Consider the following 52,020-nt stretch of genomic DNA (forward strand, 5'->3'; position numbering starts at 1 on the left):
CCCCAGCCCCGCCGGGGTTTGGCCTTTCCAGCCCCTCCGGCGTTTGAGGAGCGGGGTCTGGGGCGGAGCCCCAGTTCGGGAAGGGGCGGGGTGGGGAAAGGCTCCGCGCAGCGGCTGCCCTGCCCTGGTGCGGCGCCGTTGCCGGGGGCCGGCCCCCGGGCCCCCGCGCCTCAATCGCCGGCGGGGCTGGATGGGGCCCGGCGGGGCCGGATGGCTGAGCACACGGGGCTGGGGTGCTTGTCGGGTGCGGCGCCGTTGCCTGGGGCCTGCCCCGGACCCCCGCGCCTCAATCGCCGGCGGGGCTGGATGTGCCCTCCGGGCACCCAGGCGGAAGGGCCCGGCGGGGCTGGAGGGGGCCCGGCGGGGCTGGAGCGCCCGGATGGGCTGCAGTGCGTAGCGGGCAGGCGCACCCAGCCGCGGTCCGAGGGCTGGAAGGGTCGGCGCGTGGGGCGTTAGGCCACTCGGGGGCGGGGGGAGCCCGGGGAGGGGTGGCGGGGGGAGGTGAGGAGGCCGCGGAGGGCCATGGTGGTGCCTGCCGCGACCAGCGTCGCCGCAACCGCCATCCCCAGCACCCCGTTCAGCGGCAGCGCAATCCCGATCGCCCCCCCGAGCACCCACGCCACCTGCAAAACCGTCTCCGACCGGGCGAACGCCGAGGTCCGCACCACCTCCGGCACATCCCGCTGGATCATCGCGTCCAGCGACAGCTTCGCCAGCGCCTGGCAGAACCCCGCCGTGGCCCCCAGCACCGCCATCATCAGCCCGCTGAAGAACACCGCCGCCACGATCGCCACCCCGAGGGTGAGCGACAGCACCGCCGCCACGATCGTCTCCGGTGCCCGCGCCTTCAGCCACGCCCCCACCGCCGTCCCGCACGCGTTCCCGACCCCCGCCGAGACGCCCACGATGCCCAGCGAGACCGCCGCGCTCTGCCCGGCCAGCGGATGCTCGCGCAGCAGGAACGCCAGGAAGAAGATCAGGAACCCGGACAGGCTGCGCATCGACGCGTTCGCGGCCAGCCCGCACAGCACCGACGGCCCCACCGTCCGCAGCCCCGGCCGCCGCGTGCGGCGCTCGTGGGTGGACAGCCGGGCCCGGGTCTCGCCCTTCGCCTCGTCCACCTTGTGCGGCAGGGTGAACGCCGCCAACGTCCCCGCCAGGAAGACCGCGCAGGCCCCGTACAGCGGCCACTGCGGCCCGATCTGATGCAATCCGGCCCCCACCGGCGCGGCCGCCCCGGTGGCCAGCAGACCGGCCAGCGTCACCCGCGAGTTCGCTTTGACCAGGGAGAACTTGGGCGGCAGCAGCCTCGGCACCACCGCACTGCGCACCACCCCGTACGCCTTGGACGCGACCAGCACGCCCAGCGCGGCCGGGTACAGCTCCAGCCCTCCCGTGGCCACCGCGCCCGACATCATCAGCGCCAGCAGCGCACGCGCCAGCATCGCCGCCGCCATCGCGGCGCGGCGGCCGTGCGGCAGCCGGTCCAGCAGCGGGCCGATCACCGGGGCGAGCAGGGTGAAAGGGGCCATGGTGATGGCCAGGTACAGGGCCACCCGGCCGCGTGCCTCGTCCGTGGGGACCGAAAAGAACACCGTCGACGCCAGCGCCACGGTGATCATCACATCGCCGGCCCCGTTGATGGCGTGCAGCTCGATGAGTTTGCCGAGACCGGATTCCCCGGCGCCGTGCGCGTGGGTGGCCCGGCGGATCCCCCGTGCGGTCCCGGTGATCGGCTGGTGCAGGGCATGCCCGACAGCCCGGCCCGCCCTCCGGGCGCGGCCCGAGCCGCCGTCGGACGACCTTGCGGGTGCCACCTGGCCATAGTGCCCCAGCCCGGCTCCGCGGACCCCTTCCGGGACGCGCGGCGGCCCCGCGGATGTCCGCGAATCGGACTTGCATGTGGGCCCAGGGCGTCGGAGGAGGTAGCGTGCGTAGCGCGCCACCGGCGGTTGCTCCTGGCCGCGCGCCTCTTCGCGATCCCGCAGAATGGATAGCAGTAGGTGCGCCCGGGACCCATCGGGCGCGGACGTCGACGCGGCCCTCTGGTCCGCTCCGCCCGTGCCACGCAGGGGACTGACCGACGGGTCGTTGTGGACGACAAGTACGGACGGCGCACTCGTGAGACGGCGTAGGAGAGAACGAGACCAGTGAGTGCTGCGACCACGCGAAGCCGTACCCCCCGTACCCCCGACCGCCTGTGCGCCGAGGCGGTGGAACTCGCCCGTGCGGCGGCCGAGGAGGCCGCGGCCCCCGGGGTCGTCGGAGAGCACGTCTCCGTCGTAGCGGAGGGCGACCGGGTCGTCACCCACTTCTTCGAGTGCAAGGAACCCGGCTACCGGGGCTGGCGCTGGGCCGTCACCGTGACCCGCGCCTCCCGCGCGAAGCTGGTCACCCTCGACGAAACGGTGCTGCTGCCCGGGCCGGACGCGCTCCTCGCCCCGGAGTGGGTGCCGTGGAGCGAGCGGCTGCGGCCGGGCGACATGGGGCCGGGGGACCTGCTGCCCACCGACGCCGAGGATCTGCGGCTGGAGCCCGGCTACACGGGTGAGGACGCGCCGCCGCCGAACTCGGTGGTTTCGGACGAGCTCGCGGACCTGGCCGATGCGGAGGATGCGGCGCTGACGGACCGCGTGGTCGCGCCGGTGCGCGGCTCCATCGCCGCCGTCGCCGAGGAACTCGGCATGCGCCGGGCGCGGGTGCTGTCCCGGTACGGGCTGCACACCGCGGCCGACCGCTGGGACGAGGCCTACGGTGCGAAGACCCCGATGGCCCAGGCGGCGCCGGCGTCCTGCGTGTCCTGTGGCTTCCTGATGAAGATCGGTGGGTCGCTGGGGCAGGCGTTCGGTGTCTGCGCGAACGAGTTCAGCCCGGCGGACGGGCGGCTGGTGTCGCTGTCGTACGGCTGTGGCGGGCACTCGGAGGCCGCGGTCATGCCGAAGCCGCCGCGGCCGGCGCCGCCGGTGCTCGACTCGATGCGCGCGGACGAGTTCACGCTCCACCCGGCCCCGGACGAGGGCCAGGTCCCCCCGCCGGACACCGAAGCCGCCGACCTGGGCCACAGCTAGCCCACCAGACCCGCCCCGCCCCACGACGCCCCACCCCCGCGGTGCGGCACCGCCCCCGCCGCGGGGCACCTGCCCGGCCCCGCCTGACGGCACCTGCTCGGCTTCGCGGGCGGCGTCTTCAGCTTCGCGGGCGTTCGAGGCGTGGGGTCCAGGCTCCGCCGCGCCGCGCCCTTAGCCCCGCCGGGCAGTACCCACCCTGCCCGGCTGGTGGCACCCACCACCCTCGCGGGCGGTACCCCCAGCCCCACCGGGTCGGACCCCTACCCAGCCTCGCTGGGGCCTGGCATCTCCAGCCTCGACGGGGCTTGGCATCTCCAGCCTCGCCAGCGTTTGAGGCGCGGGGTCTGGGGTGGAGCCCCAGTTCGGGAAGGGGCGGGTAGGGGAACAGCTCCGCGCAGCGGCCGCCTGCCCGAGTGCGGCGCCGTTGCCGGGGGCCGGCCCCCGGACTCCGCGCCTCAATCGCCGGCGGGGCTGGAAGTGCCGCTGCGCGGCAACCCGGCCGCGCGGGCTCAGCGGAGTGGAGGGCTTGGCGGGGGCTGGAAGTGCGGGGCGGGTGCGCGGCCGCCTGCCCGGGTGCGGCGCCGTTGCCTGGGCCAGCCCCCGGACTCCGCGCCTCACTCGCCGGCGGGGCTGGAAGTGCCGCTGCGCGGCAACCCGGCCGCGAGCGCTCAGCGGAGTGGAGGGCTCGGCGGGGCTGCAAGTCCGGGGCGGGTACCGCGGCCCCTGCCGGGTGCGGCGCCGTTGCCGGGGCCAGCCCCGGACCCCGCGCCTCAATCGCCGGCGAGGCTGGAACGGTCCCGGCGGGGCTGGAGCGGCCGGGGGCTGAGCGGTCCCGGCGGGGCTGGACGGGTCCTCCGGGCACCCAGCCGGAAGGGTGAGCGGGCTCGGATGCGCTGGTGGAGCCGGAGCGGTTGGCGGAGCCGCCGCGGTTGGCCGGCCGGAGGGAAGCCAGCGGGCTTGGAGTGGGCTGGGTTTGGCGTACCCCGGACGGGTGAGCGGGGGCGCGACAGAGCGCGCTACGCCGAACCGTTCCCGTACAGCGTCGACTCCGACGAGGCCCGACCACCCCCACCCCCGCGCCGCCCCCGAACCACCGCATCCACCGACAGCACCGGCGCCCCCGCCAGCACCAACGGCACCCATCCCACCAGGTAGACCAGGTCGTTGCCGTAGTAGTACGGCGTGGTGGACCAGCTGATGGTCAGCCAGAGGCTGAGCGAGATCAGCGCGCCGCCCGCCGCCGCGAGGCGGCTCAGCAGGCCGAACAGGGTGCCCAGGCCAACGGCCAGCTCCCCGAGGGCTATCGCAATCCCGAAGGCGACCGGGTTGTTCAGCGACAGATCGACCAGACCGGGCAGAGCGGCGGCGTCCCGGACGGCCTCCATCTGCTGCCCGACCGAGCCGTCGCCCGTGGCGGAGAGGAAGGCGGAGTCGGTCAGCTTGTCCAGGCCCGCGTAGACGAAGGTGACACCGAGGAAGAGGCGCAGCGGCAGCAAGGCGTACTGGCCGGCGGCCCGTTCACGGAGTCCCGGCGCGGCCGGCGCGGCGGGGGCAGCCGGGGCGGTCGGCATGGCCGGGGCGGCTGGCGTGGCCAGCGTGGTCGGCGAGGCCGGGGTGGTCGAGGCGGCGGGGGCAGCCCCGGCGGCCGGCGTGGCGGTGGTGGCCGGGGTAGTCGCGGTTGCCGGCATGGCAGGGGGAGTCGTGGTCATGCCCGGGACACGAGCGACGCGCGCGGGCGGTTCGAATTCCGACGGGGCGTGAACCCGTGGTCCGAGTGGTACGTGTTGGCTGCGGAGTCCACTTCTGGGACGACGGACAACGAAGGAGACACGGGTATGGGTGACACCACGCGTCGGCGTACGGTTCTCGCGGCCGGTGCCGCGGCCCTGGCCGGCACCGCGCTGGCCGGCTGTGGCGACGGCGACAAGGACACCGCGGGCGCCGGCAGCGGTGCCGGGGAGGCGCAGGCAGCCGCCCCCGCCCGCGAGCTCGCCGCGGTCGCGGAGATCCCGGTCGGCGGCGGCAAGGTCTTCAAGGACCAGAAGGTGGTGGTCACCCAGCCCACGGCCGGGGAGTTCAAGGCCTTCTCGGCGGTCTGCACCCACCAGGGCTGCGCGGTCACCTCGGTGACGGACGGAAAGATCGTCTGCCCCTGCCACCAGAGCCTGTTCAAGGTCGAGGACGGCTCGGTCGCGAGCGGCCCCGCCACCCGCCCCCTCCCCGCAGCCAAGATCACCGTCACCGGCGACAAGATCACCCTGGCCTGACCCCCGACCGTCGCACCCGTCCGCGGCGTTCACGCAGCAGCACGGCAGCACGGCAGCACGGCAGCACGGCAGCACGGCAGCCCGGCAGGACGGCGGCCCGGTAGCGCGGCAGCGCGGCAGCCGGGCAGCCCGGCAGTCCGGCGCCACGGCATTGCGGCGCTGCAAAGCCGCAGCGCCGCAATGCTGCAACACCCCCTATGCCGCGGGCGACTCGGCGCGTTCCGCGATCAAGGCGCCCAGGCCGTCCAGGATGCGAGCCAGGCCGAAGGCCAGGGCCTGGTCCTGGGCGCCCGGCTCCGCCGCCGAGGTCGTCGCGGCGAGCAGGGCGGGGTAGTGCTCGCCGTGCTCGCGCAGGACCTCGCCCAGGGCCGCCAGGAGCCGGCCCTCCGGGCCCGATGACGGGGTCGCGGCCCGGGCCTGCAGGGCGATGCCGCGGACGTGGCTGGTCAGCAGCACCACCGCGTCCATCCGCTCGGCGCCCGTCAGGCCGGTTCCGTCCAGCGCGGCCAGGGCCTGCTCCATCCATGCCAGCTCCTTCGGGCCCATCAGGCGCGGGCCGACCGTCGCGTCCAGCAGCCACGGGTGGCCTACGAAGACCTCCACCAGGCTGTGCGACCAGGTCGTCAGCCGGGCTCGCCAGTCGCCCTCCGCGGCAGCGACCACGCCGGTGGCCTCCGGAGGGGCGGTGATCGCCGCCTCCACCATCAGGGCGACCAGTTCCGCCCTCCCCGGCACGTACCGGTAGAGCGACATCTTCGTCTTGCCGAGCAGTTCGGCCACCCGCTGCATCGACAGGGCCGCCAGCCCCTCCGCGTCCGCGATCTCGATGCCCGCCCGGGCGATGCCCGCCAGGGTCAGCGCCGGCTTGGGGCCGCGTTTGGGCTGCGGATGCGGGCCCCAGAGCAGCCGCATCAGCTCGCTCGCTTCGTCCGCCATGCCGCGCCCACTCCCTGTTGCCTTGCCCCGCTCGGAAATTGTGTCTACCGTACACAGCCAGAAATAGCTTCCATTGGACACAGTTAAGAGGAATGGTGGGGATCATGGGCAACAAGGTGCTGATCTCGGGTGCGAGCATCGCCGGCCCCGCGCTGGCCCACTGGCTGGGCCGTCACGGATTCGAGGTGACCGTCGTGGAGATCGCCCCCGGGCTGCGCGAGGGCGGCCAGGCCGTCGACTTCCGAGGGGACACGCACCTGACCGTGCTGGAACGCATGGGCGTGCTCGACGACCTCCGCCGGCTGCAGACCGGCGGCAGCCCCATGCACTTCGTGGACGAGGACGGCCGCACGCAGCTGCAGCTCCCCGCCGACTTCGCCGGAGGGGACATCGAGGTGCTGCGCGGCGACCTCGCCCGGGTGCTGTACGAGCACAGCCTGCCGTACGCCGACTACCTCTTCGGCGAGTCCATCGCCGCACTGCGGCAGCGTGAGGACGGCGTGGACGTCACCTTCCGCAGCGGCGCGACCCGCACCTTCGACCTCGTCGTCGGCGCCGACGGCCTCCACTCGAACGTCCGGCGGCTCGCCTTCGGCCCCGAGGAGCGGTACGTCAGCCACCTCGGCTATTACGCGGCCACCTGGAGCCTGCCCAATCACCTCGGAGTCGGCTTCGGTGAAGGATCCGTCGGGTACAACGCGCCGGGCCGACTCGCTGCAGTCGGCACCGACAACCGCGATCCCGACACCGCCCGCGCCTTCTTCGTCTTCGCCGCAGACCCGCTGGTGTACGACCGGCACGACCAGGAGCAGCAGAAGGCCATCGTCACCGAGGCCTTCGCCGGGCTCGGGTGGGAGGTGCCCCGGCTCCTGGAGGGGCTGCGGGACGCGGACGAGCTGTACTTCGACTCCATCAGCCGGGCCGACGTGCCGGCCTGGCACCACGGGCGCATCGCCCTCGTCGGGGACGCCGCCTGCGGCGCCACCATCGGCGGGATGGGCACCGGGACCGGCGTGGTGGCGGCGTACGTACTCGCCGGAGAGCTGGCGCGGGCGGGCGACGACCACGAGGGAGCCTTCGCGCGCTACGAGAACCTGCTGCGCGCGTACGCCGAGGGCTGCCAGAAGGGCGGCGACCGTACGGGCAGGTTCCTCGCCCCCGGCAGCCGCTTCGGCATCCGGATGCGCAACCGGATGCTGAGCCGCCGACGCATCCTCGACTGGATGCTGAAGGAGGGGAAGAAAGCCACCACCCTCGAACTGCCGGACTACCGCCTCCCGACAGCCACCCGACCCTGAGAGCCCCACCCAGCCCGCCCGGCCAGCCGGCCCGGCGCCCCCGCTACCCGCGCCGGAACAATCGTTTGCCGCCCAGGACCAGGGCCGTGGCGCCGGCCAGGACCAGGGCGCCGAGCAGGAAGTCGCCGTCCTCGGCGGCCGGTTCGGCGGAGGTGCCGGGTGGGGAGCCCGGTTTGGCCGCCGGGCCGGACGAGGGGGCGCCCGTCCCGCCGGGCCCGGCCGCCACCGGGATCGCGACCACCTGGCTCTTCGCGCCCTCCGCGCCGAACATCAGGGCCGAGCCGTCCGCCGTGTACGTCACCGACTCCGCCTGCCCCTGCCAGGGCGCGTCGACCCGCTCGCCCTCGCCCCCCGGCCGGCCCGCCTGCCACGGGTAGGTGCGGGCGACGAGATAGCCGCGCAGCGCCAGCCGGGTGCCGTCCGGGGAGAACGCGCCGTCCGTCACCCACGGCACGTCCGCGACCCGCCGGAACACGTTCGCCCCGCCGGTCGCCAGCTTCTGCGGGCCCTCGTACAGCCCGCCCTTCTCCCGGTCCTTGCTGGCGATGTAGACCCGGCCGGTCTTCGGATGCACCATCAGCGCCTCGGCGTCCCGCGGCCCGTCCGCGTACCGCACGGTGAACTGGGTGGCCTTCACCTTCACATCGCCCAGCTGCTTCGGCTCCGGGAAGCGGTAGATCCAGACGTTTGCCCAGCTGCCGTTCCGGTTGTCCCCGATGTCACCGACGTACAGCTGCCCGTCCGGCCCCAGCGAGATCGCCTCGACGTCACGCGGCCGGCCGATCCCGGTCATCGTCACCCGGGCGACCGTACGGCCGGTGGCCGAGTCCACTCCGTAGATGTACGGGCCGTCCTCGCTGTCGTTGTGCGTCCAGTACACGCCCGGATGCGTCCGGCTGGCCGTCAGGCCGCTCGACTCGGTGATCCGCGGGTCCTCGATGACGAAGGAAGCGGCGGCGGGAGGCTCGGCGGCGCCGGCGGCGGGGCCCGCCGCGACGGTGAGGGCCGCGGCGGCCAGGCTGGCGAGAACGGTCGGAAGACGGCGCATACCCCCCAGCCTGCCAGGGTGTCCGGCATCACAGCGGCAGGCCCCGCCCCATCCACGATGATGACGGGATGCGTTTCATGTTCGTCGGCGACTCCATGACCATCGGACGCGCGGGCGACTACACCTGGCGCTACCGCATGTGGCAGCACCTCAATGCCACCTTCGGCGGCCCGTACAAGATCGTGGGCCCGCGCACCGAGCTCTACGACACCTTCGCGGACGCGCCCGTCTCCCACGACTACGCCGACCCGGACTTCCCGGCACACGCCCGCCGCCACCTGGCCGGCTGGGGCGAGGGCTGGCAGCACATGGCCCCGCTGGTGGGCGATGCCGTCGCCGCGCACAAGGCGGACGTCCTGCTGGTCTCCCTGGGACTGATCGACCTCGGCTTCTACACCGACGCCGGCCAGACCGCCGCCAACGCCCGCCGCTTCATCGAGGCCGCCCGCCTGGCCCGCCCGTCCGTCCGGATGGTGCTGCTGCCGGTCATCCCCAACAGCCGCGCCGAGACCGACGAGCCGTTCGCGGCCGAGGTGGCCCTCTTCAACGAGCTGCTGGCCAAGACGGCGGCCGACCTGTCCACGGACGCCTCGCCGCTGCTGCTGGCTGCCCGCCCGGAGGCGTACGACATCCACTACGACACCTACGACGGCACCCACCCGAACGCGTCGGGGGAGCACCGGCTGGCGGGGGAGTTCGCGGCGGTGATGCACCAGGCATGGGGGATCGGGCGCCCGTACGAAGCCCGCCTGCCCTGACGGCCGGTCGTACCGTTGTACGTTCCGTGTCCGCGTGTCGTCCACCGCCCTCGCTGCTCTGATGGGCGAGCGGGACCGGTGCCGCTGGGTGTGGAACGAGTGCTGCGCGAAGTCGAAACAGACCCGTGTCTGGAACAAGAGCCGCCTCGAAGGCGAGGACAAGCGCACGTGTGGTCCGGCTCAGCTCGACAAGATGCTGACCGAGGCCCGCAAGGGCAACACGTGGCTGCGTGAGGGCAGCAGCGTTCCGCAGCAGCAGCTGATCCGCGACTTCGCCAAGTCCCGTGCCAAGGCGCAGAAAGACGTCAAGGACTGCTTGCCGGTGCGGCAGCGGGCCGGGATGCCGAAGTGGAAGAAGAAGCGCGAAGCCCTGCCGAGCCTCAACTACACATCGTGGCTTCCGCTTGAAGGACGGGCGCCTGTACCGGGCGGCCGGCATCGTGCTGACGGTGGTGTGGTCTCGCGACCTTCCCCCGACGCGTCCAGCGTGCGCGTCCATCAGGACTCCATCGGCCATTGGTATGCGTCGTTCGTCGTTCCCGCCGTGGTCGAGCCGCTGCGTGAGACCGGTCGTGTGATCGGTATCGACTGGGGCGTGAAGGAGACCGCGACCACCACGTCCGACGATCACGACCTTCCTCACGCTGAGCATGGAAAGAGCGCGGCGCAGAAGCCGGCCCGCTACCAGCGGATGATGGCCCGGCGACGGCCGCCGAAGGGCAAGCCCGGCTCGAAGGGCTACCGGCGGGCGAAGAAGCGAGTCGCGAAGCTGCACAAGAAGGTCGCACGCCGGCGGCAGGACACCACCCGCAATGGAACTCGGGCTCACCCTGGCGACCGCGGACTTCCCCCGCGACTGATCGCGGGTCTCTTGCCTGGAGTGGACTCGAAGCAGTTGGCTTGTGCCCCATGAAGTACACGCAGCTCGGACGCACCGGACTCAAGGTCAGCCGACTCGTCCTCGGCACGATGAACTTCGGTCCGCAGACAGACGAACCGACCAGCCACGGCATCATGGACGCCGCCCTCGACGCAGGTCTGAATTTCGTGGACACGGCCAACGTGTACGGGTGGGGTGAGAACAAGGGCCGGACCGAGGAGATCATCGGGACCTGGTTCGCCCAGGGAGGCGACCGACGCGAGAAGACGGTCCTCGCCACCAAGGTCTACGGCTCCATGTTCCGCGCGAGCGAGACCTGGCCCAACTACGACCGGCTCTCGGCGCTCAACATCCGGCGGGCCGTCGAGGCCAGCCTCAAGCGGCTCCAGACCGACTACATCGACGTCTACCAGTTCCACCACATCGACCGCCGGACCCCCTTCGAGGAGATCTGGCAGGCCGTCGACGTGCTGATCCAGCAGGGGAAGATCCTGTACGCCGGATCCTCCAACTTCCCCGGGTACAAGATCGCCCAGGCGAACGAGACCGCCGCGCGGCGCGGCAGCTTCGGGCTGGTCAGCGAGCAGTGCCTGTACAACCTGGCCGAGCGGCGCGCCGAGATGGAGGTCATCCCGGCCGCCCAGGAGTACGGCCTCGGGGTCATCCCCTGGTCCCCGCTGCACGGCGGGCTGCTCGGCGGGGTCATCAAGAAGGAGGTCGAGGGCGGGCGCCGGGCCGAGGGACGGTCCGCGGACGCCCTGGCCAACAGTGCGGTGCGGGCCCAGGTCCAGGCGTACGAGGACCTGCTCGACAAGCACGGCCTGGAACCCGGCGAAACCGCGCTGGCCTGGCTGCTGACCCGGCCCGGTGTCACCGGGCCGATCGTCGGCCCGCGCACGGCGGAGCAGCTGCAGAGCGCGCTGCGCGCCCTGGAGCTGGAGCTGGGGGAGGAGCTGCTGACGGCCCTGGACGAGATCTTCCCCGGTCCCGGACCGTCCCCGGAGGCCTTCGCCTGGTGACGGGGCGGCCAGGCCGGCCGGGCCGAGTAGGCCGGGTAGGCCGGGTAGGGCGGGCGGACCGGGCAGGCCGCCCGGCTCGCTACTTCAGGGCGGTCGTGACCGCCAGTACGGCGAACATCAGCACGAGTACACCGGCCATCACGCGGTTTCTGGTCTTCGGATCCACGCATCGAGCGTAACGAATGGCGTGGGTCACCCGGCATCCGGTCACCCCGCGCACCGGGTCACCCGGTCAGCGGCCAGGACCGGACCACCTCGTAGCGGGGCTGCTCGCCGGGGATCCCGCTGGTCGGAAGGTTGCTGCGGACCAGATGCAGCTCGGTGACCTCCCACGGAGTGCCCTCGAAGGCGGCGAGGGCACTCAGGTGGGGGTGCAGGTCGACATGGGCGTGGGTGCCGCGGGCCAGCGTGAGGTGGGGCGTGTACCGGCGGTGCTGGTCCATCGGTACGCCGGCCCGCCGGGCGGCGGCGTCGGCCCGCTCGGCGAGCATCCGCATCCCGTCCAGCGAGCCGGCGGCTCCGGTCCACAGGGCGCGGTTGCCGAAGTGGCCGGAGCCGTGCAGGCGCAGCGGGAAGGGCGCGGTGTGCGCGGCGGCCCGGCCGAGCCGCTCGTACAGCTCGGGCAGCAGCCGGTCCTCGACCTCCCCCATGAAGGCGAGCGTGAAGTGCCAGCCCGCCTCACCGGTCCAGCGGAGCCCCTTGTCGCGCGGCAACGCGGCGACGGCCTCCCGCAGTTCGGCGATGGCGCTCTCCGGGGGCAGGACGGCGGCGAAGAGTCTCATGTCCCCGAGCCTAGGCCCTGCCGCCCCGTCTCCGGGGCTGGCTGCGCCTGCCGCAGGCACCTCCAGCCCCCGGGCTCGGAGCCCTACCCAGCCCCGCCGGCGTTTGAGGCGCGGGGGTCCGGGGGCTGGCCCCGCGCAACGGCGCCGCACCCGACAGGCGGCCGCTGCGCGGGGCCTTTCCCCGCCCCGCCCCTTCCCCCAGTACCGATATGCGGCTCCGCGGCGTGGCGGGCTCTGCCCGGACCCGCGCCTCAATCGCCGGCGGGGCTGGAAAGACCTGGGGCTCCGCCCCAGACCCCGCGCCTCAAACGCCGGCGAGGCTGGATGTGCCGGGGCTCGGTCAGGCCGCGGGGATCAGGCTGCGGGTGGGGCGGTTGGACGGGACGAAGGTGAGGCCGTGGCGGTCGACCCGGAGGCGGAGGTTGCCCACCCGGGACAGCACCAGGCCGATCGCGACCGCAGCGGCCAGGGCGATCAGGCCGCCGGCGGCCATCCCGACGCGCGCGCCGAAGTGGTCGGTGACCCAGCCGGTCAGCGGCGCGCCCACCGGGGTGCCGCCGGTGAAGACCATCATGAAGAGGGCCATCACCCGGCCCCGCATCGCGGGGTCCGTCGCCATCTGGACGCTGGAGTTCGCGACCACGTTCACCGTCAGGCCGAACATGCCGATCGGCACCAGCAGCGCCGCGAACAGCCAGAAGCCGGGGGCGAAGGCGGTCACGGTCAGCAGGATCCCGAAGAGGACCGCCGCCGTGACCAGCAGCCGCAGCCGCGCGTGGCCGCGCCGGGCCGCCAGCAGGGCGCCGGCCAGTGAGCCGACCGCGATCAGCGTGTTGAACAGGCCGTAGGTGCCGGCGTCACCGTGGAAGACGTCGTCGGTGAAGGCGGTCAGCCAGATCGGGAAGTTGAACCCGAAGGTCCCGATGAAGCCGACCAGTACGATCGGCCAGATCAGCTCGGGCCGGCCGGCGACGTACCGCAGGCCCTCCCGCAGCTGCCCCTTGGCCCGGGGCCGGGGTTCCGTCGCGTGCAGCTCGTGCGGGCGCATCAGCAGCAGGCCGATGACCGGGGCGGCGAAGGACAGGCCGTTCAGCAGGAAGGCCCAGCCGGAACCGACGGCCGTGATCAGTACGCCCGCCACCGCCGGGCCGATCAGTCGCGCGGACTGGAAGTTGGCCGAGTTCAGGCTGACCGCGTTGGCCAGCTGGTCCGGTCCGACCATCTCGGACACGAAGGACTGGCGGGCCGGGTTGTCGACGACCGTGACCAGGCCGAGCAGGAAGGCGGTCAGGTAGACGTGCCAGACCTGGACGTGCCCGGTGATCGTGAGGACACCGAGCGCGGCGCCGGTGAGGCCCATCGCGCCCTGGGTGGCCAGCAGCAGCGGCCGCTTGGGCAGCCGGTCGGTGAGGACGCCTCCGTAGAGGCCGAACATCAGCATCGGCAGGAACTGCAGCGCGATGGTGATGCCTACGGCGGAGGCGGACCCGGTCAGGGAGAGGACCAGCCAGTCCTGGGCGATGCGCTGCATCCAGGTGCCGGTGTTCGAGACGACCTGACCGGTCGCGAAGAGCCGGTAGTTCCGGATCTTCAGCGAGCTGAACATGGTGTTCTTCGCGGTGTTGCGCGGGGCAGGCTTCGTAGGGGTGGATATCGGTCCGGGGGCGGAGTCTGCTCCGTTTCCCGTACTCAAGGGCGTTCGCCTCCTTGGTCGCTCCTACAGGTGGGCGAGCTTTTCGAGGACGGGCGCCGCTTCCCGCAGCTTGGCCCATTCGTCCTCGTCGAGCTCGGCCGCGAGCCCGGCCAGGAAGGCGTTCCGCTTGCGACGGCTCTCCTCGAGCATCGCTTCGGCCTCCTCCGTCTGGCTGACCACCTTCTGGCGGCGGTCGTCCGGGTGCGGCTCCAGCCTGACCAGTCCCTTGGCCTCCAGCAGCGCCACGATGCGGGTCATCGACGGCGGCTGTACGTGCTCGCGCCGGGCCAGTTCACCGGGGGTGGCCTGGCCGCAGCGGGCGAGGGTGCCGAGGACCGACATCTCGGTCGGGCTCAGCGATTCGTCGACGCGCTGGTGCTTCAGGCGCCGGCCCAGCCGCATGACGGCCGAGCGGAGATCGTTCACGGCGGCAGCATCGTCGCCATGGGTCAGGTCAGGCATGTTCCTTAGCATAACTCATTACTCTCTCTAAAGAACACCGGATTGTTCGAGGGTGCCCTGGCGAGGTTTCGTCACTCGTACGGGTGAGACGGTTCCGGAAAGTGACACGCGTGTGCACCCCGACCCCGACTCTTTCGGCATGGGGACACATGTGCTGAGCATGCGCATAGACGGGGAGCTCCTCGACCGCCTCCGGACACATGCCGCCAAACGCGGAATGAGCGTCCAGGACTATGTGGTCCGGACGCTCATTCGCGACGACTTCGACGAGCGCTTCAAGGCTGCCGTCGACGAGACGGAGAAGTTCTACGGGCTGACCTGAGCGGTCGGGTCGGGCCCTTACGTGAGGCCGAGGGCCGGCATCGCGTAGTAGAAGACGAACACCGCCGACACGATGTACATGGCCACCGGGACCTCGCGGCCCCGGCCGGTCGCCAGCCGCAGCGCGCAGAAGCTGATGAAGCCGATGCCGATGCCGTTGGTGATCGAGTACGTGAACGGCATCATCAGCATCGCCAGGAAGGCCGGGACGGCGATGGTGAAGTCGCTCCAGTCGATGTCCTTCACCGAGCCCGCCAGGATCAGGAAGCCGACCGCGACCAGCGCCGGGGTGGCGGCCTGCGAGGGGACCATGGTGGCCAGCGGCGTCAGGAACAGCGCCACCGTGAACAGGCCGCCGGTGACCACGTTCGCCAGGCCCGTCCGGGCGCCCTCGCCGACACCCGCCGTGGACTCCACGAAGCAGGTGGTGGCCGAGGAGGAGGTGGCGCCGCCGGAGGCGACGGCAAGGCCGTCCACCAGCAGCACCTTGTTGATGCCCGGGAAGGTGCCGTCCTTGTCCGTCAGCTTGGCCTCGTCGCCGACGCCGAGGATGGTGCCCATCGCGTCGAAGAAGCAGGACAGCAGCACGGTGAAGACGAACAGGGTGCCGGTCAGCAGGCCCACCTTGTCGAAGCCGCCGAGCAGGCTGACCTGGCCGACCAGCCCGAAGTCGGGTGCGGCAAGCGGGTTGCCCGGCCACTCGGGAACCGTCAGCCCCCAGGCCCGGCCCGGCAGGTCCGCCAGCAGCTGGACGGCGACCGCGACCACCGTCATCGCGACGATCGAGATCAGGATGGCGCCCGGGGTCTTGCGGATGAGCAGCGCCAGGGTGAGCAGCACGCCGAGGACGAAGACCAGGACCGGCCAGCCGTGCAGGTGGCCGTTGGCGCCGAGCTGAAGCGGCACCGTGGTGTGGGCGGCGTCCGGGATGCGGGAGACGAAGCCCGAGTCCACCAGGCCGATCAGCATGATGAAGAGGCCGATGCCGATCGCGATGCCCTTGCGCAGGCCCAGCGGGACGGCGTTCATCACCCGCTCGCGCAGGCCGGTGGCGACCAGCAGCATCACCACGAAGCCGGCCAGCACCACCATGCCCATCGCGTCCGGCCAGCTCATCCGGGGGGCGAGCTGCAGGGCCACGACGGTGTTCACGCCGAGGCCGGCCGCGAGGGCGATCGGGACATTGCCGATGACGCCCATGAGAAGGGTGGAGAAGGCCGCGGTCAGCACGGTGGCGGTGACCAGCTGGCCGCCGTCGAGCTGGTGGCCGTACATGTCCTTCGCGCTGCCGAGGATGATCGGGTTCAGCACGATGATGTAGGCCATCGCGAAGAAGGTGGCGAACCCGCCGCGGATCTCGCGGGCGAAGGTCGAGCCGCGCTCGGAGACCTTGAAGTAGCGGTCCAGCCCGTTCGCGGGAGGCGCGGGGGGCGTGGAGGTGGGGGCCGCGGCGGGGGCCGAGGTGCTCATGCGGTCCTCAAAGTGGTTCGTTTTGGTGGATTCGTACGAAGCAATCCGGTCATAAGCAAACCGTTTCAGTATGAACACATGAACGAAGGGGCGTCCATCTCCGCGCGTAGATGAGAAGCGCGGCCACCTAGACTGAGGGTCATGGCGAAGTGGACCCCCAAGCACGAAGCGCCCGAGCCCCTGGAGGGCCCGGTGGTCGCCACCATCACCGGCGGCACGATCCTCTGGTTCGCCATGTTCCTGATCCAGCTGCCGTTCTACGGCTGGTTCGCCGACCGCGACCTGCTGTGGTGGCTGTGGACCTGCGCGGCCGGCGGTGGGCTCGGCCTCATCGGCATCTGGTACGTCCGCAAGCGCGACGCCGCACTCAAGCGGCACGCGGCGGCCCAGACCCAGGAACGATTCGGCTCATCCTGAAGTCGGATCTTCCGACCGCTCGGCGGGTGAAGCGCTGTCACCCCCCTTACCGTCGAAAGCATGACGCAGCGGGCGAAGATCGATCATGACGGGCCGGAGCGGGCCGGCGCCGCCATCGACGCAGGGGCGGAACTCGACCCGGTGCATCCGGTCGCACTGCCCGCCCCCGTGTTCAAGCCCGGCGGCCTGAGCACCGCCGAGGTCGCCGAACGGGTCGCCCGCGGAGACGTCAACGACGTCCCCGTACGCTCCTCCCGCTCCACCGCCGACATCGTCCGGGGCAACGTCTTCACCCGGTTCAACGCCATCATCGGCGTGCTCTGGGTGGTCATGCTGTTCGTCGCGCCGATCCAGGACAGCCTCTTCGGCTTCGTGATCATCGCGAACACCGGCATCGGCATCATCCAGGAACTGCGCGCCAAGAAGACCCTCGACGGCCTCGCCGTCATCGGCGAGGCCAAACCCAGCGTCCGCCGCGACGGCAGGACCGCCGGGATCTCCACCTCCGAGATCGTCCTCGACGACGTCATCGAACTCGGCCCCGGGGACAAGGTCGTCGTCGACGGCGTCGTCGGCGAGGCCGACGGCCTGGAGATCGACGAGTCGCTGCTCACCGGCGAGGCCGACCCCGTCCTGAAGAAGCCCGGCGACCAGGTGATGTCCGGCTCCTTCGTGGTCGCCGGCGGCGGCGCCTTCACCGCCACCAAGGTCGGCCGCGAGGCCTACGCCGCCCAGCTCGCCGAAGAGGCCTCCCGCTTCACCCTGGTCCACTCCGAACTGCGCTCCGGCATCTCCACCATCCTCAAGTACGTCACCTGGATGATGATCCCGACCTCGATCGGCCTGATCATCAGCCAGCTGATCGTCAAGGACAACAACCTCAAGGAGTCCATCGCCCGGACCGTCGGCGGCATCGTCCCGATGATCCCCGAGGGCCTGGTCCTCCTCACCTCCGTCGCCTTCGCCATCGGCGTCATCCGGCTCGGCCGCAAACAGTGCCTGGTCCAGGAACTCCCCGCCATCGAGGGCCTCGCCCGGGTCGACGTGGTCTGCCTCGACAAGACCGGCACCCTCACCGAGGGCGGCATGGACGTCACCGAGCTCCGCCCGCTCGGCGGCACCGACCCGGTCTACGTGAAGAAGGTCCTCGGCGCCCTCGGCGAATCCGACCCGCGCCCCAACGCCAGCCTCCAGGCCATCATCGACGCCTACCCCGACAGCGAGGAGTGGCGCTGCACCGAATCGCTGCCGTTCTCCTCCGCCCGCAAGTACAGCGGCGCCAGCTTCAGCGAGGGCAACGGCGAGAACAACACCTGGCTGCTCGGCGCCCCCGACGTGCTGCTGCCCTCCGGCGACCCCGCCCTGGAGGAGATCAACCACCTCAACGAGCAGGGCCTGCGCGTCCTCCTCCTCGCCCGGTCGGCCCTCGAACTCGACGACCCCCACGTCGCCACCGGCGTCAGGCCCACCGCCCTGGTCGTCCTGGAACAGCGGCTGCGCCCCGACGCCGCCGACACCCTGCGGTACTTCGACGACCAGAACGTCCACGCCAAGGTCATCTCCGGCGACAACGCGGTGTCCGTCTCCGCGGTGGCCGGCAAGCTCGGCCTGCCGGGCGCGGAGAACACCGTCGACGCCCGTGGCCTGCCCACCGAGCAGGCCGCGATGGCCGAGGAGCTCGACCGGAACGCCGTCTTCGGCCGGGTCACCCCGCAGCAGAAGCGGGACATGGTCGGCGCGCTCCAGTCCCGCGGCCACACCGTCGCCATGACCGGAGACGGCGTCAACGACGTCCTCGCGCTCAAGGACGCCGACATCGGCGTCTCCATGGGCTCCGGCTCGGAGGCCACCCGGGCGGTCGCCCAGATCGTCCTCCTCAATAACTCCTTCGCCACCCTGCCGTCCGTGGTCGCCGAGGGCCGCCGCGTCATCGGCAACATCACCCGGGTCGCCACCCTCTTCCTCACCAAGACCGTCTACTCCGTCCTGCTGGCCATCCTGGTGGTCTGCAGCCAGGTCGAGTACCCGTTCCTGCCGCGCCACCTCACGCTGCTGTCCACCCTCACCATCGGCGTCCCGGCCTTCTTCCTGGCGCTGGCCCCGAACAAGGAGCGCGCCAAGCCGCACTTCGTGAAACGCGTGATGCGGTACGCGATCCCCGGCGGCACGGTCGCGGCCGTCGCCACCTTCGCCACCTACCTGGTGGCCCGCTCGCACTACACCGGCGAGGGCGCGCTCGAGGCCGAGACCAGCGCGGCCACCCTGACCCTGTTCCTCACCTCGATGTGGGTCCTGGCGATCATCGCCCGCCCCTACACCTGGTGGCGGGTGGGCCTGGTCGGTGCGATGGGCCTGGGCTTCCTGGTCGTCCTCGTCGTGCCGTGGCTGCAGACCTTCTTCCAGCTCAAGCTGGTCGGCACCACCATGCCGTGGGCGGCCGTGGGCATCGCGGCAGCGGCCGCGGCGCTGATCGAGTTCGGCTTCCGCTGGGTCGACCGGAAGTTCCCGGCATAGCCCGCCGCCGGAACGTGACCCACATCACATGCGAAGGTCGCGCGGACGGCGATGATTTCCGGGCGGCACGGCGGTCTCCATTGCCGTAACCACCGAAGCAAGGAAGAGGAGCGGTCCCATGCGCATCGTCATCAGTGAGTTCATCAGCCTCGACGGCATCGTGCAGGCGCCCGGCGGCGCCGAGGAGGACACCACCGGCGGATTCACGCACGGCGGCTGGTCGCACCCCTTCTTCGACCCGGAGGTCGTCGGAGGCGCCTTCGACAAGGCCCTGGGCGATGCCGAGGCGCTGCTCTTCGGCCGCCGCACCTGGCAGACGATGGCCGGGGCGTGGCCGGAGCGGGCCGGCGACCCGTTCGCCGACCGGATGAACTCCATCCGGAAGTACGTGGTGTCCTCGACCCTCGGCGAGTCCGACCTGACCTGGGACAACACCACCCTGATCGCCGGCGACAAGGCCGTCGTCGCCATCCGCGAGCTCCGCGAGGCCGACGGCGGCGACCTGCTGGTCATGGGCAGCCCCACCCTCGCGAGCACCCTGCTGAGCGAGGACCTCGTCGACGAACTCCGCCTCATGGTCATGCCGGTGGTGCTCGGCGGCGGCAAGACGATCTTCCCGGCCGGCGGCGGGCTGCGCACGTTCGAGCTGACCTCCACGGCGATCAGCGAGGCGGGCGTGCACGTGTGCACCTACCGGCGGGCCGTCGACGCCTGAGGGATGCCCTCGGGCCGCCGACGCCTGAGGGGTGCCCTCGGGCGGCCCGCCGGCGGGGCCGGGCCGGTCGAACCCGGCCCGCCGGCGGGGCAGCGTCAGTCGAACCAGCGGTCCCGGGCCAGTTCCGCCGTCCGCGACGGGTCCTCCAGCAGGGCCGCGACCTCGAAGCGGCGCGGCCACTGCCCCGCCGACCAGGCAAGACCCGCCGCCACCCCCTCCAGGGTGGCCGCGTGCAGCGTCCCGTCGGGGGTGCGGCGCCAGTCCAGTTCGGTGCCGCCCGCGATCAGCTCCTCGTGCTCCACATAGGTCGCCGGAGTCGCCGGACCCAGCAGCACCCGCACCGACTCCGGTACCTCGTGCAGCTCGCCGGGCGTGGTGACCTCCGCCGCGACGGTCTCGGACAGCCGGCGGACCTGGAGCAGGTCCGCGAGGTCCGCCGCCCGGGAGGGCGCCACCGGGAGCAACGGCAGCCCGGCCGTCAGCGGCAGCAGGTCCGGTGCGTCGGCGACCACCGCGTCGGTCGCGTCGACCACCACCACCTCGCCGTCCACCACCGCGCGCAGCTCGTCGGGCAGGGTGACCTGCTCCGGCTCCAGATCGGCCAGCGCCCCGTACAGGGCGTGCAGCTGGCGGCCCGTCACCTCCCGGTCCGGGTCGGCGAGCCGGCCCAGCAGCTCGGCAGCACCTCCGGGCTCGTCGAGCAGTGCGGCCACCGAGGTCCGTACCCCCAGCGCCCGCAGCACCTGCTCGTCTTCGAACCCGGTGGCGTCCGCCGAGGTGTAGAGGCCCTCCAGCAGCGGGTCCCCGCCGGCCGCCCGGAGTCCGGCCGGGCGGCGGCCGTCGAGCACCGGGTGGTCGCGCAGCCACCAGGCGGTGTACGGGCGGACGGTCTGCGTGGTGCCGTCCGGCAGCAGGATCCGGACCGGCTGGGTCAGGGCGTCCCGCAGCGGCGGCTGGGCGAGCAGCGCCAGCGCCTGCGGCCAGCGGTCGTCGTCCACCAGGTCCAGGTCCCGTACGGCGACCAGCTCGGTGGCCACCGGCGGCACCGGGGTGTCGGGCAGCTGGTCGAGCACGTCCTCGCACCACACGTCGACCGCGTCCAGCAGGCCCGCGTCGTCGGGCTCGGCGAAGTCCCCTTCGCGCGGCTCCAGTTCGTCCGGGTCGAGGACCACGTCGGTGGCGCGGACCAGCTGGAAACCGGCCAGCACGCCCACCGCGGTCAGCGGCTGCTCGCCCCAGCGGTCCGCCAGCTCCTGGTCGACGTACGGGAGTTCACCCTCGCGGATGACGGACGCGAAGGGTGAACCGGGCAGTACCAGCTCACCGGCCGGGGTGAGTTCCCCGTCCTCGTCGGGCAGCGCCAGCGCACCCAGCCAGGGCTCGTCGCCCGGCAGCAGGTCCGCCTCCCGGACCAGGCCGAGGACGATCTCGGCGAGCTCGTCGGGATCGAGGGCGTCCTCGTCCCAGATCTCGCCCGCGTCGAGCGAGGCCGCGACCGCGGCCCGGACCTGGGGGGTGCTCAGCACGGCCCGCGGGTTGGCGGGGATCGCACCGAGCTTCTCCAGCAGCGGATGCGCGGCGTCCGGGTGGGCGATCTTCAGCCCGAGCCGGGTCAGCCCGGCAGGGGTGTCGGGCCCGGGCAGCAGGATGTGCCGGGGGCCGATGGCGGTGCGCACGCGCACGCCCGAGGAGGGGCCCCCGCCTTCCCACTCCGGCCCGCCGGCCGGGCCTTCGCCCAGCGCGGAGTCCGGCCCCTCTCCGCCTCCGAGGGCCGCGGCCGCCTCGGCAGCGGCTTCGCTCTCGGGTGCCAGCGGGACCGGGAGGCCCGAGAGACGGTCCGGGTCCACCCCGGCCAGGGTGTCGTACAGCCGGTGCCACCAGTGCGGCGGCCGGTCCACGCCGGCGATCCGCTCGATCGCGTCGCCCAGCGGGAGCCGGCCGACGCCCAGGGTGCGCAGTTCGGCCCGGCGCTCCAGCCCGGCGGGCAGCAGCGTCGGCAGCACCTCGGCGAGGACCCGCACGGTGTCCGCGCCCGCACCCTCGACCACCTCGGCCTCGAAGGGGCGCAGCGAGGTCAGCTCCTCGGAAGGGGCCGCCGGGGCCAGGAAGGAGGTGCGGGGCAGCCGCTGTAGGATCGCGGCCCGCAGCGCGCCGTCGAGCTCGCCCTTGCCGAGCGGGCCCGGCACCAGGTCCACCAGCGCCGTGCTCACCGGCTCCCAGCCGCCGAGGAGTTCGGCGTACGCCTCGGCCGCCCGCTCCACCAGGAAGTCGGTCAGCGGGCCGGGCGCGGGGTGCCGGCGGGTGGTGTCCAGCGGCAGCGAGGCGATCAGCAGGGCGGGGATGCCGAGGGGCTCGTCGGTGGGGGTGGGGGCGTGCACCACCGGTGCGGTGTCCGGCCGGACCGGCGCGCCCTCCGCGTCCACCGGAACCGCCCAGGTCACCGTCCAGTCGGGCCGCAGCCGCTCCTCGACGGGCCGGTCGGCGAGCAGCGCGCGGTCGATGCCCCCGGAGTGGCGCACGGTGCGCCAGTAGCGGATGTCCGAGGCGCTGTCGTCGATCACCGTGTGCGCGCCCTCGACGCGCCGCTCCAGGGTCCGTGCGCCCGCCGGGGTCTCCACGACCACCTCGCGCAGCCCGGGCAGGGTCAGCAGCAGCGCGTCGTCGATCCCGGCCAGCAGCCGCTCGGTCAGGTCCCGGGCGGCCGCGTCCCGCAGCGGCAGGATCACCACCGTGTCGTAGCCCTCGGGCGCCGTGCCCTCGGCGGGCAGCGGCAGCCGCAGCAGCGGCACGTGGCCGTCGCGGCGGCGCAGTTCGTCGCCGAGGCCGGGGCTGCCCTGGGAGGCGCCGGCGGCGAGTTCGCGGGCCTCGGCCAGGGACCAGCGGACCCCGCCGTGCCGGCCGACCACGGCCGGTTCGTCGGTGACGGCGAGGACGGCGGCGAAGCCGACACCGAACCGGCCGACGCTCTGCGCGGTATCGGCGGGCTCCCGCTTCGCCGAGGCCCGCAGGGTGCTCAGCGACTCCACCCCGGTGGCGTCCAGCGGGGCACCGGTGTTGGCCACGGCCAGCACCCCGTACCCGCCCTCGCCGGGCCCGCTCGGGTGCAGTGTGATCCGCAGCCGGCCCGGCACCTTGGCCCGGGCGGCGGCATCGGCGGCGTTCTGCGCGAGTTCGACGACGAGCCGGTCGCGGTAGCCGCCGAGCGCGAGGTCCTCCTCCGCGTTGGCGTCCTCCCGGAACCGGGCCGGGCCCGCGCCCCACGCGTCGAGCACCCCGCGCCGCAGCCGGGCCGTGCCGAAGGGGTCCGCGCCGCCCCGGTCCGCCGTTACTCGCACGCTCACGCCGCCGCCTCCTGAAGTTCTGGGACCCCGAAGGTATCGTGCGCGGACTGCCCGGCGACGCGCGGGCGGACCGTCTGCGCCTTGCCGGTGAGGTGCGCGAAGACCACCGCGTTGGAGTCCCGGCGAGGATCCCCGGCGGTCAGGAACACCGAAGCCCCCGGTGACGGTCCGTCACCAGGGGCTTCACCGCGTACGCACGCACGTATGCACGTACGGGCCACGGGCAGGGTGCAGGGTTACAGCTTCTCGATCACGTAGTCGATGCACGCGGTCAGCGCCTGCACGTCGGCCGGGTCGATCGCCGGGAACATCGCGATGCGCAGCTGGTTGCGGCCGAGCTTGCGGTACGGCTCGGTGTCGACGATGCCGTTGGCGCGCAGCACCTTGGCGACCGCCGCGGCGTCCACGTCGTCCGAGAAGTCGATCGTGCCGATGACCGCGGACCGCTTCGCCGGGTCGGTGACGAACGGCTCGGCGTACTTCGACGCCTCCGCCCAGCCGTACAGGTTGCCCGCGGAGGCCGCCGTACGGGTGGTCGCCCAGTCCAGGCCGCCCTGGCCGTTGATCCACTCCAGCTGCTGGTTCAGCAGGAAGAGGGTGGACAGTGCCGGGGTGTTGTACGTCTGGTTCTTCAGCGAGTTGTCGATCGCCGTCGGCAGCGAGAAGAACTCCGGGATGTGCCGGCCCGAGGCGTGGATGCGCTGGGCGCGCTCCAGGGCGGCCGGGGAGAACGCGGCCAGCCACAGGCCGCCGTCCGAGGCGAAGGACTTCTGCGGGGCGAAGTAGTAGACGTCGGTCTCGGTGATGTCCACCGGCAGACCGCCCGCGCCCGAGGTGGCGTCCACCAGGACGAGCGCACCCTCGTCGGCGCCCGCGACCCGCTTGAGCGGGGCGGCGACACCGGTGGAGGTCTCGTTGTGCGTGAACGCGTACACGTCCACGCCCGCCTCGGCGGACGCCTCGGGGTGGGTGCCCGGGTCGGAGGAGATCACGGTGGGCTCGGCCAGCCACGGCGCCAGCTTGGCGGCCTTGGCGAACTTGGAGGAGAACTCACCGAACGTGAGGTGCTGGGACTTCTCTTCGATCAGCCCGTGCGTCGCGATGTCCCAGAAGGCGGTGGAGCCGCCGTTGCCCAGGATCACCTCGTATCCCTCGGGCAGGGAGAAGAGGTCCCGGATGCCCTGCCGCACGGAGCCGACCAGGTTCTTGACCGGGGCTTGGCGGTGGGAGGTACCGAGCAGGGAGGTTCCGGTGGCGGCCAGCGCGTCCAGCGCTTCCGTCCGCACCTTGGAGGGGCCCGCGCCGAAGCGACCGTCGGCGGGCTTGATGTCAGCGGGAATCTGGATCTCAGCCACGAGCGGAGCGTATCCGGTCACCCCGGCCCCCGACGCCGAATGTCCACCGGATGAGACGGGAAACATCAGGTACGGAACCTCCCGTGCGGAAACCTCGCGTACGGAAACCTCCCGTGCGGAAACCTCGCGTACGGAAACCTCCCGTGCGGAACCTCACGTACGGGAGACACCGGCAAGGGGAAGCATCATGGACGGATGACGGGTCTGGAGCGGGAGCTGCGGGCGGCGGTCCGCGGCGAGGTGGATTTCGGTGCGGCCGCGCGGGCCCTGACGACCATGGACGCCTCCAACTACCGGCGGGTGCCGGCCGGGGTGGTCGCCCCGCGGGACACCGAGGACGTGGCGGCGGCCCTGCGGGTGGCCGCCGAGGCCGGGGTACCGGTGGTGCCGCGGGGCGGCGGCACCTCCATCGGCGGCCAGGCCACCGGTACGGGCGTGGTCCTCGACTTCACCCGCCACATGGCCGGGCTGATCGCGCTGGACCCGGCCGCCCGCACGGCGGTGGTCCAGCCCGGTCTCGTCCTGGACGCGCTGCGGGCGGCCGCCGCCCCGTACGGCCTGACCTTCGGCCCCGATCCGTCCACCCGGTCCCGCTGCACCCTCGGCGGGATGATCGGCAACAACGCGTGCGGCCCGCACTCCGTGGCCTGGGGCACCACCGCCGACAACGTGGCGGAACTGTCGGTGCTCACCTACGGGAACGCGGGCGCGGACGGTGGACGGAACACCGGAGTGCATCGCATCGGCACCGGCTGGGCGGGCGCCCCGGCCGGCCTCCAGCCGCTGATCACCGCTCACCTGGGCCTGCTCCGCACCGGCATGCCGGCCGACTTCGGGCGCCGCATCTCCGGCTACGCACTGGACGCGCTGCTGCCCGAACGGGGAGTGGGCGTGGCCCGGGCCTTCTGCGGCAGCGAGGGCACGCTGGGCGTGGTGACGGAGGCCGTCGTCCGCCTGGTGGAGGCGCCGCGCGCCCCGGTGCTCCTCGTCCTCGGCTACGCCGACGAGAGTGCGGCGGCCGACGCGGCGGCGGGCCTGCTGCCGTTCGGCCCGCTCACCGTGGAGGGCATGGCCGCCGACCTGCTGCCCGGCCCGGCCGCGGCCGGCCTGCCCCGGGGCGCCGCCTGGCTGTTCGTCGAAATGCCGGACGCCGCCACGGCGGCGGAGGCGGCCCGGGCGGCCGATGCCGTGGACTCCGCCCTGGTCGCCGACCCGGCGGGGCAGCGCGCCCTGTGGCGGATCCGGGAGGACGCGGCGGGCACCGCGACCCGGCTCCCGGACGGCGGCGAGGCCTGGCCGGGCTGGGAGGACTGCGCGGTCCCGCCGGCCCGGCTGGGCGGCTACCTGCGCGAATTCCGGGCGCTGCTGCGCCGGTACGGGCTGCGCGGTGCACCGTACGGGCACTTCGGGGAGGGCTGCGTCCACGCCCGGATCGACTTCGACCTGGTGACGGCCGACGGGGTGGCCCGCTTCCGGGAGTTCTCCTCGGACCTCGCCGACCTGGTGGTGGCGCACGGCGGCTCCCTGTCGGGAGAGCACGGCGACGGGCAGGCGCGGGCGGAGCTGCTGCCGCGGATGTACGGGCCGGAGGTGGTGGACCTCTTCGCCGCGTACAAGGACGCGTGGGACCCGGCGGGCGGCATGAACCCGGGCATCCTCGTCCGCCCGGCCCGCCTGGACGAGAACCTGCGCTTCGCCTTCCTGCGCGACGGCGGGGACCGCCTGCCCGGCCCCGCCCTCCCGCTGGCCCGCGAGGTGGTCCGCTGCGTCGGGGTCGCGAAGTGCCGCACCACGGCCGTGTCCGGGCCGGGGGTGATGTGCCCCTCCTACCGGGTCACCGGCGAGGAACAGCACTCCACCCGGGGCCGGGCCCGGCTGCTGCACGAGATGCTGGCCGGCGAGGTGGTCACCGGCGGCTGGCGCTCCGAGGAGGTCCGGGAGGCGCTCGACCTGTGCCTGGGCTGCAAGGGCTGCCTGAGCGACTGCCCGGTCGGCGTCGACATGGCCGCGTACAAGACCGAGTTCCTGCACCACCACTGGTCGGGCCGCCTCCGCCCGCTGTCCCACTACACCCTCGGCAGCCTCCCCACCTGGCTCCACCTGATCTCCACCCTCCGAGCCACCCGCCTCTTCAACACCCTCACCCGCCTCCCGGCCGCCACCCGCCTCTCCGGCCTCACCCCGGAACGCCCCCTCCCCAACCTGGCCCGAGAACCCTTCACCCGCTGGTGGCGACGGTCGGCTCCGCGGGAGCTCGGGTCCTCCCTCCGACCCCTGGCGGGCTCGGAGCCCTCTCCGGCCTTGCCGGAGTCGGAGCCACCCTCAGCCCCGTCGGCGGGCGATCCGTCCCACCCGCCCCTGCCGGGGCCGGAGCCGTCTTCAGCCCCGTCGGCGTCCGGTCTGTCCCGCCCACCCTTGCCGGGGCCGGAGCTGTCCCCAGCCCCGGCGGCGTCCGAGCCGTCCCACCCGTCCCTGCCGGGGTCGGGCCCCACTCCAGCCCCGCCGGCGTTCGAGGCGCGGGGGTCCGGGGGTGGAGCCCCCGAACGGGGTCCGGGGCGGAGCCCCCACGCGGCGGAGCCGCATATCGGTACTGCGGGGAAGGGGCGGGGTGGGGAACGGCCGCCCGCAGGGCAGGCCCGCCCCCTCGCCGCGCTCTGGCCGGACACCTTCACCGAGTACCTCGCCCCCGAGGTGGGCCAAGCCGCCCTCCACGTGCTCCGCGCCGCCGGCATCGACGTCCAGCCCCCACCCGGCAGGGTGTGCTGCGCCCTCACCTACACCTCCACCGGCCGCCTGGCCCGCGCCCGCACCACCCTCCGCCGCACCCTCGACACCCTCGACACCCTCGCCCCTGCCGAGACCCCCCTGATCCTCCTCGAACCCAGCTGCGCCGCCGCCCTCCGCACCGACCTCCCCCGCCTCCTCCCCGACGACCCGCGCGCCGCCCGGGTGGCCGCCTCCGTACGGACCTTCGCCGAGGCCCTGGAAGAGCTCGCCCCGGACTGGCGGCCGCCCCGGCTGGACCGCCCGGTGGCCGGGCAGACCCACTGCCACCAGCACGCCGTGCTGGGCGACGCGGCGGACCGCCGGCTTCGCGAGCGGGCGGGGCTGACCGGGGAGCTCTCCGGCGGCTGCTGCGGCCTCGCCGGGAACTTCGGCTTCGAGCCGGGCCACTACGACGTGTCCGTGGCCTGCGCGGAGGAGCAGCTGCTGCCGGCCCTGCGGGCCGCCGACCCGGACCGGGCGGTGGTCCTCGCCGACGGCTTCTCCTGCCGCACCCAGATCACCCAGCTGGCCCCGCACACCGGCCGGCCCGACGCCCCCCGGCCCCGGCCCCGCCACCTCGCCGAAGTCCTGGCCGAAGCCCTGGACCCCGCGGACCCGCCCCACCACCCCGTGTAAGGCAAAACACGGCAGCACGCTCCTTACATCAGCCTTAGTCTGGTGGAATGACCCGCTCCGCCGCTCCCGTCCCCACCCCGGCCCCCACGGCCACCACCCCCACGGCCACGACCCCCACCCCCGGCCGCACCCCCTCGCAGCTCGGGCCCGTGGGCCTGGTGTTCACGGCCGGGGTGTCGGTCCAGTTCGGAGCGGCACTCGCGGTCATGATCATGCCGCGGGCCGGGGCGGCGGGCGTGGTCGCGCTGCGGCTGGCCGCCGCCGCGGTCGTGCTGCTGCTGATCTGCCGGCCGAAGATCCGCGGCTACGCCCGATCCGACTGGGGCACGATCCTCGCCTTCGGAGCGGCCATGGCCGGCATGAACGGCCTCTTCTACCAGGCCATCGACCGCATTCCGCTCGGCCCGGCCGTGACCCTGGAGGTCCTCGGCCCGCTCGCCCTGTCGGTGATCGTCTCCCGGCGCCTGGTCAACCTCCTCTGGGCGGCCCTCGCCCTGGGCGGGGTGGTGCTGCTCTCCGGCCACGGCGGTGACGGCGGCGGCTTCGGCTTCGGCGGGCTCGACCCGGCCGGTGCGGCCTTCGCGCTCGGCGCGGGCGCGATGTGGGCGGCGTACATCGTGTTCAGCGCCCGGACCGGCCGCCGCTTCCCGCAGGCCGACGGCCTGGCCCTGGCGATGGCGGTGGCCGCCGTCCTGTCCCTCCCGCTCGGCATCGCGGAGGCCGGCTCGGCCCTGCTGGTCCCGGGCACGCTGGCGCTGGGCGTCGGTGTGGCGGTGCTGTCCTCGGTCCTGCCCTACACGCTCGAGCTGCTCGCCCTGCGCCGGATGGCCGCGCCCACCTTCGCGATCCTGATGAGCCTGGAGCCCGCCATCGCGGCCACCGCCGGATTCCTGGTGCTGAACCAGGCGATGGGCGTGACCGATGCCTTCGCCATAGCCCTGGTCATCGCGGCGAGCATGGGGGCGGTGCGCTCGCAGACCCGCAAGCGGGCGGGCTGAGGTACCGGGCCGCCAGGGCGCGGGCCGTGGCGGCGATCCGGGCCCGCAGCTCCGGCGGGCCGAGCACCTCGATCTCGGTGCCGAGGGCGAGGAACCGGGCCTCCGCCTGCTCCGGCGCTTCGACCGGCAGCGTGACCCGGATCCAGCCGTCCGCCTCCCGGACGCCGGATTCGGCCACCGCCCGGGCCTGCGCGCCGGTGAGCTCGGCGGCGCCGCGCGCGGAAACCCGTACCAGTGCCTCGCCCTGCCGCAGCCGGTCGAGGAAATCGCGCTGGGCGGCCCGCCAGTGTGCCGCCAGGTCGAACTCCGGCGGCAGCTCGAAGCCGGCGCCGGTCTCGGTGAGCGCCAGCACCTGGTCGACCCGGTAGGTACGCGGACCCGTACGCACGGCGGCGGAGGAGCCGGTGTTGCCGGCGGGGGTGTCGGCGGCGGTGTCGCCGGCCGGGGCGACGGCGACGGCAGCGGTCTCGGCGGTCTCGGCGGTCTCGGCGGTGTCGGCGGTGTCGGCGGTGTCCGGCGCGGCGATCAGGTACCAGCAGCCCGCCTTGAGGACCAGCCCGTACGGCCGCAGCCGCCGCTCCACCTCCCGCGGCCGCTGCCACCGCCGGTACCGCACCTCGATCACCCGGCTCCGCCACACCGCGTCCGCGACCTGGGGGAGGAACGGCGCCTCCTCCTGGTCGGCGTACCAGCCCGGCGCGTCCAGGTGGAAGCGCAGCCGCATCCGGTCGGCCTGGGCGCGCAGTTCGGGCGGGAGGGCGGCCCGCAGTTTCAGCTGGGCCGCCGACAGGGCCGGGCCGAGTCCGAGCTCGGCGGCCGGCCCGGGCATGCCGGACAGGAACAGGGCCTCCGCCTCGCCGGTGCTGAGGCCGGTCAGCCGGGTCCGGTAGCCGCCGAGCAGCTGGTAGCCGCCGCTGTGCCCGGCGTCCCCGTAGAGCGGCACGCCAGCCGCCGAAAGCGCCTCCGCGTCGCGGTAGACCGTACGGACCGACACCTCCAGCTCGGCGGCGAGTTCGGCGGCGGTCATCCGGCCCCGGGTCTGGAGCAGGAGCAGCATCGAGATGAGGCGGCTGGACTTCACGGGCACTCCACTGACACAGGATGTCAGTGGATGCTCCTTAGCGTGCAGCCCATGAACGATTTCGACTTCCTGGCCGGACACTGGACCGTCGCCAACCGCTGGCGCACCGACTTCCTGGACGCCGACAGCGACTGGGAGGAGTTCCCGGCGGTCACCCACGGCACGCGCCACTTCGACGGCGCGGCGAGCTTCGACGAGATCGACTTCCCGACCAAGGGCTTCGCCGGGCTGACGCTCCGCCTGTACGACCCCGAGCGCGCGCAGTGGTCGCTGTACTGGGCCAGCCGCCGGACCGGCACCCTCTTCCCGCCCGTCACCGGCCGGTTCGAGGACGGGCGCGGCGAGTTCCACGGGGAGGACAGCCACGACGGGAAGCCGGTGCGGGTGCGGTTCGTCTGGTCGGGCATCACCGAGGACTCCGCGCGCTGGGAGCAGTACTTCTCCACCGACGGCGGGGAGAACTGGCTGCTCAACTGGACGATGGACTTCAGCCGGGCCGCCTGACCCCCCTCGACTGTCTTCGCCCGGCCGCTGAACGGGGGTGCGGCCGGGCGGAGATGGCCCTCGGTGTGTCCCGTGGCCGGATCGGCACGTTCGGCGCAACAAATCATGCAAGCATGCTTGATTGTTTTCTTCGCCGCTGCCAGTCTTCCCCTCACGCCGTCGTCCCCGAGGGGAGCGCACCGTGCTCGACCCGTTCGTTGCCGTCCGGTCCGATCTGCGGGAGGAGGGCCGGGAACTCGACCTGCTCGTCGCCGAACTCGATGCGCAATCCTGGGCGTTGCCGACGCCGGCAGCCGGCTGGAGCATCGCCCACCAGATCGCCCACCTCGCCTGGACCGACCGGTCGGCGCTGCTGTCCCTGACCGATGCCGACGCCTTCGGCCGCCTGGTGGAGACGGCACTCGCCGCTCCCGACAGCTTCGTCGACGAGGGCGCGGCCGAAGGCGCCGCATCGCCGCCCGCCGAGCTGCTGGCCCGCTGGCGGGCCGGGCGTACGGCGCTGGACGAGGCCCTCGCCGCCGCCTCCCCGGACGCCCGCTTCCCCTGGTACGGGCCGCCCATGAAAGCCGCCTCGATGGCCAGTGCCCGCCTGATGGAGACCTGGGCGCACGGCCAGGACATCGCCGACGCGCTCGGCGTACGGCGGGTGCCGACCGCGCGGCTGCGGCACGTGGCCCGGATCGGGGTACGGGCCCGGGACTACGCCTACGCGGTGCGCGGACTGCCCGTGCCGGCCGAGGAGTTCCGGGTCGAGCTGACCGCCCCCGACGGGGCGGAGGTCTGGGCGTACGGGCCGCCGGACGCGGCGCAGCGGGTCACCGGGCCGGCGCTCGACTTCTGCCTGCTGGTGACCCAGCGGGTGCACCGGGCCGATGTGGCCGTGACGGCGGAGGGGCCGGACGCGGACCGCTGGCTGGACATCGCACAGGCCTTCGCCGGCCCGGCGGGCCCCGGCCGTACACCGGCGGAGCCGGGCCGCTCAGCGGCGGGTCCCGGCCGTACACCGGCGGAGCCGGGCCGCTCAGCGGCGGGTCCCGGCCGTACGCCCACGGGTCCCGGCCGTACCCCCACCGGAGGGGCGCTGTGAGGCGGGACCGGCGGCCGCTGCGCATCGGCAACGCCTCCGGGTTCTACGGCGACCGGCTCTCCGCGATGCGCGAGATGCTCGCCGACGGCCCGCTGGACGTCCTCACCGGCGACTACCTGGCCGAGCTGACCATGCTCATCCTCGGCCGGGACCGGCTGAAGGACCCCGGGGCCGGCTACGCCAAGACCTTCCTGCGCCAGCTGGAGGACTGCCTCGGACTGGCGCACGAGAAGGGCGTACGGATCGTCGCCAACGCCGGCGGCCTCAACCCGGCCGGCCTGGCGGACGCGGTCCGCGCGCTGGCGGCCAAGGCCGGCATTCCGGTGGCGGTGGCGCACGTCGAGGGTGACGACCTGATGCCGTACGGGAAGCAGGGGGACGGCGCGCTGACCGCCAACGCCTACCTGGGCGGGGCCGGGATCACCGCCTGCCTGCGGGCCGGCGCGGACGTGGTGGTGACCGGCCGGGTCACCGACGCGGCCCTGGTCACGGGACCTGCGGCCTGGTGGTTCGACTGGGCGCCCGACGACTACGACCGGCTCGCCGGAGCGGTGGTCGCGGGCCACGTCCTGGAGTGCGGAACCCAGGCGACGGGCGGCAACTACGCGTTCTTCACCCGGCACGACATCGGCCGCCCGGGGTTCCCGCTGGCCGAGATCGCAGCCGACGGCTCCTCCGTGATCACCAAGCACCCCGGCACGGGCGGGGCGGTCACGACCGGCACGGTCACCGCGCAACTCCTGTACGAGACCCAGGGCGTGCGCTACCTCGGCCCGGACGTCACCGCCCGCCTGGACACGGTCCGGCTGACGGAGGAGGGGCCGGACCGGGTCCGCATCGACGGCGTCGTGGGCGAACCCCCGCCGGACACCCTCAAGGTGGGCGTGACCCGGATCGGTGGCTGGCGCAACGAGGTGGTGTTCGTACTGACCGGCCTGGACATCGAGGCGAAGGCTTCGCTGGTGCGGGCACAGCTGGCCGAAGCCCTGGCGGGGGTCGCCTCCGCCGAGTGGAACCTGGCCCGTACGGACCACCCGGACGCGGCCACCGAGGAGACGGCCTCGGCGCTGCTCCGCCTGGTGGTCCGCGACCAGGACGCGGAGCGGGTGGGCCGGGCGCTGACCTCGTCGGCGATCGAACTGGCCCTGGCCAGCTACCCGGGCTTCCACGTGACGTCCCCACCGGGCCCGGCCCAGCCGTACGGAGTCTTCACCTCGGCCCTGGTCCCGGCCTCGACCGTCCCCCACGCGGTCGTCCTCCCGGACGGCACCCGGGTGCCCATCCCCGCTGCGCGGGGCCTTCCCCCCACCCCGCCCCTCCCCGAACCGGGGCGGAGCCCCGCCCACCCAGCCCCGCCGGCGTTCGAGGTACAGGGTTCGGGGCCGAGCCCCGCTCACCCAGCCCCGCCGGCGTTCGAGGCGCGGGGTTCGGGGCGGAGCCCCGAGGGGGGTGTGGGAGCGGAGCTCCCACAGGGGGGCGGGGGCGCAGCCCCCGTTCGGGAAGGGGCGGGGTGGGGGAACGGCCCCGCAGGGCAGCGGCACCCGCAGACCACCCGCGCCCCCCTCGGCCGGGTGGCCGGCGCCCGCAGCGGCGACAAGGGCGGCGACGCCAACCTGGGCGTCTGGGCGGAGTCCGCCCCCGCCTACGCCTGGCTCGAAGCCACCCTCACCACCGAAGCGTTCCAGCGCCTCCTCCCCGAGACAGCAGATCTCCCCGTCACCCGCCACCCCCTCCCCAACCTCCGCGCCCTCAACTTCACCATCACCGGAATCCTCGGCGACGGCGTCGCCGCCGCCCACCGCTTCGACCCCCAGGCCAAAGCCCTCGGCGAGTGGCTGCGATCGAGGCACCTGGACATCCCCACCCACCTTCTCCCACCGCTCCCACCGCTCACACCGCTCCCACTGCACCCGGAAGGCCGACAGTGACCCGCCTCGGCACCCGCGTCGACACCCGCGACCCCGACTACCTCGCCCACCGCTCGGCCGCCCTCGACCGGCTGGCGGAGCTCGACGCCGAGCACACCAAGGCGTTGGCGGGCGGCGGCACCAAGTACACCGAGCGCCACCGCGGCCGCGGCAAGCTGCTCGCCCGCGAGCGCATCGAGCTGCTGCTCGACCCGGACACCCCGTTCCTGGAGCTGTCCCCGCTCGCCGCGTGGGGCAGCGACTACCCGGTCGGCGCCTCGATGGTCACCGGCATCGGCACCGTCGAGGGCACCGAGTGCCTGATCACCGCCAACGACCCCACCGTCCGGGGCGGCGCCTCCAACCCGTGGACCCTGAAGAAGGCGCTCCGCGCCAACGAGATCGCCTTCGCCAACCGCCTCCCCTGCATCAGCCTCGTCGAGTCCGGCGGCGCCGATCTCCCCTCCCAGAAGGAGATCTTCATTCCGGGCGGCGCGATCTTCCGCGACCTCACCCGGCTCTCCGCCGCCGGCATCCCCACCATCGCCGTGGTCTTCGGCAACTCCACCGCGGGCGGCGCCTACGTCCCCGGGATGTCCGACCACACGGTCATGATCAAGGACCGGTCCAAGGTGTTCCTCGGCGGTCCGCCCCTGGTGAAGATGGCCACCGGCGAGGAGAGCGACGACGAGTCCCTCGGCGGCGCCGACATGCACGCCCGGACCTCCGGACTCGCCGACTACTACGCGCTCGACGAGCTTGACGCGATCCGCCAGGCCCGCCGGATCGTCGCCCGCCTCAACCACCGCAAGCCGCAGCCCGATCCGGCTCCGGCCCGGGAACCCGTGCACGACCCGGAGGAACTCCTCGGCATCGTCCCCGCCGACCTGAAGACCCCCTTCGACCCCCGCGAGGTCATCGCCCGCATCGTCGACGCCTCCGACTTCGACGAGTTCAAGCCGCTCTACGGCACCAGCCTGGTCACCGGCTGGGCCGGCCTGCACGGCTACCCGGTCGGCATCCTCGCGAACGCCCAAGGGGTGCTGTTCAGCGCCGAGTCGCAGAAGGCCGCCCAGTTCATCCAGCTCGCCAACCAGCGCGACATCCCGCTCCTCTTCCTCCACAACACCACCGGCTACATGGTCGGCAAGGAGTACGAGCAGGGCGGCATCATCAAGCACGGCTCGATGATGATCAACGCGGTCGCCAACTCGCGGGTCCCGCACCTCTCCGTGCTCATCGGCGCCAGCTACGGCGCCGGCCACTACGGCATGTGCGGCCGCGCCTACGACCCCCGCTTCCTGTTCGCCTGGCCCAGTGCCAAGTCCGCCGTCATGGGCGCCCAGCAGCTGGCCGGGGTGCTGTCCATCGTGGCCCGGCAGTCGGCCGCCGCGAAGGGCATGCCGTACGACGACGAGGCCGATGCCGGCATGCGCGCCTTCGTGGAGCAGCAGATCGAGTCCGAGTCGCTGCCGATGTTCCTGTCCGGGCGGCTGTACGACGACGGGGTCATCGACCCGCGCGACACCCGCACCGTCCTCGGCCTGTGCCTGTCGGCCGTCCACAACGCCCCCGTCGAGGGCGCCCGCGGCGGCTTCGGCGTCTTCCGGATGTGAGCGCGAACATGACCAAGCCCCAGATCCAGCCCCAACACCAGCCCCTGACTTCCCTCCTCGTCGCCAACCGGGGCGAGATCGCCGTCCGCGTCTTCCGCACCGCCCGCGCCCTCGGCCTGGACACCGTCGCCGTGCACTCCGACCCGGACGCCGACGCCCTGCACGTACGGGAGGCCGACGCGGCCGTGCGCCTTCCGGGTGCGGCCCCCGCCGACACCTACCTGCGCGGCGACCTGATCATCAAGGCGGCCCTCGCCGCCGGGGCCGATGCCGTCCACCCCGGCTACGGCTTCCTCTCCGAGAACGCCGACTTCGCCCGCGAGGTCCAGGCCGCCGGCCTGGTCTGGATCGGCCCGCCCCCCGAGGCCATCGAGGCCATGGCCTCCAAGACCCGGGCCAAGGAGCTGATGCGCGCCGCCGGGGTCCCCCTCCTCGATCCCGTCGACCCGGAGAAGGCGGGCCCGGCCGACTTCCCGCTGCTGCTCAAGGCCGCGGCGGGCGGCGGCGGCCGCGGGATGCGCCTCGTACGCGATCCCGCCCGGCTGCCCGAGGAACTGGCCGCGGCAGCCGCCGAGGCCCGGTCCGCGTTCGGGGACGGGGAGGTCTTCGCCGAGCCGTACGTGGAGAACGGCCGCCACGTGGAGGTGCAGATCCTCGCCGACGCCCACGGCACCGTCTGGGCGCTGGGCACCCGGGACTGCTCACTCCAGCGCCGCCACCAGAAGGTCATCGAGGAGGCCCCGGCCCCCGCCCTCCCGGCGGCCCTGCGCAGCACCCTGCACGAGGCGGCCGTCGCGGCCGCCCGCGCCGTCTCCTACCGGGGGGCCGGCACCGTCGAGTTCCTGGTCACCGAAGCGGGCCGCCCGTACTTCCTGGAGATGAACACCCGCCTCCAGGTGGAACACCCGGTCACCGAGGCGGTGTTCGGCATCGACCTGGTGGAGCTCCAGCTGCGCGTCGCCGAGGGCGCCGCCCTGCCGTTGGACCCGCCCGCGCCCACCGGCCATGCCGTGGAGGCGCGTCTGTACGCCGAGGACCCCGCCCGGGACTGGCGGCCGCAGGCCGGCACCCTGCACACCCTCGCCGTCCCCGGCGGGGTGCGGGTGGACACCGGATACACCGACGGGGACACCGTCGGCGTGCACTACGACCCCATGCTCGCCAAGGTCATCGCGCACGCCCCGACCCGCCCCGCAGCCCTCCGGGCCCTGGCCCACGCCCTCTCCCGGGCCCGTATCCACGGCCTGCCCACCAACCGCGACCTGCTCGTACGCTCCCTGCGGCACCCGGAGTTCACCGACCCCGCCCGCCTCGGCACCGCCTTCTACGACCGGCACCTCGCCACTCTCACCGAGGGCGCGCCGGACGCCATCCCGGCGGTCCTCGCCGCCGCCCTGGCCGACGCGGCCGCGGCCCCCGACGCCCCCCTCGCCGCCCGTATCGGCGGCTGGCGCAACCTCCGCTCCCAGCCGCAGATCCGCCGCTACACCGGGGCGGCCACCGACGCAGGCACCGGGACAGCCACCGGGACAGGCACCGAGGCAGCCACCGCGTACGAGGTCCGCTACCGGCCCGGCCTGCTCGTCGACCATCCCGGCGTCCGGGTCCTGGCCGCCACTCCCGACCTCGTCACCCTCGAAATCGAGGGAGTCCGACGGGTGTTCCACGTGAAACGCAATTCGAACAGGACGGAGGTCTACGTCGATTCGGTGCTGGGCGCCCACACCTTCACCCCCGTCCCCCGGTTCCCCGATCCCCAGGACCGCACCGAACCCGGCTCCCTGCTCGCCCCCATGCCCGGCACCGTCGTCCGCGTCGCCGAGGGGCTGGCCCCCGGCTCCGCCGTCACCGCCGGCCAGCCCCTGCTCTGGCTGGAGGCCATGAAGATGGAGCACCGCATCCTCGCTCCCGCCTCCGGCACGCTCTCCGCGCTCCACGCCGCCACCGGCCAACAGGTCGAGTTCGGCGCCCTGCTCGCCGTAGTCCAGGAGGAAACGCAACGATGAGCCCCGTCAGCAGCGCCACCCTCGAAACCGAAGAGCACCGGGTCCTGCGCGCCGCCGTCGCCGCCCTCGGGCAGCGCTACGGCCGCGAGTACCTGGCTCGTATCGCCCGCGAGGGCGGCCACCCCGAGGAGCTGTGGGCCGACGCGGCCAAGCTCGGGTACCTCGGGGTCAACCTGCCCGAGGAGTACGGCGGCGGGGGCGGCGGCATCGCCGAACTCTCCATCGTCCTGGAGGAACTGGGCGCGGCCGGATCCCCGCTGCTGATGATGGTGGTCTCGCCCGCCATCTGCGGCACGGTCATCTCCCGCTTCGGCACCGCAGCACAGAAGCAGGCCTGGCTGCCGGGCCTGGCCGACGGCAGCCGCACCATGGCCTTCGGCATCACCGAGCCCGACGCCGGCTCCAACTCGCACCGGATCACCACCACCGCCCGCCGCGAGGGCTCCGACTGGATCCTCACCGGCCGCAAGGTGTTCATCTCCGGCGTGGACATCGCCGACGCCACCCTGATCGTCGGCCGGACGGAAGACGCCCGCACCGGACGGCTCAAGCCCTGCCTGTTCATCGTCCCGCGGGACACCCCCGGCTTCTCCCGCTCCGTCATCGACATGGAGCTCCAGGCCGCGGAGAAGCAGTTCGAGCTGGTCCTCGACGAGGTCCGGCTGCCCGCCGACGCGCTCGTCGGCGACGAGGACGCGGGCCTGCTCCAGCTGTTCGCCGGCCTCAACCCCGAACGCATCATGACCGCCGCCTTCGCGATCGGCATGGGCCGCTACGCCCTCGCCAAGGCCGTCGACTACGCGAAGACCCGCCAGGTCTGGAAGGAACCCATCGGCGCCCACCAGGCCCTCGCCCATCCCCTCGCGCAGGCGCACATCGAGCTGGAACTGGCCCGGCTGATGATGCAGAAGGCCGCGCACCTCTACGACAGCGGGGACGACATGGCCGCCGGTGAGGCGGCCAACATGGCCAAGTACGCTGCCGCCGAGGCCTGCGTACGGGCGGTGGACCAGGCGGTCCACACCCTCGGGGGCAACGGCCTCACCCGTGAATACGGACTGGCCGCGCTGATCACCGCCTCCCGGGTGGCCCGGATCGCCCCGGTCAGCCGCGAGATGATCCTCAACTTCGTCTCGCACCAGACCCTGGGCCTCCCCAAGTCCTACTAGCCAGACCAGTCGAGAAAGGGCAGGCGAAGTGAACCGGACCGTCGGATCCGCGCACGGGCGCGGCATCACCACCCTCACGCTGGACTCCCCGGCCAACCGCAACGCGCTCTCCGCGGGCCTCGTCGGCGAGCTGCGCGCGGCCCTCGCCGCGGCCGGCGCGGACCCGGAGGTCCGGGCGCTCGTCCTCACCCACGCCGGCACCACCTTCTGCTCGGGCGCCGACCTCAAGTCCCCCTGCGACCCCGCCGACTTCCTGGCCCTGCTCCGCGAGATCACCGAGCTGCCGCAGCCGGTCGTCGCCCGGGTCACCGGCCATGTCCGGGCCGGCGGCCTCGGCCTGCTCGGCGCCTGCGACATCGCCGCCGCCGGGCCGGACTCCACGTACGCCTTCACCGAGACGCACCTCGGGGTCGTACCGGCCGTCATCTCCGCCCCGCTGCTGCCCCGCCTCGACCCGCGCGCCGCAGCCCGCTACTTCCTGACCGCCGAGCCCTTCGACGCCGCCGAAGCCGCCCGGATCGGCCTGCTCACGGCCCACGGCGAGGACGTCGACGAGGTCCTCGAGCCGGTCCTGGCGGGCCTCCGCAAAGCCGGCCCGCAGGCCCTGGCCGCCACCAAACGGCTGCTCACCGCCCCGGTACGGGCCGCCCTCGACCAGGACGGGGAAGCCCTCACCGCGCTGTCCGCGCAGCACTTCTCCTCCGCCGAAGCCCTCGAGGGCATCAGCGCCCGCTTCGACCGCCGGGACCCCGCATGGGCACGGTGACCGGCCCCAAGCAGGCCCGCAGCCGGGTCACCCGCCGCCACCTGCTGGAGGCCGCCGTCTCCTGCCTGGCCGAACAGGGCTGGGCCGGCTCCACCGTCGCCGTGGTCGCGGAACGCGCCGGGGTCTCCCGCGGCGCCGCCCAGTACCACTTCCCCACCCGCGAGGACCTGTTCACCGCGGCCGTCGAGTACGTGGCCGAAGAACGCTCCGCCGCCCTCCGCGACCTCTTCCACACCGGGCCCGCCCCCCGCCCGGCGGTGATCGAAGCCCTGGTCGACATGTACACCGGCGCGCTCTTCCGGGCCGCCCTCCAGCTGTGGGTGGCCGCCTCGTACGAGGAACAGCTGCGCCCGCGCGTCACGGAACTCGAGGCGCGCGTCGGCCGCGAGACCCACCGGATAGCGGTGGAGCTCCTCGGAGCCGACGAATCCGTCCCCGGCGTCCGGGAAACCGTCCAGGGTCTCCTCGACCTGGCCCGCGGCCTCGGCCTGGCCAACGTCCTCACCGACGACGCGTCCCGCCGGGCCCGGGTGGTCTCCCAGTGGACCCGCATCATCGAAGCCACCCTGGGCCCGGCCGCCTGACCCGGCCGGACCCCAGGGGGTGGGGTGGCCGGCGGATCAGCCGGCCGCGATGTCCGCGTAGCCCTCGATGTCGCGGGGGTCGCGGCGGCCCGGGCCGATGTAGCGGGCCGAGGGGCGGACCAGGCGGCCCGTGCGCTTCTGCTCCAGGATGTGCGCCGACCAGCCGGCCGTGCGCGCGCAGGTGAACATCGAGGTGAACATGTGCGCCGGGACCTCGGCGAAGTCCAGCATGATCGCGGCCCAGAACTCGACGTTGGTGGCCAGCACCCGGTCGGGGCGGCGCGCGTGCAACTCCTCCAGAGCGGCCTTCTCCAGCGCCGCCGCCACCTCGTAGCGGGGTGCGTCCAGCTCCTTCGCGGTGCGGCGCAGCACGCGGGCCCGCGGGTCCTCGGCCCGGTAGACGCGGTGCCCGAAGCCCATCAGCCGCTCGCCCTTGTCCAGGGCCTTCTTCACGTACGCGACGGCGTCGCCGGTGCGCTCGATCTCCTCGATCATGCCGAGGACCCGGGACGGGGCACCGCCGTGCAGCGGGCCGGACATGGCCCCGACGGCCCCGGAGAGGGCGGCCGCGACGTCGGCGCCGGTCGAGGCGATCACGCGCGCCGTGAAGGTGGAGGCGTTCATGCCGTGCTCGGCGGCCGAGGTCCAGTACGCGTCCACCGCCTTCACGTGGCGCGGGTCCGGCTCGCCCCGCCAGCGGATCATGAACCGCTCGACCACGGAATCGGCCTTGTCGATCTCCCGCTGCGGCACCATCGGCAGACCCTGTCCGCGCGCGGACTGGGCGACGTACGACAGGGCCATCACGGCCGCCCGCGCCAGGTCGTCGCGCGCGGTCTGCTCGTCGATGTCCAGCAGCGGTTTCAGGCCCCAGACCGGGGCGAGCATGGCGAGCGCGGACTGCACGTCGACCCGGATGTCACCGGAGTGCACGGGGATCGGGAAGGGCTCGGCGGCCGGCAGCCCGGGGTTGAAGGCGCCGTCGACCAGCAGGCCCCACACGTTCCCGAAGGACACGTGGCCGACCAGGTCTTCGATGTCCACCCCGCGGTAGCGGAGGGACCCGCCTTCCTTGTCGGGTTCGGCGATCTCCGTTTCGAACGCGATGACCCCTTCGAGTCCGGGTACGAAGTCGGACATCAGGCGGCTCCTCAGGTAGTGCGAACACGCGCGGCTCCCGGCGTGAATCGCGGTCGGGCGCGGTCATCCCCGTTGATGCCCGGATCGGCCGAAGGTCACCCGTACGGGGTCCTCGGACCGGCCCCAAGATTTTGTCCGTTCCACTTGATGTGCGGAAGCGTGACATACGGCACACTCGCCGGAGCACTCGGGGTGCGGTGCTGGGGCAGGATGGCCGAGTGACCGCCCACGACCTTGATCCCGCCATCATGCGCAAGCAGTACCGCTCGGAGATCGTCCTGGAGGACAGCTTCGCGGAGGACCCCATGGCGCAGTTCGCCGTCTGGTTCCAGCAGGCGTCCCTCTCGCACATCTTCGAGCCGAACGCCATGGTCGTCTCGACCTCCACCCGTGACGGCCGGCCCAGCTCGCGGACGGTGCTCCTCAAGCAGTTCGACGACCGCGGTTTCGTGTTCTTCACCAATTACGGCTCCCGCAAGGCACGGGAGATCGCGGAGAACCCGTCCGCGGCGCTGCTCTTCCCCTGGCATCCGATCGCCCGCCAGGTGGTGGTGACCGGCACGGCGGTGCGGACCGGCCGGGACGAAACCGCCGCTTACTTCCGTTCCCGCCCGCACGGCTCCCAGCTGGGTGCCTGGGCCAGCGACCAGTCACAGGTCATCGCCTCCCGCGCGGAGCTGGACCGCCGCTACGCCGAGCTCGCCGACCGCTACCCGGAGGGCGAGCAGGTCCCGGTCCCGCCGGAGTGGGGCGGAATCCGGGTCGTCCCCGAGACGGTCGAGTTCTGGCAGGGCCACGAAAACCGCCTGCACGACCGCCTGCGCTACGTCCGGGAGGGCGGGAAGTGGCGCCTGGAGCGGCTCTGCCCCTGAAGGGCGATGCCCTTGAACGCAGACGACCCGCAGGCTCGGGTTTCTCTCCTGCAGTGAGAGAAGCCGGCCGGACGTGCCGGCGAGCCTGCGGGTCGGGTGACTGCTTTGGTTTGGACCGACGCCGAGCGTCGGCACCGCACTGGGTGCGTTGCGACGACGGGCGTTAGCCCGCAGTCACCTCACGCGTCCGGAGTTCATACATTTCCGGGATCACCTCCTTTCAGTGTGCTGCCACTGTAGGCACGCCTCCCGGCCCCCCTCAAGCAATTTTCGGGGTGTCCGTCGCGGGCCGATTCACGGGAATGCAGTGTGTGCTGCGTCACGTTCCAGTTGAATGATCTGACGTGCCGCACACGCGAACACCTGCAGGGGGTCCCAGGTGAGTGCTTCCGGACGTAGTGAGACCACCGACGATCTGCTCGCCGCGCTGCTCGACGGCATGGATGCCGCGCTGTGTGCGTTCGATGCCGATGGGGTGATCACCCATTGGAACCGTGAGGCCGAGCGGATCCTGGGGTGGTCCGCCGCGGAGGCGGTCGGGCGGCGGGGGTTCGCGGGGTGGGCGGTGCGGGCCGCCGACGCGCAGGACGTGCAGGACAGGCTCATGGCGGCGCAGGACGTGCCGGGCCGGCAGGTGCACGAGTTCGCCCTGCTGACCAAGAAGGGCGGCCGGGTGCTCGTACGGACCCAGTCGGCCGGGGTGCCGGGCGCGGACGGGAAGCCGGCCGGGGTGTACTGCGCGTTCAGCGAGGTGCACGCGCAGATCGACCTGGAGCGGTCCATCGCGCTGAGCGAGGCGCTGATGGACGACGCGTCCTGGGGCGTGGTGCTGGTCGATGTGGACCTGCGGCCGGCCGTGGTGAACGCGCATGCCGCGCGGGCCTTCGGGTCGGGGCGGACCGCCCTGCTCGGGCGGCCGCTCGGCGAGCTGCTGACCCAGGGCGTGGAGGAGCTGGAGGGCACGCTGCAGCACGTGCTGGCGGAGGGGGCGCCGCCCGCGCCGGTGGAGCTGTGGGTGACGGTGCGCACCGCGGAGGGGTTGCGGCGGCGGTGCTGGCGGTGCGGGTTCCTGCGGCTGGCCTCGCCGCTGGCGGAGGAGCCGGTGCCGCTCGGGGTCGGCTGGCTGTTCCAGGACGTCACCGAGGCCCGGCAGCTGGGGCTGGACGCGGCACGGCTGCGGTTCCGGTGGAACCAGCTGTACCGGGCGGGACGGGCGGCCGGCGAGTGCGAGGACCCGTCGGAGGCCGCCGCGGTGCGGCTGGAGTTCGCGCTGGCCGGGTTCGCCGACCATGCGCTGCTGGACGTGGCGGTGGGGGAGCGGCTCGTACGGTCGGCCGGGGCGCCGTCGGGCACGCCCGGCCCGGTACCGCTGCCGGCGGCTCCCGGGGCGATCCCGGTCCGGTACGAGCCCGGCCATCCGGCCCTGCAGGCGCTGGACCGGATCGGGCCGGTCCGGACCAGCGCGCCGCGGGGCGGGGCGGCGGAGGGCTGGGCGGCGGCCCGCCAGTGGCCGGAGGGTGTGGCGCACGGGCTGTGCACGGTGCTGCGCAGCCGCGGCCGGACCCTGGGCGTCCTCACCTTCCTGCGCGGACCGTCCCGTCCGGCGTTCGAGCGGGTGGACGCGGAGTACGCGGAGGAGATCGCGGTACGGCTGGCGGCCGACCTCGACATGGCCGACCTGACACGGGGCCGCGGTTAGTCCGGGGCCGCGGTGAGTCCGGCACGCCCGCCCGGGACGCGCCTCAAGGGTGCCCGCCGGCACCGGAGGCCGGCACCGGAAGCCGGCGCCGGAAAGCCAGTGCCGGAAGGTTAGTGCCGGAAGAAGATCCGGTCCCCGTACTCCGCCATCACCCGGCCGTTCCACTCGTGCCCGCCGTCCACGTTGCCCGAGCGCAGCAGCGGGGGCTCCAGGCCGCGCGCGGCCAGCTCGCCCGCCGCCGCGGCCATGACCGCCTGCATGATCGCGCTGGTCACCACCGTGGACGCGGGTGCGAAGGGTGCGTCGATGCCGTCCGCGGTGAGCTCGGCGTCGCCGACCGCGATCTTGCTGTCCAGCACGATGTCGCAGTGGTCCTTCAGGAAGGTGCCGGAGACGTGCCGCGACCTGGTCTCCGTCGCGTACGCCACCGAGGTCACGCCGATCACCTTGAGGCCGAGGGCGCGCGCGTTCATCGCCATCTCCACCGGCAGCGCGTTGCGGCCGGACAGCGAGATGATCACGAGGACGTCGCCCTCGCGGGCCGGGCTGCTGTCCAGGACCGCCCCGGCCAGCCCGTCCACCCGCTCCAGGGCGCTGCCCAGGGTCGCGGGCATGACGTCGATGCCGGCGGTGCCCGGTACCGCGAGGAAGTTCATCAGGGCCAGTCCGCCGGCCCGGTAGACCACGTCCTGGGCGGGCAGCGATGAGTGGCCGGCGCCGAAGGCGAAGAGCCGGTTGCCCGCCGCGACGGCGTCCGCGATCACCGTGCCCGCTTCCGAGATGCTCGAGGACTCTTCGTCACGGACACGCTGAAGCAGCCCGATGGCGGCGTCGAAGAACTGACCGGCCAGCTTGCTCTCGCTCATGCGCCGAGGGCCCTTCCAGTGGGTGCGGGTGCGTGTCCGCCGCTCACCGTGCGGTCTGGACCAAGGGCGTGTCAATACGGGCGTCAATACCGGAACCCGGGGCCCGCGGCCCCACCACGCGGGACGGTTGTCGGTGCTCTGCGGCAGAATTGGGGGCAGGGCCAGCGCAAAATATCCGAGGGGCACGAATGTCCGGACTGATCGATACCACGGAGATGTATCTCCGCACCATCCTTGAGCTGGAAGAGGAAGGTGTTGTCCCCATGCGCGCCCGTATCGCCGAACGGCTCGACCAGAGCGGTCCGACGGTCAGCCAGACGGTGGCGCGGATGGAGCGCGACGGCCTGGTGGCCGTCGCCAGCGACCGGCACCTGGAGCTGACCGACGAGGGCCGCCGGCTGGCGACCCGCGTGATGCGCAAGCACCGGCTCGCCGAGTGCCTGCTCGTCGACGTGATCGGCCTGGAGTGGGAGCAGGTGCACGCCGAGGCCTGCCGCTGGGAGCACGTGATGAGCGAGGCGGTGGAGCGGCGCGTGCTGGAGCTGCTGCGCCACCCGACCGAGTCGCCGTACGGGAACCCGATCCCCGGCCTGGAGGAGCTCGGCGAGAAGGCCGAGGCGGACCCGTTCCTCGACGAGGGCATGGTGAGCCTGGCCGAGCTGGACCCGGGCAGCGACGGCAAGACCGTGGTGGTGCGCCGGATCGGCGAGCCCATCCAGACGGACGCGCAGCTGATGTACACGCTGCGGCGGGCCGGTGTGCAGCCGGGCGCGGTGGTGAGCGTGACCGAGTCTCCCGGCGGGGTGCTGGTCGGCAGCGGCGGCGAAGCCGCCGAGCTGGAGGCGGAAGTCGCCTCGCACGTGTTCGTCGCGAAGCGCTGAGCCTGACGCTTCCCGGTCTCCCTGGGTAGGGGTGGTCCCGGCGCCTTGCGGCGCCGGGACCGGTCCTCCCCTTTGCTGACCCGGAGCCCCGAGCTCCCAGGGTCATCCCCTCGGACCGTCTTCCCCGATCGGCCCGCCTCCCGTTGAAAATCTCCCCTCGGCAGCGGCGGCCAATCCTTGAGCAAGGTCACTCGAAAGAGCGGTATTGCGGGCGGGAAGGCCATTTTCGAATAGGGGTTCGATAGTCTGGCGGCAAGCGAAGGGGGTGCATCTGCGGTGGTACAGCGCTTCGATGTGACAGGGGCCGACGGCGTCCGCCTGGCCGCCTGGGAGTTCCGGGAAACAGATTCCGCTTCCGCCGCCGAGCCCAGGCCGGCGGCACTGTTACTCCACGGGCTGATGGGCCGCGCCTTCCACTGGGCCGGCACCGCCGGCTGGCTCGCCGAGCGCCGCCGGGTCATCGCCCTGGACCAGCGCGGCCACGGCGACAGTGAGGCCCCCGCCCACGGCCCGTACACGCGGGAGGCCTTCGTCGCCGACGCCGAGGCCGCCATAGAGCAGCTCGGCCTCGCCCCCGTCACCCTCGTCGGCCACTCCATGGGAGCCCTCACCGCCTGGCAGCTCGCCGCCCGCCGCCCCGACCTGGTCCAGGCCCTGGTCATCTGCGACATGCGCGCCTCGGCCCTCGGCGCCGCCTCGCAGCGCGACTGGGAGGAGTGGTTCGGCCGCTGGCCGCTGCCCTTCCCCACACAGGACGCCGCCCGCCGCTGGTTCGGCGAGGACGACCCCCGGGTGGAGCGCCCCGACCCCGGCCGCGGTGCCTTCTTCGCCGAGGTCATGCGGCAGACCGAGGACGGCTGGCGTCCGCAGTTCTCCCGCCGCCAGATGCTCACGGCCCGCGAGACCTGGGTGCACGACGCGCACTGGGAAGAGCTCGCCCAGGTCCGCTGCCCCACCCTGGTGGTCCGCGGCCTCGACGGGGAACTCGGCCGCGCGGAGGCCCAGGAGATGGTCCGCGTCCTCCCGGCCGGCCAGTACGCCGAGATCCCCGACGCCGGCCACTACGTCCACTACGACCAGCCGGCCGCCTGGCGGGCCGCCCTGGAACCCTTCCTCGACGGAGTCCTGGCCTCCAGGCCCTCCTGACCCCTCCTCAGCGGCCGGGACGCGGCCCCGGATTGAGTACGCCGACTCATGCGGCCGCCGCACCGGCGTGCCTAGCCTCGACCCATGACCACCCCACGGCCCGTCTCTGCAGCTCCCGCCGCTCCCGCCTCCGCACCCCGCCCGCCGCGCCGGCCGGGCCGGGGCCGGATCCTGGCAGCCGGCTGCGCGGCGCTCGTCGTCGGCGCCGTGTTCCTCGCCGCGCCGTCCGTGAGCGCCTGGTGGGACCGCGTCCTGTCCGGCGAGCCCTACCCGGACGCAGACCCGTACGCCGAGGTGGCCCGGCTCAAGAGCGAAGCCCAACGCGCCTACGATGCGGCCGCATTGCCGGAATCGATCGTGCTGGAAGCGTCCGGGGCGGGCACCGGCAGCAGCTGCCCGTACCGGGGCCTGGCGGGCCTGAAGCACATCGACGGCGTCCGCACCGACGTCAACGGCCACGAAACCCGCTGGATGGCGGTCGGTGTCACCGAGGCCGACGCCCGGCCCGCCCTGGCCCGCTACCGCCGCATCCTGGAAGCGGACGGCTGGCTGCAGGTGCGTGAGGAGGACCGCCGCAACGGCGACTTCGCCAGTGTGGGCTTCCGCTTCGAGAACCCGCGAACCGGCGACCTCTCCGACGTCGACTGGAGCAGCTCGCGCGGCGCCTTCGTGGTCACCGGCTACTCCGACTGCGTCCGCCCGACCGGCGCCTACCAGCCGGACCCCGACTGGTCCCCGCGCCGCCCGAGCTGAAGCCCGACCGCCGGCCGCCCGCCGGTCGCGGCCCCGCCGGTCGACCCCTGCGGCCGCCTCAGCCCTTGCTGACCGCCTCCAGGATCTCCGGGATGCTGCGCGCCACCTTCGGCGCGGCCAGCCGCAGCCCCGCCCAGGTCAGCAGGGCACCCCAGCCGAGGCCCGCCGGCAGGACCGTCCACAACAGGGAGTGGTGGTCGGTGACGCGGAGCCCGATGACCAGGGCGGCCACCGGGGCACACAGCAGCGCCGAGGCGAACATGCCGCCGAAGATGCTGGAGACGGCCAGCCCCGCCTGCCCCGGGACCACGCTCTTGAACGCGCCCTCCTGCGGGATCGAGTACGGGTAGTACGCCGAGGACAGCGCGCCCGTGCCCAGCATCGCCCCCAGCAGAGCCAAGCTCAGCCCCAGGGCGTCCGGCAGCGCGGCCCAGTTCCCGACCAGCCAGGCGGTGACCACGGTGACCAGCACCGTGTACGGCAAGGTCACCAGGAGCAGCGCGGCGGCGCGGGCCCGCAGCTCGGCGTAGGCCTCCCGGGTGGTGGACAGGGTCTGGGCGACCATCCAGAACGCCGAGGTGTCCTGGCCGAACTGGTTGTACATGAGCGCGCCGAGCATGCCCGCGGCGAAGCAGGCCAGGTACACCGAGCCGGTGCCCTGGAGGGCGTTGAAGACCGGCACGATCGCCCCGACGGCCAGGCCGCTGATCCAGCCCGCCTTCGTCTTCGGGTCGCGGAAGGCATAGCGGAGCGTCCGCTGGACGACCGCGCCCGGCCGGCCGGCGGGCAGCAGGGCCCACAGCCCGCCGTCCGAAGCGCGGTCCCGGGCGGGGCTCGCGGCCGCGACGGTGGAGCCGTCCGGGGTGACCATCAGCCGGGTCAGGCTGCGCTCCCAGACGTGCAGCAGCCCGAGGACCGCCGCCACGGTCACGGCCAGCTGGGCCGCGGCCCTCCCGTACGCGCCCTCACCGGCCGACTCCACCATGCCGAGCGCGGTCGCCGGCGGCAGCCAGCGCACCACATCCGCGGCCGGGCGCAGGGCGGCGAGCCCGCCGGGCTCGGCGAGCCGCTGGGCGGCGAAGCTGACGAACTGGGCGCCGATCGCGATCAGCAGGCCGCTGATCACGGCCAAGTCGCGGCCCTTGCGGCTGCTCAGCAGCCCGATGTTGGCGGTGGCCACGGCGCGGGCGAGGGCCACACAGCCGAGCAGCAGCAGCGGAGCCGCCACCAGGCCGGCCGCGAACCCGGCGGCGCCGCGCGCCACCGCCACCACCGAGCCCACCGCCACGCACAGGGTGAACAGCGGGCCGATCCCCACCAGGGAGGAGACCAGCAGGGCCCGCACCAGCGGCCGGGGCCGCAGCGGCAGCATCACCAGCCGGGTCGGGTCCAGGGTGTCGTCGCCGGCGGCGAACAGCAGCGGCAGGAACGCCCAGCCGAGCGCCAGGATCCCGGAGAGCAGGACGACGACCGTGCCGGCGTGCGCGTTGCCGCGCAGCAGGGCCAGCAGCAGCACGGTCAACGCGGCGGCCAGCAGCACGAAGACCAGCGAACTGACGAAGGCGGCCCTGCGCTTCGTGGAACCCTTCAGTCCGTTGCGGAGCAGGGAGAGCTTGAGCCGGACGAAGACCGGGGTGAGCGCGGCGGCACCCACCGCACCCACGGTGCTCGGGGAGGCGCTCATCGGGCTGCCGCCCCGCCGCCCAGCCAGTCCAGCGAGTCGCCGGCCGTCAGCCGCTGCGCACCCACCAGCTCCAGGAACGCGCTCTGCAACGAGGGCGCATCACCCCGTACGTCCGCCAGCGGGCCAGCGGCGCGGATCCGGCCGGCCGCCATGACCGCGACCCAGTCGCACAGCGACTCGACCAGCTCCATGACGTGGGAGGAGAAGACGACCGTGGCACCGGAGGCGGTGTAGCGTTCCAGCACCCCGCGGATGGTCTGCGCCGACACCGGGCCCACACCCTCGAACGGCTCGTCCAGGAACAGCACTTCCGGATTGTGCAGCAGGGCCGCCGCCAGCCCGATCTTCTTCCGCATGCCGGTCGAGTAGTCCACCACCAGCTTGTGCTGCGAACCGGCGAGGTCGAGCACCTCCAGCAGCTGGGTGGCCCGCTTGTCCGTCTCCTGGCCCGGCAGCCCCCGCAACCGGCCGATGTAGCCCAGCAGTTCCCGGCCCGAGAGCCGCTCGAACAGCCGCAGCCCCTCAGGCAGGATCCCGATCCGGGCCTTGACCGCCGCCGGGTCCGCCCAGACGTCGTGTCCGGCGACCTCGATCCGGCCCTGGTCGGGCCGGAGCAGGCCGGTGACCATCGACAGGGTGGTGGTCTTGCCGGCGCCGTTCGGCCCGACCAGGCCGATGAAGCGGCCGGCGGGCAGCTCCAAGTCGACCCCGGAGACCGCGATCTGCTCACCGAACTGCTTCCACAGGCCCGTTATCCGTACGGCGGGGGCACCGTCCGCTGCTGCCCCCGCGCTCGCCTGGTCCGGCATGCGCCGCCCTGCCTCTCGTTCCGTCCCCGTAGGTCTCGTCTCACCATACGAGCGGAACGAGCGTCCGACTGATGACGAATGTCATGAGCCGCACGCCGCAACAGGCAGGCCGATCAGGAAGTCCGGCGGGCGGTGCGGGCCGCCGAGGCCTCCCGACCGGTCGCGTACGCCAGCGGGTTGATCAGCTCCTCGATGTCCGGCAGCCACCTGTTCGCCGGCGTGGGACGGCGCGCCCACTGCACCGCGCCCCGCCCCCCGTACCGGGTCGGCGGGGCCGCCACGAAATCGCCCTCGCCGCGTACGACGAGATCGATCGCGGTCGGCGACCATCCCAGCTTGCGCACCAGGTCCGGCACCTTCGCCCCGGCGCCCGGCAGTACGAAGAACAGCATCCGCCGGTCCGGGGTCAGCGTCACCGGGCCCAGGGTGAGCTGCATCCGCTCCAGCCGGGCCAGCGCCAGGAATCCGGCCGTCTCCGCCACGTCCACCGCGTCGAAGGTCCGGCCGGTCGGCAGCAGGATCGACGCCTTCGAGTGCTTCGACCACATCCGGCGGGCCTGCACCGCGCTGCCCGTCGCCTGCGCCGCCCAGTCCTTCACCGCCGGGTGCGCGCCCGGCGCCACGCAGTCCTCCGCCCCGCAGGAGCACAGCTCCCTGCCGTCCCCGGGCTCCAGCCAGGTGCCGGGGAACACATCCCAGTGCCGCTCTTCCGCGTACCGCACGGCATGGTCCAGCAGCTGCTCACCTCGCTGCTTGGGGATGGCGGCGGCGTCGGTCTCCGTGACTCCCATGGTCTCTTCCACGTCCATCACAACTCCCGCCGTCACCCGGGGTTACGGCCCTAAACCGGCCAGGCGGCGGAGCATCGATCCTGCATGCGGGGCGCATCGATGCACGGGCGGGGGCGCGCGGGGGGCCGGGAAGCCGGTGATGGGTAGCGACAAAGCGCAGAGCGGAAGATTCCCCGGAATATCCGCGGAATTCTCCGCACATCCGCCGGGAAGTGATCAATCGAACGATCACCCGCGGCCACAGGGGGTTTTCATGGCAGCCAGGCCTCTCGTCGCCCGCCAGCCGAACGAACGGCTGCAGGCGCTCATCCAGGAAGCCGGGTGCTCGAATGCCGGGCTCGCCCGGCGCGTCAACATGTGCGGTGCCGAACACGGTCTCGATCTCCGTTACGACAAGACATCCGTGGCCCGCTGGCTGCGCGGCCAGCAACCGCGCGGCCGGGCGCCCGGCATCATCGCCGAAGCGCTGGGCCGCAAGCTGGGCCGGACCGTCACCATCGACGAGATCGGCATGGCCAACGGCAAGAACCTCGCGTCCGGGGTGGGCCTGCAGTTCTCCCCGACCGTGCTCGGAGCCATCGAGCAGGTCTGCGAGCTGTGGCGCAGCGACGTCGGCCGGCGCGACTTCCTGGCCGGGTCGACGGTGGCCGCATCGGCCCTGGTCGAGCCGAGCCGGGACTGGCTGATCACGGGCGCGGACGTGGCGGTGGCGCGTACGGGCGGCTCGCGGGTCGGGATGTCGGACGTGGAGGCGGTACGGGCGACCACCGACGCGCTCGTCGACCTCGACCACCGCTTCGGCAGCGGGCACGTCCGGCCGGTGGTCGTGCACTACCTCAACAGCGTGGTCTCCGGGCTGATCGGCGGCTCTTACCGGGAGCCGGTCGGGCGGGCGCTGTTCGCGGCGGTGGCGCGGCTGACGGAACTCGCGGGCTACATGGCGGTGGACACCGGCCAGCCCGGTCTCGCCCAGCGCTACTACATCCAGGCGCTGCGGCTGGCCCAGGCCGCGGGGGACCGGGCGTACGGCGGCTACGTCCTGGCGGCCTCGATGAGCCACCTCGCGGCGGAGCTGGGCAACCCGCGGGAGATCGCGCAGCTGGCGCGAGCCGCGCAGGAGGGGACCCGGGGGCAGGTCACCCCGCGCGCGGAAGCGATGTTCTACGCGGCGGAGGCGCGGGGGCACGCCCTGCTGGGCGACGCACGGGCCACCCAGGTGCTGGCGTCGCGGGCGCTGGGCGCGCTGGAGCGGGCGGAACCGGAGTCCGGGGACGACCCGGTGTGGATCCGGCACTTCGACGAGGCGTACCTGGCGGACGAACTGGCGCACTGCCACCGGGATCTGGGGCAGGCGGAGGCGGCGGGGCGGCGGGCGGAGGAGGCGTTGCGGGCGCTGCCGGAGACGAAGGCGAGGAGACGAGCGATCGGGCTGCTGCTGCTCGCCTCCTCGCAGGTGGAGCGGCGTGAGGTGGAGCAGTCCTGTCAGACGGCCGGGCGGGCGGTGGACCTTCTGTCCTCCCTTCGTTCCAACCGCGGTGCGGAATACCTGGACGACTTCCGCACCCGCCTGGACCCGTACCGGGAGGAACCCTCGGTCCGCGAATTCCTCACCCGCCTCCAACCCTCAGCGGCCTAGCCCGGCCGGGCCGGGCCACCTCCGAACCCTCCGGTCCTCTGCGCTGGTTTGCCGCAGGCAACTCCAGCCCCGCCGGCGTGTGAGGCGCGGGGGTCCGGGGGCTGGCCCCCGGCAGCGGCGCCGCAGCCGGACGCGGACCCGCTGCGGAGCCGGGCGGAGGGAGGGGGCCGCTGCGCGGGGCCTTTCCCCTACCCGCCCCTTCCCGAACTGGGGCTCCGCCCCAGACCCCGCGCCTCAAACGCCGGCGAGGCTGGGAAGGCCAAACGCCGGAGAGGCTGG

At 73.3% G+C, this 52,020-nt stretch carries 43 protein-coding genes; 26 read left to right on the top strand and 17 right to left on the bottom strand.

The window, feature by feature from the left end; genetic code table 11:
• Nucleotides 1–452: 452 nt before the first annotated feature.
• Nucleotides 453–1,817, bottom strand: a complete 1,365-nt coding sequence (locus tag AB0447_RS31055; protein WP_366480185.1) for an MFS transporter — start codon at nucleotides 1,815–1,817, stop codon at nucleotides 453–455.
• 333 nt (nucleotides 1,818–2,150) lie between these two features.
• On the opposite strand from AB0447_RS31055, the gene AB0447_RS31060 reads away from it, so the two are divergent.
• The gene (locus AB0447_RS31060) at nucleotides 2,151–3,068 is read left to right on the top strand and encodes a DUF3027 domain-containing protein (RefSeq protein ID WP_366480186.1); all 918 of its coding nucleotides are present in this window, start codon (nucleotides 2,151–2,153) and stop codon (nucleotides 3,066–3,068) included.
• 1,016 nt (nucleotides 3,069–4,084) lie between these two features.
• On the opposite strand, the gene AB0447_RS31065 is transcribed toward AB0447_RS31060, so the two are convergent.
• Nucleotides 4,085–4,639 carry a DoxX family protein gene (locus tag AB0447_RS31065; RefSeq protein ID WP_366480227.1) on the bottom strand — a complete coding sequence of 185 codons (555 nt, stop codon included), beginning with the start codon at nucleotides 4,637–4,639 and terminating at the stop codon, nucleotides 4,085–4,087.
• A 264-nt stretch (nucleotides 4,640–4,903) separates the two neighbouring features.
• Here AB0447_RS31065 and AB0447_RS31070 point away from each other — a divergent pair, with 264 nt between their 5' ends.
• Complete coding sequence (locus AB0447_RS31070; protein ID WP_366480187.1) at nucleotides 4,904–5,335, top strand: Rieske (2Fe-2S) protein; 432 nt, start codon at nucleotides 4,904–4,906, stop codon at nucleotides 5,333–5,335.
• 195 nt (nucleotides 5,336–5,530) lie between these two features.
• On the opposite strand, the gene AB0447_RS31075 is transcribed toward AB0447_RS31070, so the two are convergent.
• Nucleotides 5,531–6,271 (bottom strand): TetR/AcrR family transcriptional regulator C-terminal domain-containing protein, encoded by a 741-nt coding sequence (locus tag AB0447_RS31075; protein ID WP_366480188.1) that lies wholly within the window; start codon nucleotides 6,269–6,271, stop codon nucleotides 5,531–5,533.
• Nucleotides 6,272–6,363: 92 nt separating this feature from the next.
• Here AB0447_RS31075 and AB0447_RS31080 point away from each other — a divergent pair, with 92 nt between their 5' ends.
• Nucleotides 6,364–7,569 carry an FAD-dependent monooxygenase gene (locus AB0447_RS31080; RefSeq protein ID WP_366480189.1) on the top strand — a complete coding sequence of 402 codons (1,206 nt, stop codon included), beginning with the start codon at nucleotides 6,364–6,366 and terminating at the stop codon, nucleotides 7,567–7,569.
• Between the two features lie 43 nt (nucleotides 7,570–7,612).
• On the opposite strand, the gene AB0447_RS31085 is transcribed toward AB0447_RS31080, so the two are convergent.
• Entirely contained in the window at nucleotides 7,613–8,617 is a 1,005-nt protein-coding gene (locus AB0447_RS31085; RefSeq protein ID WP_366480190.1) for a WD40 repeat domain-containing protein, read from the bottom strand.
• A gap of 68 nt (nucleotides 8,618–8,685) precedes the next feature.
• Here AB0447_RS31085 and AB0447_RS31090 point away from each other — a divergent pair, with 68 nt between their 5' ends.
• From AB0447_RS31090 to AB0447_RS31100, 3 genes are read left to right on the top strand one after another with little or no spacing between them, the layout of a single operon-like run.
• Entirely contained in the window at nucleotides 8,686–9,375 is a 690-nt protein-coding gene (locus AB0447_RS31090; RefSeq protein ID WP_366480191.1) for a GDSL-type esterase/lipase family protein, read from the top strand.
• 34 nt (nucleotides 9,376–9,409) lie between these two features.
• Nucleotides 9,410–10,288 (top strand): transposase, encoded by an 879-nt coding sequence (locus AB0447_RS31095; RefSeq protein ID WP_366480192.1) that lies wholly within the window; start codon nucleotides 9,410–9,412, stop codon nucleotides 10,286–10,288.
• Nucleotides 10,285–11,274 (top strand): aldo/keto reductase, encoded by a 990-nt coding sequence (locus AB0447_RS31100; RefSeq protein WP_366480194.1) that lies wholly within the window; start codon nucleotides 10,285–10,287, stop codon nucleotides 11,272–11,274. Before AB0447_RS31095 ends, AB0447_RS31100 begins: the two co-directional genes overlap by 4 nt.
• Nucleotides 11,275–11,498: 224 nt before the next feature.
• Here the strand turns inward: AB0447_RS31100 and thpR are convergent, their stop codons facing one another.
• From thpR to AB0447_RS31115, 3 genes are all read right to left on the bottom strand, one after another.
• Nucleotides 11,499–12,056, bottom strand: coding sequence for an RNA 2',3'-cyclic phosphodiesterase (gene thpR, locus AB0447_RS31105; protein WP_366480196.1), 558 nt, complete (start codon nucleotides 12,054–12,056; stop codon nucleotides 11,499–11,501).
• Between the two features lie 340 nt (nucleotides 12,057–12,396).
• Nucleotides 12,397–13,749 (bottom strand): MFS transporter, encoded by a 1,353-nt coding sequence (locus tag AB0447_RS31110; protein ID WP_366480198.1) that lies wholly within the window; start codon nucleotides 13,747–13,749, stop codon nucleotides 12,397–12,399.
• Between the two features lie 24 nt (nucleotides 13,750–13,773).
• Nucleotides 13,774–14,211 carry a MarR family transcriptional regulator gene (locus AB0447_RS31115; RefSeq protein ID WP_366480199.1) on the bottom strand — a complete coding sequence of 146 codons (438 nt, stop codon included), beginning with the start codon at nucleotides 14,209–14,211 and terminating at the stop codon, nucleotides 13,774–13,776.
• Between the two features lie 139 nt (nucleotides 14,212–14,350).
• Between AB0447_RS31115 and AB0447_RS31120 the strand changes: the two genes are divergently transcribed.
• Nucleotides 14,351–14,533, top strand: a complete 183-nt coding sequence (locus AB0447_RS31120; RefSeq protein WP_030156886.1) for a hypothetical protein — start codon at nucleotides 14,351–14,353, stop codon at nucleotides 14,531–14,533.
• A 17-nt stretch (nucleotides 14,534–14,550) separates the two neighbouring features.
• Here AB0447_RS31120 and AB0447_RS31125 read toward each other — a convergent pair whose 3' ends face one another.
• Complete coding sequence (locus tag AB0447_RS31125) at nucleotides 14,551–16,002, bottom strand: NCS2 family permease (RefSeq protein ID WP_366480200.1); 1,452 nt, start codon at nucleotides 16,000–16,002, stop codon at nucleotides 14,551–14,553.
• A 141-nt stretch (nucleotides 16,003–16,143) separates the two neighbouring features.
• On the opposite strand from AB0447_RS31125, the gene AB0447_RS31130 reads away from it, so the two are divergent.
• From AB0447_RS31130 to AB0447_RS31140, 3 genes are all read left to right on the top strand, one after another.
• The gene (locus tag AB0447_RS31130; RefSeq protein ID WP_366480201.1) at nucleotides 16,144–16,419 is read left to right on the top strand and encodes a DUF2530 domain-containing protein; all 276 of its coding nucleotides are present in this window, start codon (nucleotides 16,144–16,146) and stop codon (nucleotides 16,417–16,419) included.
• Nucleotides 16,420–16,479: 60 nt separating this feature from the next.
• Nucleotides 16,480–18,933, top strand: coding sequence for an HAD-IC family P-type ATPase (locus AB0447_RS31135; RefSeq protein ID WP_366480202.1), 2,454 nt, complete (start codon nucleotides 16,480–16,482; stop codon nucleotides 18,931–18,933).
• 118 nt (nucleotides 18,934–19,051) lie between these two features.
• Nucleotides 19,052–19,648: a dihydrofolate reductase family protein gene (locus AB0447_RS31140; protein WP_366480203.1), complete on the top strand. Its 597-nt coding sequence runs from the start codon at nucleotides 19,052–19,054 to the stop codon at nucleotides 19,646–19,648.
• A 95-nt stretch (nucleotides 19,649–19,743) separates the two neighbouring features.
• On the opposite strand, the gene AB0447_RS31145 is transcribed toward AB0447_RS31140, so the two are convergent.
• The 3 genes from AB0447_RS31145 to serC all read right to left on the bottom strand — a co-directional run bounded on the left by AB0447_RS31145 (nucleotide 19,744) and on the right by serC (nucleotide 24,344).
• Entirely contained in the window at nucleotides 19,744–22,989 is a 3,246-nt protein-coding gene (locus AB0447_RS31145; protein WP_366480204.1) for a molecular chaperone Hsp90, read from the bottom strand.
• A complete protein-coding gene (locus AB0447_RS31150; protein WP_366480205.1) occupies nucleotides 22,986–23,138 on the bottom strand; it encodes a hypothetical protein in 153 nt (50 codons plus the stop codon). Before AB0447_RS31150 ends, AB0447_RS31145 begins: the two co-directional genes overlap by 4 nt.
• A gap of 87 nt (nucleotides 23,139–23,225) precedes the next feature.
• Nucleotides 23,226–24,344, bottom strand: a complete 1,119-nt coding sequence (gene serC, locus AB0447_RS31155) for a phosphoserine transaminase (protein WP_366480206.1) — start codon at nucleotides 24,342–24,344, stop codon at nucleotides 23,226–23,228.
• Between the two features lie 195 nt (nucleotides 24,345–24,539).
• On the opposite strand from serC, the gene AB0447_RS31160 reads away from it, so the two are divergent.
• Nucleotides 24,540–27,746 (top strand): FAD-linked oxidase C-terminal domain-containing protein, encoded by a 3,207-nt coding sequence (locus AB0447_RS31160; RefSeq protein ID WP_366480207.1) that lies wholly within the window; start codon nucleotides 24,540–24,542, stop codon nucleotides 27,744–27,746.
• A gap of 47 nt (nucleotides 27,747–27,793) precedes the next feature.
• Complete coding sequence (locus tag AB0447_RS31165; RefSeq protein ID WP_366480208.1) at nucleotides 27,794–28,744, top strand: EamA family transporter; 951 nt, start codon at nucleotides 27,794–27,796, stop codon at nucleotides 28,742–28,744.
• On the opposite strand, the gene AB0447_RS31170 is transcribed toward AB0447_RS31165, so the two are convergent.
• Entirely contained in the window at nucleotides 28,689–29,825 is a 1,137-nt protein-coding gene (locus tag AB0447_RS31170; RefSeq protein ID WP_366480209.1) for a WYL domain-containing protein, read from the bottom strand. The genes AB0447_RS31165 and AB0447_RS31170 overlap by 56 nt on opposite strands.
• Nucleotides 29,826–29,867: 42 nt before the next feature.
• On the opposite strand from AB0447_RS31170, the gene AB0447_RS31175 reads away from it, so the two are divergent.
• The 8 genes from AB0447_RS31175 to AB0447_RS31210 all read left to right on the top strand — a co-directional run bounded on the left by AB0447_RS31175 (nucleotide 29,868) and on the right by AB0447_RS31210 (nucleotide 39,464).
• Complete coding sequence (locus tag AB0447_RS31175; RefSeq protein ID WP_366480210.1) at nucleotides 29,868–30,329, top strand: hypothetical protein; 462 nt, start codon at nucleotides 29,868–29,870, stop codon at nucleotides 30,327–30,329.
• Nucleotides 30,330–30,510: 181 nt separating this feature from the next.
• Entirely contained in the window at nucleotides 30,511–31,416 is a 906-nt protein-coding gene (locus AB0447_RS31180) for a TIGR03084 family metal-binding protein (protein WP_366480211.1), read from the top strand.
• Nucleotides 31,417–31,481: 65 nt separating this feature from the next.
• Nucleotides 31,482–33,344 (top strand): acyclic terpene utilization AtuA family protein, encoded by a 1,863-nt coding sequence (locus AB0447_RS31185; RefSeq protein WP_366480228.1) that lies wholly within the window; start codon nucleotides 31,482–31,484, stop codon nucleotides 33,342–33,344.
• On the top strand, nucleotides 33,341–34,939 hold the full coding sequence (locus AB0447_RS31190) for a carboxyl transferase domain-containing protein (RefSeq protein ID WP_366480212.1): 1,599 nt from the start codon (nucleotides 33,341–33,343) through the stop codon (nucleotides 34,937–34,939). Before AB0447_RS31185 ends, AB0447_RS31190 begins: the two co-directional genes overlap by 4 nt.
• Before the next feature lie 8 nt (nucleotides 34,940–34,947).
• Nucleotides 34,948–36,945, top strand: a complete 1,998-nt coding sequence (locus AB0447_RS31195; RefSeq protein WP_366480213.1) for a biotin carboxylase N-terminal domain-containing protein — start codon at nucleotides 34,948–34,950, stop codon at nucleotides 36,943–36,945.
• Nucleotides 36,942–38,114, top strand: a complete 1,173-nt coding sequence (locus AB0447_RS31200) for an acyl-CoA dehydrogenase (protein ID WP_366480214.1) — start codon at nucleotides 36,942–36,944, stop codon at nucleotides 38,112–38,114. The genes AB0447_RS31195 and AB0447_RS31200 overlap by 4 nt, the downstream gene beginning before the upstream one ends.
• Nucleotides 38,115–38,142: 28 nt before the next feature.
• On the top strand, nucleotides 38,143–38,880 hold the full coding sequence (locus AB0447_RS31205) for an enoyl-CoA hydratase family protein (RefSeq protein WP_366480215.1): 738 nt from the start codon (nucleotides 38,143–38,145) through the stop codon (nucleotides 38,878–38,880).
• Nucleotides 38,868–39,464, top strand: a complete 597-nt coding sequence (locus AB0447_RS31210) for a TetR/AcrR family transcriptional regulator (RefSeq protein ID WP_366480216.1) — start codon at nucleotides 38,868–38,870, stop codon at nucleotides 39,462–39,464. The genes AB0447_RS31205 and AB0447_RS31210 overlap by 13 nt, the downstream gene beginning before the upstream one ends.
• 36 nt (nucleotides 39,465–39,500) lie before the next feature.
• Here AB0447_RS31210 and AB0447_RS31215 read toward each other — a convergent pair whose 3' ends face one another.
• Complete coding sequence (locus AB0447_RS31215; RefSeq protein WP_366480217.1) at nucleotides 39,501–40,604, bottom strand: citrate synthase 2; 1,104 nt, start codon at nucleotides 40,602–40,604, stop codon at nucleotides 39,501–39,503.
• Nucleotides 40,605–40,852: 248 nt separating this feature from the next.
• On the opposite strand from AB0447_RS31215, the gene pdxH reads away from it, so the two are divergent.
• Complete coding sequence (gene pdxH / locus AB0447_RS31220) at nucleotides 40,853–41,476, top strand: pyridoxamine 5'-phosphate oxidase (protein WP_366480229.1); 624 nt, start codon at nucleotides 40,853–40,855, stop codon at nucleotides 41,474–41,476.
• A 379-nt stretch (nucleotides 41,477–41,855) separates the two neighbouring features.
• Nucleotides 41,856–43,175: a PAS domain-containing protein gene (locus AB0447_RS31225; protein ID WP_366480218.1), complete on the top strand. Its 1,320-nt coding sequence runs from the start codon at nucleotides 41,856–41,858 to the stop codon at nucleotides 43,173–43,175.
• Between the two features lie 110 nt (nucleotides 43,176–43,285).
• Here the strand turns inward: AB0447_RS31225 and AB0447_RS31230 are convergent, their stop codons facing one another.
• On the bottom strand, nucleotides 43,286–44,041 hold the full coding sequence (locus AB0447_RS31230) for an SIS domain-containing protein (RefSeq protein ID WP_366480219.1): 756 nt from the start codon (nucleotides 44,039–44,041) through the stop codon (nucleotides 43,286–43,288).
• Between the two features lie 188 nt (nucleotides 44,042–44,229).
• On the opposite strand from AB0447_RS31230, the gene AB0447_RS31235 reads away from it, so the two are divergent.
• The 3 genes from AB0447_RS31235 (at nucleotide 44,230) to AB0447_RS31245 (ending at nucleotide 46,821) form a co-directional block, all read left to right on the top strand.
• Nucleotides 44,230–44,922, top strand: coding sequence for a metal-dependent transcriptional regulator (locus tag AB0447_RS31235; RefSeq protein ID WP_366480220.1), 693 nt, complete (start codon nucleotides 44,230–44,232; stop codon nucleotides 44,920–44,922).
• A gap of 276 nt (nucleotides 44,923–45,198) precedes the next feature.
• Nucleotides 45,199–46,068 carry an alpha/beta hydrolase gene (locus AB0447_RS31240; RefSeq protein ID WP_366480221.1) on the top strand — a complete coding sequence of 290 codons (870 nt, stop codon included), beginning with the start codon at nucleotides 45,199–45,201 and terminating at the stop codon, nucleotides 46,066–46,068.
• A gap of 84 nt (nucleotides 46,069–46,152) precedes the next feature.
• Nucleotides 46,153–46,821 carry a hypothetical protein gene (locus AB0447_RS31245; protein ID WP_366480222.1) on the top strand — a complete coding sequence of 223 codons (669 nt, stop codon included), beginning with the start codon at nucleotides 46,153–46,155 and terminating at the stop codon, nucleotides 46,819–46,821.
• A 58-nt stretch (nucleotides 46,822–46,879) separates the two neighbouring features.
• Here AB0447_RS31245 and AB0447_RS31250 read toward each other — a convergent pair whose 3' ends face one another.
• The 3 genes from AB0447_RS31250 to AB0447_RS31260 all read right to left on the bottom strand — a co-directional run bounded on the left by AB0447_RS31250 (nucleotide 46,880) and on the right by AB0447_RS31260 (nucleotide 50,126).
• Nucleotides 46,880–48,505 (bottom strand): transporter, encoded by a 1,626-nt coding sequence (locus AB0447_RS31250; RefSeq protein ID WP_366480223.1) that lies wholly within the window; start codon nucleotides 48,503–48,505, stop codon nucleotides 46,880–46,882.
• Nucleotides 48,502–49,314, bottom strand: coding sequence for an ABC transporter ATP-binding protein (locus AB0447_RS31255; protein ID WP_366480224.1), 813 nt, complete (start codon nucleotides 49,312–49,314; stop codon nucleotides 48,502–48,504). The genes AB0447_RS31250 and AB0447_RS31255 overlap by 4 nt, the downstream gene beginning before the upstream one ends.
• A 113-nt stretch (nucleotides 49,315–49,427) precedes the next feature.
• Nucleotides 49,428–50,126, bottom strand: a complete 699-nt coding sequence (locus tag AB0447_RS31260) for a bifunctional DNA primase/polymerase (RefSeq protein ID WP_366480225.1) — start codon at nucleotides 50,124–50,126, stop codon at nucleotides 49,428–49,430.
• Between the two features lie 232 nt (nucleotides 50,127–50,358).
• Between AB0447_RS31260 and AB0447_RS31265 the strand changes: the two genes are divergently transcribed.
• The gene (locus AB0447_RS31265; RefSeq protein WP_366480226.1) at nucleotides 50,359–51,741 is read left to right on the top strand and encodes a transcriptional regulator; all 1,383 of its coding nucleotides are present in this window, start codon (nucleotides 50,359–50,361) and stop codon (nucleotides 51,739–51,741) included.
• Nucleotides 51,742–52,020 lie beyond the last annotated feature (279 nt).

Source organism: Streptomyces sp. NPDC051211 (assembly GCF_040689505.1).
Classification (GTDB): Bacteria; Actinomycetota; Actinomycetes; order Streptomycetales; family Streptomycetaceae; genus Streptomyces.

Bases quoted from the DNA above. Each gene is read 5' to 3' on its own strand.
- AB0447_RS31100 (WP_366480194.1), top strand. From the start codon at position 10,285: ATGAAGTACACGCAGCTCGGACGCACCGGACTCAAGGTCAGCCGACTC.
- AB0447_RS31250 (WP_366480223.1), bottom strand. From the start codon at position 48,505: ATGAGCGCCTCCCCGAGCACCGTGGGTGCGGTGGGTGCCGCCGCGCTC.
- pdxH (WP_366480229.1), top strand. From the start codon at position 40,853: ATGCGCAAGCAGTACCGCTCGGAGATCGTCCTGGAGGACAGCTTCGCG.
- AB0447_RS31165 (WP_366480208.1), top strand. From the start codon at position 27,794: ATGACCCGCTCCGCCGCTCCCGTCCCCACCCCGGCCCCCACGGCCACC.
- AB0447_RS31245 (WP_366480222.1), top strand. From the start codon at position 46,153: ATGACCACCCCACGGCCCGTCTCTGCAGCTCCCGCCGCTCCCGCCTCC.
- AB0447_RS31135 (WP_366480202.1), top strand. From the start codon at position 16,480: ATGACGCAGCGGGCGAAGATCGATCATGACGGGCCGGAGCGGGCCGGC.
- AB0447_RS31120 (WP_030156886.1), top strand. From the start codon at position 14,351: ATGGGGACACATGTGCTGAGCATGCGCATAGACGGGGAGCTCCTCGAC.
- AB0447_RS31200 (WP_366480214.1), top strand. From the start codon at position 36,942: ATGAGCCCCGTCAGCAGCGCCACCCTCGAAACCGAAGAGCACCGGGTC.
- AB0447_RS31235 (WP_366480220.1), top strand. From the start codon at position 44,230: ATGTCCGGACTGATCGATACCACGGAGATGTATCTCCGCACCATCCTT.
- AB0447_RS31085 (WP_366480190.1), bottom strand. From the start codon at position 8,617: ATGCGCCGTCTTCCGACCGTTCTCGCCAGCCTGGCCGCCGCGGCCCTC.
- AB0447_RS31160 (WP_366480207.1), top strand. From the start codon at position 24,540: ATGACGGGTCTGGAGCGGGAGCTGCGGGCGGCGGTCCGCGGCGAGGTG.
- AB0447_RS31185 (WP_366480228.1), top strand. From the start codon at position 31,482: ATGCGCGAGATGCTCGCCGACGGCCCGCTGGACGTCCTCACCGGCGAC.
- AB0447_RS31090 (WP_366480191.1), top strand. From the start codon at position 8,686: ATGCGTTTCATGTTCGTCGGCGACTCCATGACCATCGGACGCGCGGGC.
- AB0447_RS31255 (WP_366480224.1), bottom strand. From the start codon at position 49,314: ATGCCGGACCAGGCGAGCGCGGGGGCAGCAGCGGACGGTGCCCCCGCC.
- AB0447_RS31210 (WP_366480216.1), top strand. From the start codon at position 38,868: ATGGGCACGGTGACCGGCCCCAAGCAGGCCCGCAGCCGGGTCACCCGC.
- thpR (WP_366480196.1), bottom strand. From the start codon at position 12,056: ATGAGACTCTTCGCCGCCGTCCTGCCCCCGGAGAGCGCCATCGCCGAA.
- AB0447_RS31130 (WP_366480201.1), top strand. From the start codon at position 16,144: ATGGCGAAGTGGACCCCCAAGCACGAAGCGCCCGAGCCCCTGGAGGGC.
- AB0447_RS31195 (WP_366480213.1), top strand. From the start codon at position 34,948: ATGACCAAGCCCCAGATCCAGCCCCAACACCAGCCCCTGACTTCCCTC.
- AB0447_RS31075 (WP_366480188.1), bottom strand. From the start codon at position 6,271: ATGGCGGACGAAGCGAGCGAGCTGATGCGGCTGCTCTGGGGCCCGCAT.
- AB0447_RS31115 (WP_366480199.1), bottom strand. From the start codon at position 14,211: ATGCCTGACCTGACCCATGGCGACGATGCTGCCGCCGTGAACGATCTC.
- AB0447_RS31215 (WP_366480217.1), bottom strand. From the start codon at position 40,604: ATGTCCGACTTCGTACCCGGACTCGAAGGGGTCATCGCGTTCGAAACG.
- AB0447_RS31065 (WP_366480227.1), bottom strand. From the start codon at position 4,639: ATGCCGACCGCCCCGGCTGCCCCCGCCGCGCCGGCCGCGCCGGGACTC.
- AB0447_RS31070 (WP_366480187.1), top strand. From the start codon at position 4,904: ATGGGTGACACCACGCGTCGGCGTACGGTTCTCGCGGCCGGTGCCGCG.
- AB0447_RS31230 (WP_366480219.1), bottom strand. From the start codon at position 44,041: ATGAGCGAGAGCAAGCTGGCCGGTCAGTTCTTCGACGCCGCCATCGGG.
- AB0447_RS31140 (WP_366480203.1), top strand. From the start codon at position 19,052: ATGCGCATCGTCATCAGTGAGTTCATCAGCCTCGACGGCATCGTGCAG.
- AB0447_RS31265 (WP_366480226.1), top strand. From the start codon at position 50,359: ATGGCAGCCAGGCCTCTCGTCGCCCGCCAGCCGAACGAACGGCTGCAG.
- AB0447_RS31125 (WP_366480200.1), bottom strand. From the start codon at position 16,002: ATGAGCACCTCGGCCCCCGCCGCGGCCCCCACCTCCACGCCCCCCGCG.
- AB0447_RS31080 (WP_366480189.1), top strand. From the start codon at position 6,364: ATGGTGGGGATCATGGGCAACAAGGTGCTGATCTCGGGTGCGAGCATC.